This window comes from Mycobacteroides chelonae (assembly GCF_016767715.1).
GTDB lineage: Bacteria > Actinomycetota > Actinomycetes > Mycobacteriales > Mycobacteriaceae > Mycobacterium > Mycobacterium gwanakae.
The window spans coordinates 4,394,206-4,451,876 of the sequence record NZ_CP050145.1 but is presented as its reverse complement, the minus strand read 5'-3'; the positions used below and the strand labels follow the sequence as shown (position 1 = coordinate 4,451,876).

Here is a 57,671-nt window from a genome sequence, read left to right as displayed (position 1 = left end):
ACCACAGCACCTCCATGATCGTCGACTCCCGCTCGCCGAGGCCGAACATGTCACGCACGCGCTGTCTCCTTCTGGCTAGGTGCGGTCATCGGTGTCCTCTCTCGTTCTGTCACTTTGGTCTCGGGCGCCGCGCGCCGCAGCGGTGCGGGGATACAGCAGACGCATCAGAACTACTGCGAATGCGGCGCAGGCGATCCCGAGCGCGACGGCCGCGTTCGGCAGGTGCGAGGTCAGGTCCTGCAGCCTCGCTTGCATGTCGAATTGAGTATCGCTGCCGGTGATCCCGCCGAGTGCAGCCGTCCCGTCGGTGGCCACAAAGAATATGCCGATCACGATGAACATCCCACCGGAGATGAGGTTTGTGGAATGGGTTCGCAGCCGTCCGATCCGGATCTCGGTTCCCCGCACCCACCGTCGGTCAGCCAGCCTCAACCGTCCCCAGGCGAATGCCAGTACGAACAAGGGCGCCGCCATGCCCAGTGAGTACAGCGCCATGAGTAAAGCGCCATAGACCGGGCTGGAGCCGATGGCGGCCACCGTCAACACACTCCCGAGTATCGGCCCGGAGCAGAATCCCGCGAGCGCGTACACGGTGCCGAGCATCAGGACCGACAGGCCCGAGGACAGGTCGAGGCGAGCCGCCACCCGCGCCGCCGGGCCGACGCGGAAACCGAACCCGGCGATGATCGCCACACCGAGCGCGATCATCAGCAGGCCTCCCACCGTTGTCACCTGGGAACGGTATTCGGTAAGTAGCGCGCCGATCGCGCCCACGCCCGCACCTAAAGGCACCAGCACGGTGAGCATGCCCAGGTAGAAGAGCCCGGTCCTGCGCAGCAGCAGGCCGGCTCGGTCAAAGGAGTATGCGAAGAACGACGGCAGGAGCATCGCCGAGCACGGGCTGACCAACGCCAGCACACCACCGAGCAGGGCACCGAGGACCCCGACATCGATCACCGCTGAGCCTGCTCGATGACCGATACGAAGACATCCAAGGGCTGCGCGCCCACCACCGGCTGGTCATTGATCACGAAGACGGGCGTCGAAGACGCACCGATCGCAACAGCTTCCTGAATATCTTGCTGTACGGCAGGCAGTAGCCGATCGCCCGCGACCGCTGCCTGGAATCGCGGCAGATCCGGGACCCCAGCTTCGCGAGCTCGTTCGAGGAGGACCTCGTCAGTCAGCTCGGCGTGGCCGCGATCCGGTGCATGCCGATACACGGTCCGGTTGAACTCCCAGAACCTGCCTTGTTCCGCTGCTGCTCTACCGGCCTTGGCGGCCTGCACCGATTGCGCCCCGAAGATCGGGAGATCACGCCATTCGATGCGCAGCTTCCCGGTGTTGACGTACCGCTCGACGAGTTGCGGCTCGGTATCCCGGCTGAACTTTGCGCAGAAAGGGCAGCGGTAATCCGAGTAGACGACCAGCACTACCGGCGCATCGATTGGGCCGAGTGCCATCGGATCATTCGTGTGCAGCCGGGCCAGGCTGTTGTGGTGGGCGGTGGCCGCCGGTGAGCCGACCGATGCGGTGCTCTTGCCGCTGTGATCGAAGAACAGGTACGTGGCCAGCACGACGATGACGACGCCCAGGGCCCCGGCGATCCAAATATCACGCTGACGGTTCTCGCTTCGCCGCACGGTTTCCCTCTTTCGATCTACTAACCGACTTAGTATTTAACTACTAGGAAAGATAGTAGATAAATACTAAGGCCGATAGTATTTAGCACGTCTGTGCTGTTCAGGGCGTTGTGGCCGTCCAGTCGTCGGCGGCGGGAACCGGGCGATGGTGTGACGACGAGCGACCGGAGAACCCGACCCCTAGTGGCCCCCTAATCCCCTAATGGGGACGACAGCGGACCCCCATGGGGGATTGGCGGAGAAGGGGAAGTTCTCCCGTTTCCAGGGCACTTGCAGGTTCGTAGGTTTGTATTCAGTTCGACCGGACAGAACCGGTTGACTCCGATCCCCCAAGGAGACCTCAAATGTCCATCATCGACTTCATCCTCAACCTCTTCCGCGACCCCGTGCAGGCCGCAAGCTACGTCGCCGACCCGCAGACCTCGCTGGCCAACGCCGGGCTGTCGGCCGTCACCGCCGCACAGGTGGGTGCGGTCATGCCGGTCGTCGCCGAATCGGTGGCCTCCAACTACGGCTACCAGTCGCAGTGGGTCAACACCGGCAACCCGATGAACGACCTGTCGGGCAACCTGCAGAACTACTACGCCGCACAGCCCGATGCCCCGAGCATCCTGTCGCCGTCTCTGCTGAGCCCCCGGGACAACTTCAGCCCCCGCAACAACGACTTCATGAGCCACAACGACACCGAGTTCGCGAGCCACAACCCGATCGCGAGCGGTAACCAGGTCATGAGCCCGAGCGGCAACGTCGACAGCTTCAACCGTGGCCCGCTGCTGGACCTGAGCTTCGGCGACCTGCAGTTCGGTAACCGCGACACCAACGCCATCGGCGACGGTGCGGTGGCCGTGGGCGGAAGCAACTCCGGACCCATCGCCTCCGGCAAGGGATCTACCGCGGTCAACGGCGATGTGCGCGATAGCAACATCATCAACGCCGACCACGGCAGCAAGGTCGGTGTCGACCAGAGCCAGACTCGGGTCGGCGGCGATTACACCAACGTCAGCGGGCACGGCTCGGCCGGTATCGACAAGAGCGTGACCGTCGTGGACGACCACTCGCAGCGCAACACCACCAACATCAACGATTCGTTCAACACCGATCGCTCGACGAACATCGGCTCGGGTAACACCACCCACACCGACATCGCCTCGCACAACCAGGTGAAGACACAGACCGATATCGGCTCGCACAACCAGACGAGCACCAGCACCAACACCGATATCGCGTCGCACAACAAGGTGAACACCGACATCGCGTCTAACAACCAGGCGCACACCGGCACCTCGCTGAGCAACTCGCACACCAACGCGATCAACGACTCGCTGAACACCTCGCACTCCGCATCCAGCAGCACCGCGGTGAGCAACTCGCACAGCAGCGCCATCAACGATTCGCTGAGCAGCCCGCTCAACGCTTCGCACAGCTCCTCGATGAACGAGTCGTTCAACTCCTCGTTGGGCTCGCATGGCGCGGCCGGTACCGGATTCGAGGCCCAGGCACAGGCCCAGGGTCACGCGTCGGCCGCCGACCACACCACCCTTCCGGGAACCGAGCACCACTAGTCCCCGGGCGCGATGCCCCGCACCAGTAATGGTGCGGGGCATCGGCATGGATACCGGATTGAATTGTGCCGGCCAGAAGAAATGGCACAGTAATGAGGAATTTCGAGCCAGAAGGGTTAGGGAACCGTGTCGGACACCGCGCAGGACGGCCAGCAGCAGCTGGCGCTCGTCAACGAGCTGCTGGGGCATGTGCGCAAGATCGCGGGCGAGAACGATCGGGGCGATCTGATCGACCGCCTGGACCGGGTGGACAGCCTTCTGGTGGACCGTCCGCTGCGCGTGGTGGTGGCAGGACAGCTCAAGCAGGGCAAGAGTCAGCTGGTGAACTCGCTACTCAACATGCCGGTCGCGCGTGTGGGCGATGACGAAACCACTTCGGTGACAACCGTTATCAGCTACGGCGAGCAGCCCTCGGCCGCCCTGGTGGTGGCCCCTGCCGAGCAATATGACGGCGGGGGACTGGCCGGGGAACCCGAGATCATCCCGATTCCGGTGGCCGATATCGGCAAGGACCTCAAGCGTGCACCGCAGGCACAGGGCCGCGAGGTGCTGCGGGTGGAAATAAAGGTTGCCAGCCCGATGCTCAAAAGTGGTCTGTGCCTGGTGGATACGCCCGGCGTCGGCGGGTTCGGTCAGCCGCACTTGTCGAGCACCCTCGGGCTGCTGCCGGACGCCGATGTCATGCTCATGGTGAGCGATCTCAGTTCCGAATTCACCGAACCCGAACTGGTTTTCATTCAGCAGGCACTCGACCTGTGCCCCGTCGCGGCCATCGTCAACACCAAGACGGACCTGTACCCGCACTGGCGCGAGGTGGTGGCTGCCAACTCCGCCCATCTACACCAGGCCAAGATCACCGTGCCCGCTATCACGGTGTCGTCGGCGCTGCGTTCGCACGCGTTGCAGCTCAACGACAAGGAACTCAATGCGGAGTCCAACTTCCCCGCATTGGTGACATTCCTCAGCAATGCCATCGCGGACCATCAGGCCAGCTCGCGACAGCAGGCGGTCGCCGAGATCGGTTCGGCATCGGAGCATCTCACGCTCACCCTGGACGCCGAGCTCAGCGCTCTGCAGGATCCGCAGAGCCGCGACGAGCTCACCTCAGACCTGGAACGCCGTAAGCGTGAGGCCGAGGAGGCGCTGGCTCATACCGCACTGTGGCAGCAGGTTCTCGGTGATGGCATCACCGATGTGTCAACCGATGTCGAGCACGATCTGCAATCACGATTCCGGCGGATCCTGCAGCGGACCGAAGAGGTGATCGACCGCACCGATCCCACCAAGAACTGGGCCGAGGTCGGCGCCAAACTCGAGCAGGCCGTGGCCAACTCGGTGGGAAACAACTTCGTCTGGGCACATCAGCGGGCGATGCACCTGGCCGCTCAGGTGGCCGAGACGTTCGCCACCGCCGGCATGGACTCGGTGAAGATGCCCCGGCTGCGGGCCAGCGAGATGGGCGCGGATCTGAGTGACCTGAAGTCGCTGTCGAAGCTGGAAGCCAAGCCGATCAAGTTGGGGCACAAGGCCATCACCGGGCTGCGTGGTTCCTACGGCGGTGTCATCATGTTCGGCATGCTGACCACCGTCGCAGGGCTCGGGATGTTCAACCTGATCTCGTTGGGGGCCGGTGCGATGCTGGGAAAGAAGACCTACAACGAAGACATGGAGAACCGGATGCTGCGCATCCGGGGTGAGGCCAAGACGAACGTCCGCCGCTTCCTCGACGACGTGTCCTTCGTGGTGCTCAAAGAATCACGCGACCGGCTGCGTCTGGTGCAGCGCCAGCTCCGGGATCATTTCCGCGATATCGCCAACCAGACCACGCGCTCGCTCAACGAATCGCTACAGGCGGCCATCGCATCGGCGCGGCTGGAGGCCGAGGATCGCGATGCGCGCACCCGTGAGGTGGAGCGCCAATTGCATATCCTGCGCCAGGTCAACACGCATATCGACGGACTGGAAGGGCTGCGTCCGTCCGCATGAGTACCATTGAGCGGGCCCGTGCCATCATCGGTGAGGCCATGCGCGCCTACCAGGGTGATTCGCGGTACGCGCGGATCGCGGAGCCACACGACGAGCTGAGCCGTATTGCTGCCCGGCTCGACGAACCGATCCGGGTGGCCATCGCCGGAACTCTCAATGCCGGCAAGTCAACACTGGTCAATGCACTTGTCGGAGAAGACATTGCACCCACGGATGCCACCGAGGCCACCCGGATCGTGGCGTGGTTTCGTCATGGCGCCGCTCCGCAAGTCACGGCCAATCTGTTCAGCGGCGTACGCCAGGACATCCCGATCCGTCGTGACGGCGGCCTTTCCTTCGAACTCGACCGGCTGGACCCGGCCTCGGTGGCAGACCTCGACGTTCACTGGCCCGCACCGGAATTGAATGAGATCACCCTGATAGACACCCCAGGGACTTCGTCGCTGTCCACCGAGGTCTCAGAGCGCAGTCTCGCGCTGCTGGTGCCCGAGGACGGAGTGCCCCGGGTGGATGCGGTGATCTTCCTGCTGCGCAGCCTGAACGCCGCCGATATCGGCCTGCTCACCCAGATCGGCAAGCTTGTCGGCGGCGAGCGTGGGGGAGCTGTCGGGGTGATTGGCGTCGTATCGCGTGCCGACGAGATCGGGGTGGGCCGCCTCGACGCGATGCTGTCCGCGCGTGAGGTGTCCGCCCGGTTCGCCGGCGAGATGGAACGCACCGGGATCTGTCAGGCCGTGGTGCCGGTCGCCGGGCTGCTGGCGCTGACCGCCCGCACACTGCGGCAAGCGGAGTTCATCGCACTGCAGAAACTCGCGGAAGTGGATCCGCAGGTGCTGGCCAAGGCGCTGCTGTCTGTGGATAGGTTTGTGCGCGAAGATGATTCGCTTCCGATTGACCCACAGACCCGGGCCGCACTGCTACATCGATTCGGGATGTTCGGTATCCGGATCGCGGTGGCCGTCATCCGGGTCGCGGGCACCTCCGAGATCACCGCCACCGGGCTGGCCGAGGAGCTCCTCGAACGCAGTGGACTGGTGGAACTGCACAACATCATCGCCAACCAATTCGGTCAGCGCGCGGGCATCCTGAAATCTCATACCGCGCTGCTCTCGGCCCGTCAGGTGCTGACGTCCTACCCGGTCCAGGGCGGCCGCCCGGTGATCGACGACATCGACCCCCTGCTCGCTGACACTCACGCCTTCGATGAGCTACGGCTGTTGGCAGAGTTGTCCTCCCGAACCACCACGCTCACCGAACACGAGACGGTGCTCATCCGCAGACTGCTGGGAGCCTCCGGCACGGAACCGGCCGCCCGCCTGGGTCTGGACGAGACTCGCCCGGATCCGCGGCGTGCCGCCCTGGATGCGGTGGGACGCTGGCGCGCGCGGGCCGCGTATCCACTCAACGATCCGTTCACCAGCCGTCTGTGCTTAGCGGCTGCCCGCAGTGCCGAAGGCATACTCACCCAGTTGTCTGCGCACGAGCGCCCGGCATACTGAGCAGATGATGATGCGCCTGTCTGCCGCGACCGTAATCCTGATGGCCGGATTCGGCACGGCGACGGCAGTGGCGGAGCCCACCCCCAATCCGGCCGGGCCCGCTCCCAGGCCGGTGCCCGCGGGCGTGTGGATCAGCCCCGGTGAGATCCCCATGAACGGCGAATACCACTGGTCAGCGGCCAACCCGACCGCAACCGGCAGGGCTTCCTTCCTCAGCATGCGGCTCTGCGGCGCCCCGTCGTCGGACGTCCTTCCGCCGGCCTCGGCCATCGCCACCCAGGCCGCGTCGGGCGTCGCGGCATCCGTGGTGCAGGCGGCTGGACAGTGGCCCGAAGGAAATACCGATGGGGCCGCGGCCTTCCAGAGTGGTATTCGATCTCAGCTCAACTACTGCCCGGGAGTAGGCGACGTCATCAGCGTCGATCTGCGCCCGGCACCCTCGTGGTACGGCTTTGCGGCGACCCTGCTGATCGGCAAGGAGCGCGATAACCCCACCAGCGAGGTGCACATCTACAACGTGGTTCCGCCCGAGTCGGGCACCGTTTCCGAGCTTGCTGTCACCGTGCCCCGCACCGGCCGCGAGCCCTCGCCATGGAAGCCCGTCGATGACGCGACGGTTCTGCGCGCCCTTGCCCAGCCGCTGTGCAAGGGCTCCTGCTAGCGAGGGATTTCTGTGACGATGCGCGGGTGGCAGCGGGCAATTCCGGCGATTGCTGTGATCGCCTGCCTGGGCACCGCGGCTCCGGCCGCGGCGGATCCGAAGCCTGTGCCCGACTCGGTGTGGATCAACCCGCGGGACGTCCCCATGGATCACGTCTCACACTGGGCTCCCTTGTCGCGCAACGCAACCTCGGTTGACCGCCCGGCCTTCTGGTCAGCGAATCTCTGCTTCTCGCTGGGAGAGAGTCTGCCGCAATCGCCCGAATCTGCTTCCTCGACAGTCACTTCGGATGATTCCGGGTGGACGGCGGTGGAGGTGATCGCACACTGGCCCGGCGACACGTCGGTGACCGACCAGTACGCGTCGACCGTCTATCGGTCGCTGCGCGCACGGCTGGATCACTGCTTCAACGCCGTTGGCGCCCAGGTCAATGTGGTCGACCTGCCCAATGGTCATGCGGCCACGGTGACGCTGCCGGCGCAAGGTCGCAAGCAGCCGCAGTACCGGCTGTATGTGGTGGAGCCGCCCGGTACCGGAACGGTGGCCGAGCTGACCGTCACCAACGCCGTCACGGGTGCTGTCGGTTCGCCCTGGGCAGAGGCCGATGAGCAGCAGGTTCTGCGCAATGTGGCGGCACCGATCTGCCGCACCGCCAAGAGCTCAGCCTGCTGAAATTCACGTCCAGTTTTTTGTCGCTTCGGATATCGAATCACCATCATTGCGTGCCCTTGACGGCGTAGCGTCCCAGGTATGCACGGACGCGGAGTCCTTTCAGGCGTATGCGGTATCGCGACGATCATCGCGATGGCCGTCCTGCTCACACCGGTGTCTATTCAAGTCGACACGGGCGGTGCCACCCAGTCGGTGACCTGCGGTATGCCCGTGGGGCCCCGACTCACCCGGAGCGCGGAGCTGGACAAGATGAGTTCCGGTGCGAATCAGTCGACCAACTACCACGACCAGTGCGCCGCCAAGCTCGATACGCGTCGCCTCTGGGCGATCCCGATCGGTGTGCTGTCCTTCGTCGTTGCGCTGTGCGCGGCAGGTCACCTATGGAACGAGGCTTCCCCCGGAAAACCCGGCAGGACCCGTCAGGGCGTCACAGGTCCGCCGGGAATCCGGATGGCTCACTGACCGCCAACGGGCACCTGGACGTTGCCGCCGCCGGGAATCGGGATCACCACTGAGCGTCCGGTCGTGGTGGTCGGCGGGGCCGTCGTTGTCGTAGTCGTCGGCTGAGTGGTCGTGGTGGTCGTCGTATCCGTAGTGGTGGTCGTGGTCGTCGGCGCAGTGGTCGTCGTTTCGGCGCTCTGACTCGGCGACTCGGAGACGGTCTCGGTCACCGTGGAGTTGCCGCCGGTGGTGCTACCGGAGCCGCCATGCCCCTCGTGGCCGCCGGAGTTGGCCGGTGCCGAACTGCTGGTGGTCGCGGATGTCACCGAGGTGGTGCTCCCAGCGGGGGCAGGCTTGTCGCTTCGGGTAATCACGAAGGCGATGATCACCGCGATGACCGCCACCGCGGCCCCTGCCAGGGCAATGAGCACGGCCGGCTGCTTGTACCAAGGGTTGGGCCCATCAGGTCCCTGATCGTGGTACTGCTCGTTGTACATCGTCGGGTCTTCTGGCGGCTCCGGGTAGGACATGATCCGGAGCGTAACCCAACTCCCTTACAGCCCCGGTATTTGCGGGATCTGTGGAATAGGCGGGATTTGTGGGATCTGCGGAATCGGTGGAATAGCTGGCGGTGAGGGGATCGCGGGTGCCTGCCACTGGTACGTCGTCGAGGTCGGGGTGTCGTAGTACGTGGGCTCGGAGGTCGGCGCGGGCGGCACCGGCTCCTGCGTCGATTCGATGGTCGTGGTCTCGGTGGTCGTCGACGACGATTCAGGTGAAGGCTCAGTGGCGGTGGTACTCGGCGTCGGCGATGTCGTCGTCAGCGGTGTGTCGTCGTTGACCACGCGCTTGTCCGTGGACAACACGATGGTCATGAGCACCGCGACGATCGCGATGATGGCAGCGATGGTGCCGACGATCGCCGGCCCCGTTCGATACCAGGGCGTCGGCTTCTCGCTCTCCTCGATCATCCCCGAGAAGTAGCTCTCGTCGTCGTCGGGAGCGTTCGGTGTCTCGTGCTCACTCATCGCGCGGAGCCTAACCGAAGAATGTCAGCCGAACTGCGGGATTACCGTCGAAGCGAAGAACTCCAGGTGATCCAGATCCCGTATGTCGAGTAGTTGGGCGTAGACCCGCTGGACCCCGGCGTCGATGTAGGTGCCCAGCTTGTCCGCCACCGCGTCGGGAGTGCCCGCGAGCGGGCTGTTCTCGGTGATCTCGTCTACCTCGCGGCGGGCATTGGCCGCGCGGCGCGCGATATCGGCATCCGTATCGCCGACGCACAACGCGAAGGCCGCCGAGTAGATCATCGAATCTGCCGGCCGCCCAGCGGCTTCGACCGCTTGCGCCACTCGTGCGTACTGGCCGGTGACGACATCGACGGGCTGAAACGGCACGTTGAACTCGGCGGCAAAACGGGCGGCGAGTGCCGGAGTGCGCTTGGCGCCGAGCCCGCCGATCACGATCGGCGGATGCGGCTCCTGCACAGGTTTGGGCAGCGCGGGGGAGTTGGTCACCGTGTAGTGCGTGCCCGCATAGGAGTAGGTGTCGCTGGTGGGTGTGGACCACAGGCCGGTGAGGATGTCGAGCTGCTCTTCCAGACGATCGAACCGCTCGCCCAGCGGCGGGAAGGGAATGGCGTAGGCCTCGTGCTCCTCGCTGAACCACCCGGCGCCCAGGCCGAGATCTACTCTGCCGCTGCTCATCTCGTCTACCTGTGCAACAGTGATGGCAAGCGGTCCCGGATGGCGGAAGGTAGCCGAGGTGACCAGGGTGCCCAGCCGGATGCTGGTGGTCTCCCGGGCGATCGCTCCCAGTGTCACCCATGTGTCAGTGGGGCCGGGCAGCCCGTCGGCACCACCCATCGCCAGGTAGTGATCGGACCGGAAGAACGCGGAGAATCCCAGTTCTTCGGCGGCCTGTGCCACCCGCAGCTGATCGGAGTAGGTGGCGCCCTGCTGCGGTTCAACGAATACCCGGAAGTCCATGACTGCCAGCGTACGTAAGGCCGCACACCCGAGCGCGGGCGCGTTGCGTCGATGGTTACGGTGAGTAGGCGAGATGGGCGTGAGTTGATGAGAATGCGGCGAAACGAGGGAAAGTGATATCACGCGTTGCGGTTTCGGCTATCGCGGTGCTGGCTCTGGGTATCGGGCTGACCGGTTGCTCCGGGGCCGACAAGAACGACACCTCCACGGCTGGCTCGTCGTCGTCGCAGTCCTCGCGGTTGCTGAACTTCAGCGCCAAGACCATCGATGGTGCCGACTTCGCGGGCAGCAGTCTGACCGGTAAGAAGGCGGTGCTGTGGTTTTGGGCGCCGTGGTGCCCGACCTGTCAGAAGGAAGCGCCCGATCTGCAGCGGGCGGCCACTGCGCATCCGGATGTCACCTTTGTGGGGGTGGCGGCGCAGGACCAGGTGTCCGCGATGCGGGACTTCGTGACCAAGTACGGCCTCACCTTTGTTCAGCTGGCCGATACCGATGCCGCGGTGTGGGCGCTGTATGACGTCACCCATCAGCCGGCTTTCGCGTTCCTGGGATCTGACGGCAATGCCCAGGTGGTCAAGAGCCCGCTGTCGGGACCAGAACTCGACAAGAGAATCGGGCAGCTGCATTGATGCTGCGGTACTGACGTGATTGATACCGCAGCACTGACTTTCGCGCTGGGGGCGGGGCTGGTGGCCGCGCTCAATCCATGCGGCTTCGCTTTTCTCCCGGGTTATCTCGGGCTGGTGATCGCCGGTAGTGACGGCACCGCATCGAGGCTGACCGCTGTGGCGCGGGCAGCGACCGCGACGGTGGCGATGGCCGCCGGTTTCCTGACGGTGTTCGGGATTTTCGGGCTGGTGATCTCGCCGGTGGTCGCCTCGGCGGGTCGCTACATGCCCTTCGCCACCGTGGTGATCGGTGTCGCGCTGGTAGCGCTGTCCCTCTGGCTGCTGTCCGGGCGTGAGCTCACCGTCGTGCTGCCCGGGGTTTCCGGCGGGGCGCCAACGGCCTCGCTGCTGTCCATGTACGGCTACGGGCTGACCTACGCGGTGGCATCGCTGTCCTGCACGGTCGGCCCGTTTCTGGCGGTCATCAGCACCACCTTCAAACAGGGGTCCATCGTCTCGGGGGTGCTGGCCTTCGTCGCGTACGGGGCGGGGATGGCCGCGACCGTCGGCGTCGCGGCATTAGCCGTTGCGCTGCTGGGAAATTCGGTGCAGGCCACCATGCGGAAGGTCTTGCCGTATGTGGGCCGCATCGCAGGGGTGATCGTGCTGCTGACCGGGCTGTACGTCGCCTACTACGGCTATTACGAGATTCGGCTGAACTTCGGCGACGGGAGCGCCGACGACCCGGTGATCAACGCGGCAAGCGAGGTGCAGACCTGGCTGGTGAGCGTGGTGGACGAGACCGGCGTGTGGCCACTGCTGGGCGGCATCGCGTTGATTGTGGTTGTCGCGGCGGCGAGTTCGTACGCCGTGCGCAGACGGCGCTGAGTTATCAGCTGGCCGGCGGAGGTGGGCAGTGGTTGCTTTGTTGCAATTGGCTGACCAGGCCCGTCAGTGTGTCTTGCTGGGCGGACGCCTGGTCGAGATCCTGCTCCTGCGAGGCGGACATGGGGTGCCAGGTTCCGTCCTCATCGGACACGGTGACTAGCTGGTACTGATTCTGCAGGTCGTTGATCGTGCTGGTCAGATTGCGCAACGGAACGTCAAGGGCAGTGATACGGGCGTTGGCGTTCACCTGGTTCATGTAGCTCACCCCGTGAGTGAGTTGCGTGATGTCGTACCTTCTCAGGCCGCGAGGCTGAAGGCCCGCACCGATGTCATCGTTAAGGCTTTCGGCGATCTGCCCTAGAGCTGTGCACACGGGCTGGGATGGCGCAGGGTCAGCCCACGCGATCGGTGCCAGCACACCCCCTGCGATACCAGCCACGATGACAGAAGCCGCGACAGTACGTCGGGAAACCATGGCCCGCCTCTCACTGCAAGATTTGTTGTCTACCGAATCAAGCTAGTGACGAATTCTGGGAACGAACTGAGGATGGCCAGGCTCGCCTGTTGCGGGATCGGGGGTGGCGCTGCGCAGACACTTCACAAGGACCACCTGCATCGATGTGTCGTGTATGCAGGCGAGTAGGTACCGGGAACAAATGTCGGCGGTGGTCCGTTGACCAGTATGTCGAACTTGAGTCATATAGGCTCAACTATGGCTTGACGAAAAGATCCGGACGAGGCAAACTTGAGCGGATCTCACTGAAGGCATTGAGGTAACCAACAGGAGGAATGAACTATGGCTCGTGCGGTCGGAATCGACCTCGGGACCACCAACTCCGTTGTCGCCGTCCTCGAAGGCGGCGACCCGGTAGTTGTCGCGAACTCGGAAGGCTCTCGCACCACCCCGTCCGTCGTTGCGTTCGCGCGCAATGGCGAGGTACTGGTCGGGCAGCCCGCCAAGAACCAGGCGGTGACCAACGTCGACCGGACCATCCGGTCGGTCAAGCGTCACATGGGCACCGATTGGTCCGTTGAAATCGACGGAAAGAACTACACCCCCCAGGAGATCAGCGCCCGCACGCTGCAGAAGCTGAAGCGCGACGCCGAGGCCTACCTGGGTGAAGACATCGAGGACGCCGTCATCACCGTGCCGGCGTACTTCAACGACGCACAGCGTCAGGCGACCAAGGAAGCCGGCCAGATCGCCGGTCTGAACGTCCTGCGCATCGTCAACGAGCCGACCGCGGCCGCCCTGGCCTACGGCCTGGACAAGGGCGAGAAGGAACAGACCATCCTGGTCTTCGACCTCGGTGGTGGCACCTTCGACGTGTCGCTGCTGGAAATCGGCGACGGCGTCGTGGAGGTCCGTGCGACTTCCGGCGACAACCACCTCGGTGGTGACGACTGGGACGAGCGCATCGTGACCTGGCTCGTCGACAAGTTCAAGGCCAGCGCCGGTATCGACCTGACCAAGGACAAGATGGCCATGCAGCGTCTGCGTGAGGCTGCCGAGAAGGCGAAGATCGAGCTGTCCAGCTCGCAGTCGACCTCGATCAACCTGCCGTACATCACTGTTGACGCGGACAAGAACCCGTTGTTCCTCGACGAGCAGCTGACGCGTGCCGAATTCCAGAAGATCACTCAGGATCTGCTGGACCGCACCCGCAAGCCGTTCCAGTCGGTCATCAAGGATGCCGGTGTTTCCGTGGCCGACATCGATCACGTGGTGCTGGTGGGTGGTTCTACCCGTATGCCCGCGGTGACCGATCTGGTCAAGGAGCTGACCGGCGGTAAGGAGCCCAACAAGGGCGTCAACCCCGACGAGGTTGTCGCCGTGGGTGCCGCGCTGCAGGCCGGCGTGCTCAAGGGCGAGGTGAAAGACGTTCTGTTGCTTGACGTCACCCCGCTGTCCCTCGGTATCGAGACCAAGGGTGGCGTGATGACCAAGCTCATCGAGCGCAACACCACCATCCCCACCAAGCGGTCCGAGACCTTCACCACGGCAGACGACAACCAGCCGTCGGTGCAGATCCAGGTGTACCAGGGCGAGCGCGAGATCGCTTCGCACAACAAGCTCCTGGGCTCCTTCGAGCTGACCGGTATCCCGCCGGCTCCGCGCGGTGTGCCCCAGATCGAGGTCACCTTCGATATCGATGCCAACGGCATCGTGCACGTGACCGCGAAGGACAAGGGCACCGGCAAGGAGAACACGATCAAGATCCAGGAAGGCTCCGGCCTCTCCAAGGAAGAGATCGACCGGATGATCAAGGACGCCGAGGCACACGCCGACGAGGACAAGAAGCGCCGCGAAGAGGCCGATGTCCGCAACCAGGCCGAGTCGCTGGTCTACCAGACGGAGAAGTTCGTCAAGGAGCAGCGTGAGCCCGCCGAGGGCACCGAGAAGGTCGTCTCTGACGAGACGCTCTCCAAGGTGGACGACGCCATCGCCGATGCCAAGAAGGCACTGGAGGGCACCGATATCGGCGCCATCAAGGAAGCGATGGAGAAGCTCGGCGAGCAGTCGCAGGCACTGGGTCAGGCCATCTACGAGGCCGCAGCCGCCAAGGCTGGGGCTGAAGGCGCCGGAGCCGAAGGTGGCGCTGGCGCTGCCGACAGCGATGTCGTGGATGCCGAGGTCGTCGACGAGGAGAAGGACAGCAAGTGACCCCGTCAGGTGGGCAAGATCGGGATGAAGAACGCGAACCGGTGACCGTTACCGATAAGCGCCGGATCGATCCCAACACCGGCGCGGTTCGCGAAGAGGCGAAGGTGGCTGAAAAGCCAGCCACCGCAGCGGAACCGGGTGCTTCGGCACCCGGGTCCGCGGCCTCCGGGGGCGAGTCGGATGCGGATGCCAAGGTGGCCGAACTGACGGCCGACCTGCAGCGTGCGCACGCCGACTTCGCCAACTACCGCAAGCGGGTGGAACGGGACCGGCAGGCCGTCATCGATTCGGCCAAGGCGTCCGTAGTGGCTCAGCTGCTGGGTGTGCTGGACGATCTCGACCGCGCGCGCGAGCATGGCGACCTGGAATCAGGTCCGCTGCGCAGTGTTTCGGACAAGCTGTCCGCGGCCCTCGAAGGGCTGGGATTGGCGACATTCGGTGCCGAAGGAGACGACTTCGATCCCTCGCTGCATGAGGCGGTTCAGCATGACGGCCAGGACGGCCATCCCGTGCTGGCGGCGGTGCTGCGCAAGGGTTACAAGATGGGTGATCGGGTGCTCCGTACCGCGATGGTCGTGGTAACCGACGGAAGTCCCAGTGATCCGGCAAGTCCCGAGGGCGGCGACACGACTCAGCAGGAACCCGGAACAACGGGTGCCGAAACGCAATCCAAGACAGAATCAGAGTAAGAACTGCACAGCAATACCCGATGGACGCGAAGGAGGTGATGTCGGGTGACGCAACGTGAATGGGTCGAGAAGGACTTCTACAAGGAGCTCGGCCTCGCCTCCACCGCGAGCCAGGACGAGATCAAGAAGGCCGCACGCAAGCTGCTGGCCGAAAATCACCCGGACAGAAATCCGGGGAACCAGGCCGCTGAGGACCGTTACAAGGTCGTCAGCGAGGCCAAGGACGTGCTGTCGGACCCGGCCAAGCGCAAGGAGTACGACGAGACCCGTCGGCTCTTCGCCGGTGGCGGGTTCGGACGGCGCTTCGGCGACAATGGATTTGGTGGCGGCGGCGGATTCAGCGGCGGCGCCAACAGTGCCGAGTTCAACCTGAACGACCTGTTCGGTAACGCCGACACCTCCGGTGGCGGCGGGATCGGCGATCTGTTCGGCGGCCTGTTCGGGCAGCGCGCGCAGCCGCGTGCCAGTCGCCCGCGCCGCGGCAACGATCTGGAAACCGAGACCCAGCTGGACTTCGTCGAAGCATGCAAGGGCGTATCGGTTCCGCTGCGGCTCACCAGTCCCGCTCCGTGCACCACCTGCCACGGCAGCGGCGCTCGCCCGGGTACCAGCCCGAAGGTCTGTGGCTCCTGCAATGGCAGCGGCGTCATCAATCGCAACCAGGGTGCGTTCGGATTCTCCGAACCATGCGCCGATTGCCGTGGCACGGGCTCGATCATCGAGAACCCGTGCACCGACTGCCAGGGAACGGGCGTCACCACCCGAACCCGCACCATCACCGTGCGGATTCCGCCGGGAGTGGATGACGGACAACGTATTCGGCTGGCCGGACAGGGCGAGGCCGGACTGCGCGGCGCTCCTTCGGGCGATCTGTACGTCACCGTGCACGTGCGGCCCGACAAGGTGTTCAGCCGCGACGGCGACGACCTGACTCTCACCGTTCCGGTGAGCTTTACCGAATTGGCTTTGGGTGCCACGGTTTCCGTGCCGACACTGGAAGGCCGCGTTGGGGTGAAGGTGCCCGCGGGTACCTCCGACGGACGCATCCTGCGGGTGCGTGGGCGCGGCATTCCGAAGCGTGCGGGCGGTAACGGCGATCTGCTGGTCACCGTCAAGGTGGCGGTGCCCTCGAAGCTGGAAGACAGTGCGCTGGAGGCGTTGCAGCGCTATCAGGTGGCCGAGAAGGCCAGCGGATTCGATCCGCGCGCAGGCTGGGCGGGTGCACGATGACGGCCCGCCGTCAGCCGGAGCGAGGAGCCCGCACCTTTCTGATCTCCGTGGCCGCCGAGCTCGCCGGGATGCACGCGCAGACCCTGCGAACCTATGACCGGCTAGGGCTGGTCATCCCCGAACGCACCAGTGGTGGCGGTCGGCGCTACTCACAGCGTGATGTGGACCTGCTGCGCGAGGTGCAGCGGCTGTCGCAAGATGAGGGCGTCAATCTCGCTGGCATCAAACGCGTTATCGAGCTGAGCAATCAGGTGGAGGCTTTGCAGGCCAAGGTCGCAGAGCTCACGGCCGAGGTGGCCCAGTTGCGCGCGGCGACGGCGGGCCGTGAGGTCGCAATCATCCCCAAGAGCACCGCGGTCGTCGTCTGGCAGCCGCGTCAGCAACGCTAGAGCGGGTCGTGCTGGATTCTGGAGGCGTCGGCCCCCTTTGAGACCAGCGCCTCCTTGGTGGCCTGGATCATCGAAGCGGAGCCGCCGAGCAGAATCTGGCGATCACCCCAGCCGCCGTAGGCCGTCACCACCTCCGAGAGCAATCCCGTCTGGCGGACGTGCAGGCCCCGTGGTGGTGTCGGATCGTGGTATTCGTTGGCCCAGTCCGGGTTTCGGGGGTATTCGGACACCGGTGTGACCGACAGCCACGGATTCGTCGAGGCGATATGCCACAGGGTCCACAGGTCGTAGAGTTCCTGCGGATAGCGTGCCCCGTAGAACAGGTGGACCCGCGGATTCTCGGCCCATTGCGACAGCTCCATGATGAGACACCGCAGCGGTGCGATGCCGGTGCTGCCCGCGACCATCAGCACATCTCCACCGTCGCGGTTCACCGACAGCGCGCCCAGTGGTGGCGAAATTCGCCAGGTGTCACCGACTTTCGTCTTGTTGACCATGTCACCGCTGACAAGTCCGCCGGGTACGGCCTTAACGTGAAATTCGATGTAGCCCTCGGGGTCCGGCGGAATCGCCAAGCTCAGATAGCGCCAATTCCGCGGGCTCTGCGGTACCTGCACATGTACGTACTGCCCGCAGTGGTAGTCCATGGGTGCGTTGAGTTTCAGCCGGATCAACGCAAGATCCCGTGAGGTGCGGTGGTACTCGATGACCTTCCCGTCCCACCAGGGCTGGCCGCTGTCCGAGGCGGCGGCGCTGCGCATCACCTCGACCATCACCGTGTAGACCTCGGTGGCGGTGGCTTCCATCCGCTGGTCCCAGATCGGTTGCAGCACCTCGCGTGTGGCGTCCAAGAGGGCCTGACGCATGGTGCCGTACTGGCTGTCGGTGGCCCCGAACTTCCGATGATCCCGGCCTAGCTGCGCCAGGAAGTTGACCAGGCCTTCGGTCCGGTAGGCCGCCATCTCCCAGAGCACGAACTGCAGCGCCTGACGGAAGTGTTCGCGCGGTGTCGACATGTCGGCAGGGAAAAGGTCGCCGACGGCGGGGTCGACGGCGAACCAGCGGCTGTAGAAGCTTCGGACAAGTTTGTCTCCCGATAGCTCGACCCCGCCGACCAAGTCGTGCAGTGCTTCGACGTCCTCAAGCCCCACGAGCTTCCGTTGCCTCGCCTTTCCTGGTCCTGCCCACCAAGAGGCCAGTCTAGGAGGGAAGTTTGTGGACCGTCTGGGACTGGATGAGGTCAGCGGGGGAAACGGGTGACTTACGGGCCGCATACTCGTGTGCTGAAAGCACTGCCAGGGCTAGTTGTCTGCACTACAGGCGCATGTTTATGGCTTGAGCATTTTTGCCAAGTGGTGCGTCGGCGGCGTGGGGGGAATCACGGAGGGGGCCTTCTGGGCCGATCGAGTGCGAGCCTGACGCGGGTGTTGGGCTCGAAATCCGCGTCAGGCTCGCACTCGACAGTTGTTAGACCAGCTCCGGTTTGCGAAGTTCTGTCACGTTCACGCCGCGCACCATCGCACGCTGCCGAGCCCCGTCGAGTGCCAGCATCGCGACCCCGAGGCCCACCCAGCAGCACAGGATCAGGATCACTCCGGCCGAACCGGCTCCGTCGAAGTAGGCCAGGGATCGCAGCAGCGTGCCGTTGGCCCCTGGTGGCAGGAATTGCCCAAGTAGGCCAAAGCCTTTGGGCAAGAACTCGGGTGCACTCGTTAGCCCCGAGAGTGGGTTCCCGATCAACACGGCGACGGCCGCTCCCAATCCGATTCCCGGATATCCGAGCAGGGCGCCAAGGCCGGTGATGCTCAACGACATCGCCATCATCCCCAGCGTGAGGCCGGCGGTCACTCCCCAGAAGTTCTCGGTGATGACGCCCAGCCAGGAATCCAGGATGACGCAGATGGTGAGTGCCGCCAGGAACGAGAACCCAGTGGCTGTGGCTGCTTTGAGCCAGGTTCTGCCGGGAAACAACAGGGTGAGAGCGACCGCCGGAAGCAGCCCGCCCAAGGTCATGGGCAGGGCCGCTGCGGCCAGGCCGATGCCGCGCGGATCCGAGGGCGGCAGTGGAGCGAGGTCCTTGATGGACACCGCCATCCCGCTCTGCTTGCCGATTTGTTGACCGATACCGGTCAGTGCTTGTGCGACGGCAGGGCTGCCGCCCGTCGCGACCACGACGGTGGGTGCCGGGGGCATGAGGACGAATCCGCCGTAGACGGAGCGGTTTCTGGTCGCCTCCTCGAGTTTGGTTTGACTCGGGTAGTGGGTGACGGCGAACGCGCCGGGTGAGGCACCCGCCAGTCGCTCAGTGAGCATGGCCACCTGCGCCGCCGATCCTGTGACTCCGATCGGCACGTCGCGCGGTGCGGTGCGTGCCGAGGGCCAGGCGAAGGCGATGAAGATGGCCCCGAGTGCGCACGTCAGCAGGGCGGCAACGGATGTGGCCCGCGCCCAGTCCGGCACCTGGTGATGAGCGCCCGGTCGGAGTTCGTGGTGGCCCGTCATCTCATCCTCCATTTCATTAAGTGTTGAATTAATTGAGATGAGAGTAGATCGCATGTGGCCTTTTTTCAACACTTGTGGAAAATTGATACCGTAGAGCATGGCAACCAGCACGAATACCGCCCGCCGGGGCCGCCGTCGCGGGGAAGCGGTCTCGCGAGAGCATGTGCTCGACGTTGCGAAGCGCTCATTCGCCGAGCGCGGCTATGAGAAGACGACCATCAGGGGTGTTGCCCGCGATGCGGGTATCGATCCGTCCATGATCGTGTACCTCTTCGGGTCGAAGGATGAGCTGTTTCGTCAGTCGATCCAGCTGGTGATCGATCCCAACGAGCTGGTGCTCGCTATTCGCGAGGGTGAGGGCACGGTCGGTCAACGCTTCGTCAACGCGTACCTGTCGATGTGGGAACAGGCAGGCACGGTCGACACGATGCTCGCGATCCTGCAGTCGGCCACCACCAACGACGATGCCCATCGCGCGTTTCGGGATTTCATGCAGAACTACGTGTTGGCCGCGATCAGCGAGGAGCTGGGTGGGGGGCCGGAGGTGCGGACGCGATTCGCGCTGGCGGCCACCTCGATGGTCGGGACCGCGCTCCTGCGATACGCACTCAAGATCGATCCCTTGGTCGCGTTGACCAGGGAGCAGATGGTCGCCATATTGGCTCCGACCGTTGATCGGTATCTCACGGCCGATGCTTCCGAATTAGGTTTGCCTAGCTAACTCATCTAACTACAGCAGTCGCCCAGGTTCACGGAGTACAAAGGTCTCACCACCGACAAGGGAGTGTGTGCCGTGGGCGATCTTGACGAGCGACCGGATGTTGTCGCCGATTTCTTCTATCCGCACCCTCCCGGGCGCGTATGGAACGTCTTGGTCGACCCCGATGTCATGGGGGACTGGTTCGTCGAACAGGTTGGGTTCCGCGCCGTGGAAGGTACGCGGTACCGGCTCACCGATCTTCCGATGCCGATTGCCAACTATTCCGGGACATCGCGTGCGAAGTCTTGGTGGCTATGCGCAACGAAATGCTGGCGATTTCCTGGTGGGATACGAAATCGCCAGACCCGGTGGCCTGGCGAACAGCGTGGACGTTGTGCGAGGTTCCCGGCGGCACCGTGGTCAGCGTGAGCCGACCGGCTTTCAGTAGCGATGACCCTGCTGTGCGCAGGATGGCTGGCCTGTCCGATCGGTTCTGGCCGACGGCGATGGCCAAGCTCGGGCGCCTGATCGATTGTGCAGCGACTACCCCGGCTGGCGGGGGCGCCGTTGAGCTCTAGCCGGGTGAGTTTGCCTGGCTAACAGATGCGAACACGGCGGTAACCCAGATTGATGGGGTATGAAAGATAACCCCATCAATCTGGAGAGTGCTGTGCTCGACGACGCGAACGACATCGCCACCATTCTTCTCGACCATTTCTATCCGCACCCGCCCGCGCGGGTGTGGAGCGTGATCGCGTGCCCAGACGCCATGGAGGAATGGCTGATGGACCCGGTTGGCTTTCGGCCCCAGGTCGGAACCCGGTTCCGTTTCAAAGCCTTCCCCCTGCCCATGGCCGACTTCTCGGGCGCGCTGTCCTGCGAGGTCCTCGCGGCTACCCCGAACAGGGTGCTGTCGATCCGCTGGTGGGATATGAAATCGTCCAAGCAGAGGGTGTCGACGGTGACGTGGACGCTGCACGAGGTTCCGGGCGGCACCATGGTCACGTTCCGGCACGAAGGGTTTGATCTCAGCGATTCGGCGTCGCGTATCTACCGGAAGATCTCCGAGCTCGGTTGGCCCGGCACGATGGGCCGGCTCGGACGATGTATCGACACCGCGCCGCGCGCCGAGAATCAGCCCCCGTGCCGTTTGGTCACCGATGTATCCGCCTGATCGTCCGCATGCATCACGCATCTGCGGTATCCCAGGGGTATGACCGCCTCGCGGGACGACCTGACATCGGTGACGGTCGGGCAGTTCTTCCCATATCCAGCCGAGCAGGTCTGGCTTGCCATCACCTCGGCCGCTTCGGTTTCCGACTGGACCACCGAGGTCGACAGGGATTCGGTAGAAGCGGGCAGGTCGTTCTCGTTCACGACCTTTCCGATGCCCGAGGTGAACTTCGGGGGCCGCGGGAACTGTGAGTTCACCGATGTCGTACCCGGTGAACGCATGGTCTACAGATTCACCACACCGGAGGACTCCTGGGATCTGCGGGTCACGTGGACGCTCCACCCCGAGCCCGGAGGAACGCGATTACTGGTCGTGCACACCGGATTTGACGTCGCCAACCCCGCCCATGTGAGGCTTCGCGCTCTCGTTCGGGATTTATGGGCGTTGGTCATGTCGCGTATCGAAGAGCTCTTGGCCCTCCCCGAGTCCGGCGCAGACCCCCCACCCGATGATGCGACGGCCTTCAGTCTGGGCGAGTTCTATCGCCATCCGCCGCGCACGGTGTGGCAGGTGGTCACTTCCAAGGAGTTCGTGGGGGACCTGGTGAATGACCACGATTTGGTGTCGGTGGAAGCCGGTAGCCGGCTGTTCATCAGCACCTATGCGATTCCGCTCGTCGGATTCGCCGGACGGGTCGAGATGGAGTTCCTGGAGGTGCGCGAGCCCGAGCTCATCGACAGCACCTTCGAGATTCCGATCCTGGGTGGAATCACCACATTGCGCATGACCTGGCGACTGATTCCCAGGGATGGAGGTACCCAGCTCTGGTTCACGCTGCGCGGGTTCGATCCGCAGTCGCCGCTCAATCGCCAGCTGCGGTCGGTTCTGCGTGGCGGAGCGCTTCCTGTGTTGTCGCGCGTCGGCGAGCTGCTCGAGGGGCGCGGCGACCGCGTGTGATCCCCGATTCGGTTCGGAGCACACCGGGGTGTGATGAGCTAGACACGGCACCGCGAAAATTCTCAAAGTTGAGCGGAACAGACTCAAGGTTGGCTGCGTTGGAATTACTGACAAGCATTTCTCTCAACCCATGGAGGTGTTGTGGACTCGTTCAATCCGACCACGAAAACCCAGGCCGCGCTGACTGCTGCCCTCCAGGCAGCAACTACTGCAGGCAACCCCGAAATCCGTCCCGCCCACCTGCTGGTGGCGCTGCTGAGCCAGACCGATGGCATCGCCGCGCCGCTGTTGCAGGCCGTGGGCGTAGACCCCGCGACCGTGCGCAACGAGGCGCAGGCTATCGCCGACCGGCTTCCTCAGGTCAGCAACGCCAGCGCCAACCCGCAGCTCTCGCGTGATTCCATCGCCGCGATCACCACGGCGCAGCAGCTCGCCACCGAGCTCAATGACGACTACGTATCCACCGAGCATCTGCTCGTAGGCTTGGCCACCGGTGATTCCGATATCGCCAAGCTGCTCGCCAACAACGGCGCCACTCCGAACGCGTTGCGCGACGCCTTTGTTCAGGTGCGCGGCAGCGGCCGGGTGACCAGCCCCGAGCCCGAGTCGACGTTCCAGGCGTTGGAGAAGTACTCCACCGACCTGACCGCCCGCGCCCGCGAGGGAAAGCTCGACCCGGTGATTGGTCGCGACACCGAGATTCGCCGCGTCGTGCAGGTGCTCAGCCGCCGGACCAAGAACAATCCGGTGTTGATCGGTGAGCCCGGCGTCGGTAAGACCGCCATCGTGGAGGGGCTGGCGCAGCGCATCGTGGCCGGCGACGTGCCCGAAAGCTTGCGCGGCAAGACCGTTGTCTCTTTGGATCTCGGATCCATGGTCGCGGGCGCCAAGTACCGAGGTGAGTTCGAGGAACGTCTCAAGGCTGTCCTCGACGAGATCAAGAACTCTGCGGGACAGCTGATTACGTTCATCGACGAGCTGCACACCATCGTCGGTGCGGGTGCCACGGGTGAGTCGGCGATGGACGCCGGCAACATGATCAAGCCCATGCTGGCGCGCGGCGAGCTGCGCCTGGTCGGCGCCACCACACTCGACGAGTACCGCAAGTACATCGAGAAGGACGCCGCCCTGGAGCGCCGGTTCCAGCAGGTGCTGGTGGGTGAGCCTTCGGTGGAGGACACCGTCGGCATCCTGCGCGGCATCAAGGAGCGCTACGAGGTTCACCACGGCGTGCGGATCACCGACTCTGCGCTGGTGGCCGCCGCCACCTTGTCCGACCGGTACATCACCTCGCGATTCCTGCCCGATAAGGCCATCGACCTGGTCGACGAGGCCGCATCGCGTCTGCGTATGGAAATCGATTCGCGCCCTGTGGAGATCGACGAGGTCGAGCGCGTCGTGCGTCGTCTCGAGATCGAAGAGATGGCGCTGTCCAAGGAAGACGACGAGGCCTCCAAGCAGCGTCTGGTGAAGCTGCGCGAGGAGCTGGCCGACAAGAAGGAACGCCTCGCCGAGTTGACCGCTCGGTGGCAGAACGAGAAGAACGCCATCGACGTGGTCCGGGAACTCAAGGAGCAATTGGAAACCCTCAAGGGTGAATCCGATCGCGCCGAGCGAGACGGCGACCTCGGCAAGGTCGCGGAATTGCGGTACGGGCGTATCCCGGACCTGGAGAAGCAGCTGGAGGCCGCGCTTCCCGGAGCCCAGGCACGCGAAAGCGTCATGCTCAAGGAAGAGGTTGGGCCCGACGACGTCGCCGACGTGGTGTCGGCCTGGACCGGTATTCCGGCCGGCCGGCTCATGGAGGGCGAGACCGCCAAGCTGCTGCGCATGGAAGACGTGCTGGGCGCGCGGGTCGTGGGCCAGACGAAGGCCGTCGAGGCCGTTTCCGATGCGGTGCGCCGTGCCCGGGCCGGTGTCGCTGACCCCAACCGGCCCACCGGTTCGTTCCTGTTCCTCGGGCCCACCGGTGTCGGCAAGACCGAGCTGGCCAAGGCGCTCGCGGACTTCCTGTTCGACGACGAGCACGCCATGGTGCGTATCGACATGTCTGAGTACGGCGAAAAGCATTCCGTGGCAAGGCTTGTCGGTGCCCCACCCGGATATGTCGGATATGACGCCGGTGGTCAGCTGACCGAGGCGGTGCGGCGGCGCCCGTACACAGTGGTGCTGTTCGACGAGGTCGAGAAGGCGCACCCGGACGTGTTCGACGTGCTGTTGCAGGTGCTCGACGAGGGACGGCTCACCGACGGTCAGGGCCGCACGGTGGACTTCCGGAACACCATCTTGATCCTCACCTCCAACCTGGGTGCCGGTGGCTCCGAGGAGCAGGTGATGGCGGCGGTGCGCGCCAAGTTCAAGCCGGAGTTCATCAACCGGCTCGACGACGTGCTCATCTTCGAGCCGCTCAATCCCGAGGAGCTGGTGCGGATCGTCGACATCCAGTTGGCGCAGCTGCAGAAGCGGCTCGCCCAGCGGCGGTTGACGCTCGAGGTGTCCGAGCCCGCCAAGAATTGGCTGGCCCAGCGCGGATTCGATCCGATCTACGGGGCGCGTCCGTTGCGCCGCCTAGTGCAACAGGCCCTCGGCGACAAGCTGGCCAAACAGCTGCTGGCCGGTGAAGTGCACGACGGTGACGTCGTTCCGGTGAACGTCAGCGCCGACGGCGACTCGCTCACCCTGGGATAAGTAGCTGTCGAGTGTCGACTTATCGCGGTGTCCATGGGGACTTTCCCGCGATAAGTCGACACTAGCTGCTGTCTGGACCCATCACGGAGCGGTAACTCTGGGTCACGATCCGAGCGCTGTGCGCAGCAGTTTGGCCGGTACCGGTTAGGCTGTCGCGGATGGCTCTACTTTGGTTCACGCTGTCCGCACTGTGCTTCGTCTGTGCGGCCGTGCTGCTGTATGTCGATATCGGCCGCCGCCGCAGTCGCGGACATCGCCGAAAGGCCTGGGCGCGATCTCACGGCTTCGACTACATGTCGCAGGACAAAGAGATCGTCAAGCGCTGGAACCGCGGCGTGATGTCGAGTGCGGGATCGGCTGCGGCCGCCAATGTGGTCCTCGGACAGATCCGTGGCGAGGCGGTCTACGTCTTCGACCTGGAGGACGTCGCGACCATCATCGCGCTGCACCGCAAGGTGGGCACCAACGTCATGGTGGACCTGCGACTCAAGGTCATGCAGGAACCCCGCGAAGCCGATATCTGGCTGCTCGGCGCCATCGGCCCGCGCATGGTGTACTCCACCAACCTGGATGCCGCCCGTCGGGCCTGTGACCGGCGCATGGTCACGTTCGCCCATACCGCGACCGAGACGGCGGAGGTGTTGTGGAATGAACAGCACTGGACGCTGGCCGCGCTACCCATCAACAGCAACCGTGAGCAGTGGGACGAGGGCCTCAAGGCCGTCCGCCAGTTCAACGACCTGCTACGGGTGCTGCCGCCCTCCGGGGAATCGGCACCCTCGCCCATCCAGGCCGCCGAGCGCCCCAGCCGGCCCGTCGGCAGCAGTTCCGCCCCCGCCGTAGATCGGCAGCCCGCTCCCGTGGGTCAGGGCGGCCAGCCGCTCGGCCACTAGGAACGCCGCCAGAGCTGGTTCATCGGCAGCGGCCACCAGAACTTCTTGTCGAGAATCACCGCCAGGGTCGGCACCGTGAAGGTGCGCACCACGAACGTGTCGATGATCAAGCCCAACCCAATCGTCGAACCCATCTGCGCGATGTTGATCAGACTCGACCCCATCATGGCGAACTGCGTCATCGCGAACACCAGGCCCGCCGTGGTCACCACCCCGCCGGTGCCGGCGATGGCACGGATGACCCCTGTGCGGATACCGGCACTCATCTCTTCCTTGAAACGCGACGCGACCAGCAGGTTGTAGTCGGCCCCCACCGATATCAGAATCGCGAAGACCGCCACCGGCACCGACCAGTGCAGCTGAATGCCGAGCACGTGCTGCCAGATCACCAGGGCCAGCCCGAGGGTCGAGGCAAAGGACACCAGCACCGAGCCGATGACGATCAGCGAGGCCACCAAACCGCGCAGCAGCAGCAGTACCACCGTGAAGATCACGGTCAGGCAGCCGATCATGATCAGCTTCTCGTCGCGATCGAGCATCACCCGCATATCGCCGATGAGCGCCGCCGGGCCGGCGATCTCGATCACGCTGCCCTGTAGGCGAGTGCCCTTGAGGGCGTACTTCATCTCATGGGCCAGATCCCGGACGCGCTGGATGCCTTCGTCGCCGTAGCTGCTGCCGCTGCCGATGACGATCATGCGGGTGGTGGTGCCGTCTTCGGAGAACATCATCTTCAGGTACGGCTTGAATCGCGGGTCCGAGAGCATCTGCGCGGGGAAGTAGAAGTAGTCCCCGGTGCCGGCGCTGCTTCGGCCGAGGTCCTGCATGAGCGAGGTCATGGTGTCGATCTGCGACATCATCTGCGTCATCTGCTCATTTGTCTCGGTCATCAGATCCTGCATCGAAGACATGGATTCGAGCATGCGTGGCATCGTCCGCGCGGCCTGGGTCAAACCTCCGGTCATGGAACCCGATGTGCTGACGAGGCTGCGCATCTGGTCGGTGACGCTGGACATGTTCTCGAAGTTCGACAAGGTTGATTGCGCGCCCACGCACATCGGGTCGGCGGCGCAGTTGGGTTGCGCACGTACCGCCTCGCGAACGGGACCCATTGCCGAATTTAGTTGTGACTTAAGCTGATTCAAGCTGGACTGAATGGGCTGCGCAGCGGCACTGAATTGCTTGGCGCCCTGCTGCGCGGTTCGCAAGGTGCCTTGCAGGCCCTGGAGCGTGGACATCATCGAGTTCATGTCGTCGGTCATGGCGTGCATCCGCTGCTGACGTTGCTCCATCACAATCTTGTTCTGCGACATCATCGTTCCGGCCATCCCCACGCTGTACATGAGCGATGTTTGATCCATCGGCATGCCGGTGGGCCGGGTGATCCACTGCACCGATGCCACGCTGTCCAGCTTGGTGATCTGCTGCGCGGCCTTCTCCAGGAGCCCGATGTTGGCCGAGCTGCGCAGGTCTTCGGGAGCCCGGATCAAGATCATGTCGGGGTTCATCTGGCCTGCGGGAAAGTGCTCCTGAATCGCATGCATACCTGCCGCGCTGGGCATGTCCTTGGGGATGAACTGCAGTTCGTCATAATTGAAGGACGCGGTGGGGATCACCATCATGAGCAGGATCAAGGCGGCGAAGGTCGTGACGAATATCGGTCTGGGCCAACGCGCTACGCGGATACCGACCCGGCGCCACAGCCGAGTCGATCGGGCGGTCGAGCGGGGCTCGAACCAGCCGAAGCGGCGTGCCCCGATGAGTAGTGCGCCGGGCGTCACGGTCACCGCGGACAGCACGGTGAAGATCATGGTGATGGCCCCCGGTATGCCCATCGATTTCATCATGTCCAGTTGGGCGAATGTCATGCAGGACAACGCACCCGCCACGGTCAGGCCGGACGCGATCACGACCGGTGCCACGCCCCGATAACTGGCGCGGAACGCGTCATCGACGCTGAGGCCGCAGCGTCGCCCCTCCTGATAGCGGCCGATGAAGAAGATGGAGTAGTCGGTGCCGGCGCCCAGCGCCAGCGCACCCATCAACGCATTAGTCATCATGGATGTGGGAATCAGCCCCGCCAAGGTGAGGAAGCTGGCGATCGGGGTGGCGATACCGACGGCAACACCCACGGTGATCAGCGGCAGGAACGCGACCACGAGTGAGCGGTAGACCAACAGCAGCAGACCACCCACGAGCACCAGCGAGAGTCCTCCGATGATCACGACATCCCGCATCATCGTGTTGATCTGGTCGGCGGCGGCCTGACTTGTTCCGGTGGCATAGATCGTGGTGCCCGGCGGCTTCTCGATGTCATCGATGATGTGCTGCACGGCCTTGGCCGATTCCATGGCCTTGGGGCCGCCGATCTCCCCGGCCAGCTGCAGTTGCGCCAGGGCCACCTTCTTATCGGGGCTCTCCGATGCGGTGGCGAACTGCGGATCGGACCACATGTCCATACCCGGTTCCACGTGCGCGGTATCGGCCCGCAGCTTTTTCATCAGTTCGGCACGGAACTGACGGTCCCGCTCGGTGAACGGTTGATCTTTGACGACGACCACCGCGGCGGTGTTGTTCGATTCGGACTCCCCGAAGGCCTTGGCCATGTGTTTGAGCGCAGCCGCCGATTGGGTGTTGGTCGGCATCATGGGACTGCCGTGGGTAAGGGCCAGTTCTTCGAGGTTCGGCGCCGAGGCCATTAGACCGCCGGCCACCATCATCAGGAGCCCGATGACCACGACGGCGTGCCTGCTGATGATGCCGGCGAAGCGTCCGAATAGGGGACTGTCGTGCATCAGTGACCACCTTGTGGGTCGAGTTTCTGGAAGGCAACGAGGTTGCAGCTCACCGAGGGCGTGCGACCGGTGTCGGTCTTCTCGTCGGCCACCTTGCCGTCCACGGTGATGCGGCAGGTGACGGTGTTGGTCGATATCGCCGTGACACCCGCCGCGAATGCCAAGTCGCTGGTGGTCAGGCTGGTGCGCCACGGTGCGGGGCCGTTGAAGAGCTTGGATTGGCCCTTTTCGTCGAGGTAGGAGACCGTGACGGGACGGCCTTCGCTGGACACCTCGTACGTCACCGTCTTGGGTTGGCTCAGCGACATGGCGCTCACCGCTTGTGTGGTCGGGGTGACCTCGGGTGTCGGCAGTGCAACCTTCGGAGCGGTGGTTATGTAGGTGCCCGCGGCGACCCACAACACGGCGAGTACCGGGTAAATCCAGCGCTGACGCTCGATGAGCCACACCACCAGCCGGTCAAACATTTCGCGATGCTAGCAACGCTTGCTCCCGCAAGCGGCAGTTTCCGGACAATTTGTACCAGTAACATTTAGTACCGGTTATACGGCGGGTTGAGGCGTGCTGCCAGCCGGTACGCTGACCAACCATGGCAGCCCCCAATTCGGCGCGACCCGTGGCGCTGGTCACCGGCCCCACCTCGGGCCTGGGGGGTGGTTTCGCCCGCAAGTACGCCTCCCTCGGATACGACGTGGTGCTCGTCGCCCGTGACGAGCGGCGCCTGGGCGCCCTCGCCGACGAACTCACCTGCCGGTACGGCGTGCACGCGGAGGTGCTGCCCGCCGACCTCGCGGATGCTGCCGATCGTGCGAAGGTCGCCAAGCGCGTCGCCGCCGGGATATCGGTGTTGATCAACAACGCCGGATTCGCGACCGCCGGTGAGTTCTGGACGGCGGCGCCCGAGCTGTTGCACTCGCAGCTGGACGTCAATGTCACCGCAGTCATGGAGCTCACCCGTGCGGCCCTTCCGTCGATGGTCGAGGCGGGCGCCGGCACCGTCATCAACGTGGCGAGCGTGGCGGGCCTGGTTTCTGGACGCGGGTCGACGTATTCGGCCTCCAAGGCCTGGGTGGTTTCCTTCACCGAGGGATTGGCAAATGGGTTGTTGGGCACCGGAGTTGGTATGCACGTGTTGTGCCCGGGATTCATTCACACCGAGTTTCACGAGCGGGCCGGAATCGAGATGGGCACCATTCCGGAGTTCATGTGGCTCCAGGTCGACGATGTGGTCAACGCGTGTCTGCAGGACATTGCGGCAGGTAAGGTGCTCAGCGTTCCGGGCATCCAGTACAAGGCGATTACCTCGGTAACACGGCTAATACCAAGAGGTTTGGTGCGGAAATTCAACAGCGTGGTAGGACGGGGTCGTGGCAGAACTTGATTTAGGACCGGCTCTCAATGCGGCCGAGCGTGATGAGTTGGCGGCTTTGGTCCGCGATATCGCGGTGGTGCACGGCAAGGTGACCTTGTCGTCGGGCAAGGAAGCCGACTATTACGTCGACCTGCGCCGGGCCACCTTGCATCACCGGGCGGGCGCCCTGATCGGCCGGCTGGTGCGCGAGCTGACCAACGACTGGGACTACGCCGGTGTCGGCGGACTCACCCTGGGCGCCGATCCCGTCGCGACGGCGGTCATGCATGCGCCCGGACGGCCCATCGACGCGTTCGTGGTGCGTAAGTCGGTGAAAGCTCATGGTATGCAACGGCTTATCGAGGGATTTGAGGTGACCGGGCAGCGGGTGCTGGTAGTCGAAGACACCAGCACCACTGGTGGGTCCGCGCTCACGGCCGTGCAGGCGGTCCGCGAGGCCGGAGGCGAGGTGATCGGGGTGGCCACCGTTGTGGACCGTGATACCGGTGCCGCCGAGGCGATTCGCGCCGAAGGTGTTCCCTATCGGTATGTGCTGGGACTGGCGGATCTCGGCCTGGCCGGATCGTGACCTTCCGTCGGGCCCTCGCCGCGCTGGTCGCCGGGGCCCTGGTCTTGACGGGCTGCTCGAAAGACCCTGAGAAGGAACTGGTTTACGGCGCACCGACTGCCAAGGTCGGTGAGACGCAGAGCCTGCTGGGCTGGAATCTCAGCGTCGCCAACCTGCGGTTCCAGAACGGGTATGTGCTGGTCGATATCACGGGGGCGGCCGCGAAACCGGAGGAGAAGCCCGCCGCTGCCGGTGATCTGCGTTTCGGGCTGTACGGGTCGTTGGCGCATCCATTGGAAGTGCCGGCCCTGGGCAGTTGCCGCGACGTGGCCGACCTTTCCGTGCATCCGCTGACCGCGACCCCCTCGGCGGGCGCCGCGACCGGCCTCACCGGCACGGTGTGCCTGGGGCCGATGCAGAACCAGAGCGCGGTACGGGGGGGTGTACGCGTACTCGGCCAAGGACCGCATTGCCGGGTCCACCGTGGCGTACCCGGTGGCCTACCCGATGGGACTGCTGCCCACGCCGCAGAACGACTCCGGTCTGGTGATCGTCACCAAGAGCATGGAGGCCTGGCGGGCCAGTGGCCAGCAGATCAGCCAGGTGGACCTGGGTGATCCGAATGCATTCAACGGCAACGGATTCTCGCTACTGGGTCTGAGTATTTCGGGAGTCGCGGCACGTTACCGGGACGAGTCGGCGGCGCGTGGTGGACCGCTCATGGTGACGGTGGCGCCGACACTGCCCGGGGAGGGGTTGGCGCGCAGCTGTGCCCTCTACGGGGCATCCGTGCTGGTGCTACCGGACTCATCTCTGGATGCTGTGCAGATGCAGCCGTCGTTATGCCTGCAGGGCGAGATCAACGCCGCGGTGCTCGCCGGCACCCTCTCGGTGATCGGTACCCACGCCGCGGTATGGACGATTCGTGAGTGAGGTGCCCAAGACCGGCAGGGATGAGCCGGCCGAGCCGTCTCTATGGGGTGCCACCGGCAATGGCGTGGGACCGTGGGCGGAGGAACGGGGCCTGCCGCTGCCGACAGACCCGCGCTACGACCCCGAGCTGTTGCGCGATGGTGATGCCCGCAATGTGGTTGATGCCTATCGTTATTGGCGCCGGGAGGCAATCGTCGCCGATATCGACACGCGGCGCCATCGACTGCACATCGCCATCGAGAATTTCGAGAATGATGCCAACATCGGCACGGTGGTGCGCACGGCCAACGCGTTCGCGGTGCACACCGTACACATTGTCGGCCGGCGCCGCTGGAACCGGCGTGGCGCCATGGTCACCGATCGCTACCAGCATCTGATGCACCATGACAGCACCGAGCAGCTTCTGGAGTACGCCAAGCTGACCGGCCTGACGGTGGTGGCCGTTGACAACGTCCCGGGATCGGTGCCCCTGGAGACCGCGGTGTTGCCCGCGGACTGCTTGATGGTGTTCGGGCAGGAGGGGCCGGGTGTCACTGATGTGTCGAAAGTCGGTGCGGTGATGACGGTTTCGATCGCACAATTTGGATCCACCCGCAGCATCAACGCCGGGGTCGCGGCGGGTGTGGCCATGCACGCGTGGATCCGCCAGCACGCCGACCCGACCAAGGCGTGGTAGCCCGGGGCGGGCCACCCCTAGTATCAAGTGCATGGATGTGCTGTGGGCCAACCGCGCCAGTAGCGCCGAAGCCGCAATCACCGCCAGACACTTCTCGCCGCTGTGGCACCTGCCACGCATGCGCCTGGGCATCGTGACCTGGCCGCCCGCGCCGGGCGCTACCTGGTTCAAGAACTGGCACTACTGGTGGCAGGCGCATCTGCAGGACTGCCTGATCGATGCGCAGCTGCGCGACCCGCGCCCGGACCGGCTCAAGTACATCGCGGATATGCAACGCGCACACCGGTTCCGCAACGTATTCATGTGGACCAACCAGTACTACGACGATATGGCCTGGTTGGCGCTGGCCATGCAGCGTGCCTCGGAGCTGTTGGGCCTGGAGCGTCCGCGTGCGCTCAACCGGCTGCGTCAGCAGTTCCTCGATGCCTGGATGCCGCAGTACGGCGGCGGCATACCGTGGCGCAAACAGGACAAGTTCTTCAACACCCCAGCCAACGGCCCCGCGGCAATCGTGTTGGCGCGCACCGGAAGAGTGTGGCGGGCCGAGGTGATGTCCGACTGGATCGACAACACCCTCGTCGATCCAGAATCGCATCTGGTGATCGATGGAATCCAGGAGGACGGCACCCTGGAACGGGCCACCTACACCTATTGCCAGGGTGTGGTGCTGGGGCTGGAGACCGAGCTCGCCGTGCGGACCGGGGAATCCCGGCATGCCGAGCGTGTGCATCGGCTTGTGCACGCGGTCAAGGATCACATGACGGCTGAAGGCGTGATTCGTGGCAGCGGCGGCGGAGATGGCGGGCTCTTCAACGGCATTCTGGCTCGTTATCTGGCGTTGGTGGTCACCACGCTGCCGAAGAACTCCCCGCAGGACACCGATGCCCGGGCCGTCGCCCGTGACATCCTGCTGACCTCGGCCGAGGCGGCCTGGGCGAATCGGCTGACGGTGGAAGACCTTCCGCTGTTCGGTGCGGATTGGACTCGCACGGCCGCGCTGCCGACCGTGCAGTCCCCGGCGTCGCAGTTCATCGCGGGGGCGGTCAATCCGTCGAAGGTCCCCGAGCGTGATCTGTCGGTGCAGTTGTCCGGGTGGATGCTTCTCGAGGCCGCGCACGTGGTGGCCTGACATGGCACGTGAGGATTTCAGCTTCTTTCATCCGTTGCGCGTGCGGTGGGCCGAGGTCGATATGCAGGGCGTCGTCTTCAACGCCCACTACCTGGCGTTTTTCGACGCCGCGCTCACCGAATACTGGGCCGCGTTGACCGGTGCGCGTAACGCCGAGGGCGACGGGGTCTTTGAGCACATGTACGTGGTGAGGTCGGTCATCGATTATCACGCGCCCGCCCGCTTCGACGACGTCCTCGACATCGGGGTGCGCATCGCCCGGATGGGGAGGGCGAGCATGACCTGTCACTTCGAAATACATCGCGGCGGAGAGCATCTCATCACCGGCGAGACGGTGTACGTGCACGCGATCGACGGCACCTCCACCCCGTTCCCGGATGATTTTCGGGGCAAGGTGGCCGCGTTCGAGACGACGCCGGTGCGTGCCTAGTTGAGACGGGCTTTATCAGGGTTCGTCGAGGCGCCCCTCGTTGCGGGCATGGCATACCTTCCATGAGCCATTGACCTTCTCGGTGTGATAGACCAGGTTGATCCCGTTGCCGCCCGGATCCTGCGGGTGGTGCTCGGAAGTCAACTGGGCCAGCAGATCGACCTGGCCGGGCGGTGATCCCAGCTCCACCGGATGCAAGACCTCTATGTGGGCCAACCCGATGCGGTCGCGTTGAGACTGCACGACCTGACGGACCTGTTCGTCGGTGCCAGCGGAGGTGGCGGCGGCAAGGCGACCGCACACCATGGCACGTATCAGGGGCACGTCGACGTTGTTGGTTGCGTTTATGTACGTCTGCACAGCCTCCGACGCACCCGCGACATCCGCCGGTGCGGGCTCGGCGCCGGCGGGCGCCGCAAAGCCCCAACCCATCAGCGCGATCGCCGTCAACGCTGTCAGACAACTGTTGATCTTCCCCACAGCGCGACATTAGCGTAGTTTGCTACGGTGCGCACCTGGGCATATTCACCCGCATTTGGTGGGTAGCCGTGGATCTGATTGGCGAGTTGTTTCGAGTGCGTACTAAGCCTCGGGAGCGGCCTCCGGCTGCTTCGCCGCCTTACGACGGCGCATCCATTCGAAGAACATCGGGGCCACCGAGACCAGCACGATCAGAATGAAGATGGGTTCGAGCAGCTTCTGAATGATCTCGAACTGGCCCAACCAGTAGCCCAGCAGCGTGAGACCGACGCCCCAGACGACGGCGCCCAGGATGTTGTACAGGGCGAAGATCGGGTAGCTCATCTTGGCCGCGCCTGCCGTGATCGGCGCCAGGGTCCGCACGATCGGAACGAACCGGGCGATCACGATGGCGAACGGGCCGCGCTTCTCGAAGAAGGCGTGCGCCTCCTCGAGGTACTTCTGCTTCAGGAAGCGGGCATCGGGCTTGAACATCGACGTGCCGATCCCGCGACCAATCCAGTAGCCGACCTGACCGCCCAGGATGGCGGCGATGGGAATGAAGACCAGCAGCTGCCACAGCTGGAAATTGGCCTGCGGGGCGCCGTCCGCGGCGGCGGCTGCGGTACCGGCCGCCAGCATCCCTGCCACGAACAACAAGGAATCACCGGGTAGCACCGGAAACAGCACGCCCGACTCCACGAAGATCACCACCAGCAACCCGAGCAGCGCGAGGGTTCCGAAGTGGCCGAGTAGTTTGACCGGATCCAGGAAATCCGGCATGAGTGCCAGGGTGGTGACGGATCCGGGTGCTGCCAGCAAGTTCACGGCGCCAACAGTACCGTCGATATCTGTTGTAAACCTGGCTGCCTTATGGTGAGGGGCGAATCCGCAGAGCTGACATGGAGGTCGTCGAAGTGCCCATCGCCACGCCCGAGGTCTACGCCGAAATGCTGGACCGGGCCAAGGAGCATTCCTTTGCCTTCCCGGCCATCAACTGCACCTCATCGGAAACGATCAACGCCGCGATCAAAGGTTTCGCCGACGCGGGTAGCGACGGCATCATCCAGTTCTCCACCGGTGGTGCGGAATTCGGTTCGGGTCTGGGCATCAAGGACATGGTGACCGGCGCGGTCGCGCTCGCCGAGTTCGCGCACGTGGTCGCCGCCAAGTACGGGATCACCGTCGCCCTGCACACCGACCACTGCCCCAAGGACAAGCTGGACAGCTTCGTGCGTCCGCTCATCGCCATCTCCCAGGAGCGCGTGGCCGCCGGGCAGAACCCGCTGTTCCAGTCCCATATGTGGGACGGATCGGCGGTGCCGATCGGCGAGAACCTCGAGATCGCGCAGGAACTGCTGGCGGCGACCGCGAAGGCGCACATCATCCTCGAGGTGGAGATCGGCGTGGTCGGCGGTGAAGAAGACGGCGTCGAGGCCGAGATCAACGAGAAGCTCTACACCTCGTCGGAGGACTTCGAGAAGACCGTCGAGGCGCTCGGTGTCGGCGAGAACGGCCGGTACCTCCTGGCCGCGACCTTCGGCAACGTGCACGGTGTGTACAAGCCCGGAAACGTGAAGCTCAAGCCGGAGGTGCTGGCCGAGGGGCAGCGCGTTGCCTCGGCCAAACTTGGTCTGGCAGAGGGCTCCAAGCCGTTCGACTTCGTGTTCCACGGCGGGTCGGGCTCGCTGAAGTCCGAGATCGAGGACTCGCTGCGCTACGGCGTCGTGAAGATGAATGTCGACACCGATACCCAGTACGCATTCACCCGGCCGATCGCCGGGCACATGTTCGCCAACTACGACGGTGTGCTCAAGATCGACGGCGAGGTGGGCAACAAGAAGACCTACGACCCGCGCAGCTACCTGAAGAAGGCCGAGGCCAACATGACTGAGCGTGTCATCGAGGCCTGCAACGACCTGAAGTCGGCGGGCCGGTCGGTCTCGGCCGGATTGGCTTAGTCGCCTCCGGTCGTTCCCGTTCTCCTGTCAGCGGCCAACAACTGGTGGGAGACTTCCTCCCGCGGGTGATCACGTCCGCGGGAAGAGGGAGTCGTGGCGGATCTCTGGCGGAGAGTTCTGGTGGTCCTCGAGCGGTCGGCGGGAGTGGCGGCCCTGGTCGCACTCGTGCTGGCGGTGACGGCGTTGGTGCTGGTCCTATCCCGTGGGCGGGCACCGGCTCAAGCTGATTACACGGCGGCGCAGCGGGCCGATGCGAAGACGCAGGCGTGTGCCAGCGCGAATTTGGTTCGTAACGCCGTCATGCTGAACACCAACCGGGCGCTTCCCGAGAACGCCGGCGTGGTGGGGACGCTGGCCAGCGCTGCCAACGCACGGATCGCACTTTTCAATGGCGGGCAGTATCTGTTGGCGCGGCTGGATCCCGCGACGCCGCCCGATCTCGCGGCGAGCATTCGGGACTTCGGCAACGCGCTCATGGACGTGGGTGCGGCGGCTATCGCTGAGACACCGAACACCCACCCGAAGCAGGCGCAGCGGCTGAGCAAGGCCGACGAGCTGAGCAAGCACATCGTCGAACTCTGCAAATAGTACTTATCTGACACGTGTGCAGTGATCATGCTGTTCGCGCCGTTCATATTTCGCTATGCGCGCTCGTTTTCGGGAGATTTCTGGGACGCCGAATCCCAGTGGGGCGTCGCGTGGCTACGGCACTACATCCTTAGTAGACACGGTTGTCAATTGTCCATTACCTGACTCGGGAGTCAGGTAAGTAGCAAAGTCCTTGAAGTTTCACTAAATTGGGCATTTATACGTTCTTAAATGCATGTTTAAGATTTTCTCAGGTTACTTTTCTGATTCTCAGCGCATTTTTGTGCCATGACGCCTAATCTCGCCGTTACCGGCTCACATCGGCGTGTGTCGGATGGTCAGGCAAGTGAGGCAGTCATGCAGGCGTCGCGATCCCAAACTGTCCTCGCAATATTTGCGACAGCGGTCCTTCTGGCGGGTGGCAGTAGTTCGGTCTCCAAGTCGCTCATCGAGAAGCAGCGATTACTCTTCAGCGGCGACACCAGCCTGACGGCGTACTCGGGATCCCTGCCTGCGGTGGCTGTGACACCAAATTCGGCCCCGACCTCCGAAGCGCAGGGCTATGCGGACACCGCTGCCGGCGCCGCCGCAGTGGCCGACCTGATGGCCAAGGCCGCCGCCGATGCGGCCGCTCGCGCGGCACTGCGCAAGGCCGAAGCAGATAAGGCGGCAGCCGAGGCCGCGGCCAATCCGGCGGTCGCGGAAAAGCAAGCGCAGGCCGCGGCGGCCGCCGCGGCGGCCGAACAGGCACGCCACGACGCCGACGATGCGGCGCGGGCGGCGCTGGACGCACAGGCGGTTCTCGAAGCCGCGGCCGCCAATCAGAGCGCCGCGCAGGCGGCTGCGGCGGCCAACGAGAAGGCCTACCAGGATGCGAAGGCTGCCGCCGATGCCGCCGCAGCTCAGCAGCAGGCCGCCGATGCGGCGAAGGCCGCTGCGGAGCAGGCATTTGCCGATGCGCAGAGTCATGCTGCGGTGGGGGACAAGGCGTATCAAGATGCCAAGGCGGCGCTCGACGCCGCCAGCGCCGCACAGCGAGCTGCCGATGCGGCCAGGGCCGCTGCCGACGCCGCGCTGGCCGAGGCGCAGAGTAAGGCCGCGGCCAACGACAAAGCCTTGTCTGACGCTACCGCCGCCCAGGTGGTGGCGGACAAGGCCGCCGCAGATGCCTTGGCGGCCAAGACCACTGCCGACACCGAGCGCGCCAACGCCGACAAGATCGCGTCGGATGCGGCTGCTGCCAAGGATGTTGCGGCGTCGAAGGCTGCGGATGCGGCCAGGGCTGCTGCGGATGCGGCGGCGGCGAAGACGGCTGCGGAGCAGGCTTTTGCTAATGCGCAGAGTCATGCTGCGGTGGGGGATAAGGCGTATCAGGATGCCAAGGCTGCGTTGGACGCGGCGAATGCCGATAAGGCGGCCAAGGATGCCGCCAAGACCGCCGCCGATGCGGCACGCGCCGAGGCCGACAGGGTTGCGCAAGCAGCGGCCGCCGCGGCAACCGAGGCGGCCGGAAAGGCGGCTGTGGCGCAGCAGGCGGTCATTGACGCGGCGGCGCAGAAGACCGCTGCAGACGCCGCGCTGGCGGATGCCTCTAGGGCGGCCGCCGATGCCGCAGCCGCGAAAGACGCTGCCGCGTCCAAGGCCGCGGATGCCGCGAAGGCTTCGGCGGATGCATTGGCCGCCAAGACAGCTGCTGATGCGGTAGTGACCGATGCACAGGGCAAGGTTGCCGCCAGTGAGAAGGCCCTGGCCGATGCCAGCGCGGCCAAGGCCGCCGCCGATGCCGATAAGGCAGCCAAGGATGCGGCTAAGACTGGCGCCGATGCCGCCTTGGCGGATGCCTCGAGAGCCGCTACCGATGCTGCCGTTGCCAAAGATGCTGCCGCGTCGAAGGCCGCCGATGCGGCCAGGGTCGCCGCGGATGCGTTGGCGGCCAAGACCGCCGCGGATGCCGCCTCCACGGACGCGCAGACCAAGGCCACTGCCGCCGCCGCGGCCTCGGCTGATGCTGCTGCCGCCAAGGCCACCGCCGATAAGGTTGCCGCAGATGCGTTGGCGGCCAAGACCACTGCCGATCAGGTGGCTACACAAGCGAAGTCCGCCGCTGATGCGGCCGCCGCTGACAAGGCAGCGAAGGACGCCGCGCAGGTCGCCGCCGATGCCGATAAGGCCGCCAAGGATGCGGTTAAGACTGCCGCGGAAGCGGCGTTGACGGATGCCTCGAAGGCGGCGTCGGATGCGGCTGCTGCCAAGGATGTTGCGGCGTCGAAGGCTGCGGATGCGGCCAGGGCTGCTGCGGATGCGGCGGCGGCGAAGACGGCTGCGGAGCAGGCTTTTGCTAATGCGCAGAGTCATGCTGCGGTGGGGGATAAGGCGTATCAGGATGCCAAGGCTGCGTTGGATGCGGCCACTGCCGATAAGGCGGCCAAGGATGCCGCCAAGACCGCGGCCGACACCGCGCTGGCAGATGCACATGCCAGGGTCGCCGCCAGTGAAAGCGCCTTGACCGCGGCCACTGCTGCGAAGGTGGCGGCTGATCAGGTGGCGGCGGATGCGTTGGCCGCGAAGACTGTTGCGGATCAGGCGGCGGTGCAGGCGAAGTCGGTTTCGGATGCGGCGAATGCGGATAAGGCCGCTAAGGATGCTGCGAAGGTGGCGGCTGATCAGGTGGCGGCGGATGCGTTGGCTGCGAAGACTGCTGCGGATGGGGCGGCGGTGCAGGCGAAGTCGGTTTCGGATGCGGCGAATGCGGATAAGGCCGCTAAGGATGCTGCGAAGGTGGCGGCTGATCAGGTGGCGGCGGATGCGTTGGCCGCGAAGACTGCTGCGGATCAGGCGGCGGTGCAGGCGAAGTCGGTTTCGGATGCGGCGAATGCGGATAAGGCTGCTAAGGATGCCGCCAAGGCTGCTGCGGATCAGGCTGCTGCTAATGCCGCCGCGTCCAAGGCGGCGGCCGATGCCGCGCTGACGACCGCGCGGACCAATGCCACCGCAAGCAATCAAGCGTTGGCCGATGCCACCGCGGCCAAGACAGCCGCCGATACTGACAAGGCGGCCAAGGATGCCGCTAAGACCGCGGCGGATCAGGCCGCAGCACAGGCAGATACGGCAGCTCGAGCGGCTGCGGATGCCGCAGTGGCGGCGGGCCAACGGGCAATAGATGCGGGCAAGGCGGCGAGTGACGCTGCCGCTGCCAAGACTGTAGCCGATGGTGTGCTGGCCGATGCCGGCCGGGCGGCCTCAGATGCCGCCGCGGCAAAGACCCTTGCCGATCAAAAAGACGCCGCTGCGGCGCAGGCTTCGGCGGATGCGTTGGCTGCGAAGACTGCTGCGGATCAGGCGGCGGTGCGGGCGAAGTCGGTTTCGGATGCGGCGAATGCGGATAAGGCTGCCAAGGATGCTGCGAAGGTGGCGGCTGATCAGGTGGCGGCGGATGCGTTGGCTGCGAAGACTGCTGCGGATCAGGCGGCGGTGCAGGCGAAGTCGGTTTCGGATGCGGCGAATGCGGATAAGGCCGCTAAGGATGCTGCGAAGGTGGCGGCTGATCAGGTGGCGGCGGATGCGTTGGCTGCGAAGACTGCTGCGGATCAGGCGGCGGCGCAGGCCAAGACGGCGTCGGATGCGGCGAATGCGGATAAGGCCACTAAGGATGCCGCCAAGGCTGCTGCGGATCAGGCTGCTGCTAATGCCGCCGCGTCCAAGGCGGCGGCCGATGCCGCGCTGACGACCGCGCAGACCAATGCCACCGCAAGCAATCAGGCGGTGTCGGATGCTCAGGCAGCACTCACCGCGGCCAACACCGCCAAACAGAACGCCGACGCGGCAAAGGCTGCGGCTGATCAGGCGGCGGCGCAGGCCAAGACGGCGTCGGATGCGGCGAATGCGGATAAGGCCACCAAGGATGCCGCCAAGGCTGCGGCGGATCAGGCTGCTGCTCATGCTGCTTCGGCCAAGGCTGCGGCCGATGCCGCGCTGACGACCGCGCAGACCAATGCCACCGCAAGCAATCAGGCGGTGTCGGATGCTCAGGCAGCACTCACCGCGGCCAACACCGCCAAGCAGAACGCCGACGCCGCAAAGGTGAATGCGGACAAGGCGTTAAGCGATGCACAGAAGGTCGTCGACGCCATCCAGAAGGCCAAGGACGACGCTACCGCCGCGGCCGCGACGGCCCAGAGCACGCAGACCGCTTATCAAAACGCTCACGCAGCCACCGTTGCGGCGCAGCAGCAGCGCGATCAGGCGCAGGCAGACGTCACCTACTACACAACCAACCTCATCGGTATCGCCGCAAACCTGGCATCCCTGGGCACCCTCCTGGCCGGAGCCCAGCAGCGGCTCACGGCAGGCAACGCGGCAGTGACTCAGGCGCAGGCCACCGAAGCGACCGCCAAGACCGCCGCCGATAACGCCGCTGCCGCCAAGACCGTTGCCGATGCCGCGGCGGCGACGGCCATCAGCCAGGAGCCCGCGGCGATCGCGGCGCGCAATACCGCACAGACCAACGCGAACACCGCGAACAACAACGTCACAGCCGCAGCGCAACAGGTCAGCATCGCGCAGCAGGCCGTCACCACCACCGCTGCGGCCAAAGTAGTGACCGACCAGGCATTGACCGACGCAACGAATGCCGCTGCTGCCGCGGCTGCGGCCAAGACGGTTGCGGATCAGAATGCTGCGGCGGCGCAGACGGCTGCGGATGCGGCTGCGGCGGTGAAGGTCACCACGGATAAGGCGTTGGCCGATGCGAACAAGGCCGCCAGCGACGCGGCGGCGGCCAAGACCCTCGCCGATCAGAAGGTCGTAGACGCCCAGCAAGTTGTCACCGATACCACTGCAGCCAAGGTGGTGACGGATAAGGCGTTGGCGGATGCCAACAAGGCTGCCGGTGATGCGGCTGCGGCCAAGACGGTTGCGGATCAGAATGCGGCGGCGGCGCAGACGGCTGCGGATGCGGCTGCGGCGGTGAAGGTCACCATGGATAAGGCGTTGGCCGATGCGAACAAGGCTGCCGGTGATGCGGCTGCGGCCAAGACGGTTGCGGATCAGAATGCGGCGGCGGCGCAGACGGCTGCGGATGCGGCTGCGGCGGTGAAGGTCACCATGGATAAGGCGTTGGCCGACGCGAACAAGGCCGCCGGTGACGCGGCGGCGGCCAAGAGCACAGCGGACCAAGCCGCTGCCGATGCTGCTACCGCCGTCACCAATGCCGATGCCGCCAAGGCGGCCGCCGATCAGGCTTCGGTGAATGCCGCCACGGCGGCCGCGGCCGCAGCAGACGCGGCCTCCGTGGCCGCTCAAAACGCCACCGATGCCAAGGCCGCTGCACAGGCCGCCGCTGCGGCCAAGTCGACGGCGGACGCGGCATTGGGTGATGCGCAGACCAAGGCTGCGGCCGCCGCCACGGCGTTGACCGACGCCACCGATGCCAAGGCCGCCGCCGACGCCGATAAGTCGGCCAAGGACGCGGCCAAGACGGCAGCCGAGACTGCGTTGGCCGATGCGAACAAGGCTGCCGGTGATGCGGCTGCGGCGAAGACGGTTGCGGATCAGAATGCGGCGGCGGCGCAGACGGCAGTGGATGCGGCTGCGGCGGTGAAAGTGACCGCGGATAAGGCGTTGGCGGACGCGGGTAAGGACGCTTCTGATGCGGCCGCAGCCAAGACCGTGGCAGACCAACAGGTTGTTGATGCCAAGACGGCTGCCGATGCTGCCGCTGCGGTGAAGGCCGCCGCGGATACCGCGCTGGCGGATGCGGATAGGGCCGCTTCCGATGCATCGGCTGCGAAGGCCGCCGCCGATCAGAAAGCCACCGAAGCCGGTACGGCTGCCTCGGATGCGGCGACGGTGAAGGCCAACGCGGACAAGGCGTTGACCGACGCCGCCAAGGCTGCCAGCGACGCCGCGGCAACCGCGAGCGATGCCGCCGACAAGGCCGCCGCCGCTAAGACGGTCGCGGATACGGCTGCGGCGGTGAAGGTCGCCGCGGATACCGCGCTGACGGATGCCGATAAGGCCGCGGCGGATGCCGCGGCTGCCAAGGTGGCTGCCGATCAGAAGGCGGCCGATGCCAAGGCCGCGGCGGATTCCGCCACCGCGGACAAGGCGGCAGCCGAGGGGGTGCTGGCAGATGCGGACAGGGCCGCGGCGGATGCGGCTGCTGCCAAGGTGGCTGCCGATCAGAAGGCCGCCGACGCGCGTACGGCATCGGATGCTGCTGCCGCGGCGAAGGCAGCTGCGGACGGGGCATTGGCAGACGCCGATAAGGCCGCTCTCGATGCCGCTGCCGCCGCCAGGGATGCTGCCGACAAGTCCACCGCCGCACAGGCTGCCGACGACGCGGCCGCAGCGGTCAAGTCTGCGGCGGATACGGCATTGGCCGATGCGGGTAAGACCGCCACCGACGCGACGACCAGCGCCAACGACGCCGCCGACAAGGCAACCGCTGCCAAGACAGCCGCCGATGCTGCTGCGGCCGTCAAGTCTGCGGCGGATACGGCATTGGCCGATGCGGGTAAGGCTGCCGCTGATGCCGCTGCCGCTACCACCGCTGCGGACCAGAAGGCCACTGACGCGGCTGCCGCCGCCGATGCTGCCGCTGCGGCAAAGATAGCCGCCGACAAGATGTTCACCGATACTTCGAAGGCTGCCGCCGACGCCGCTGCCGCTGCCAGTGATGCCGCCGACAAGTCCGCAGCCGCGCAGGCCGCCGATGACGCGGCGGGCGTGGCCAAGGCCGCGGCGGACAAGGCGGTCGCAGACGCCGGTAAGGCTGTTTCGGATGCGGACGCGGCCAAGGCCGCCGCGGATCAGGCGGCGGCGCAGGCCAAGTCGGCCTCCGATGCGGCTGCTGCGGCAAAGGCCAGTGCCGATCAGGCGCTGACGGATGCAAACAAGGGCGCGACTGACGCGGGCACCGCGGCCCAGGATGCCGCGGACAAGGCTGCTCTTGCCATCCAGGCCGCCGTCGATGCGACATCCGCAAAGGAGGCGGCCGACCAGAAGGCAACGGATGCGGCCAAGGTTGCATCGGATGCGTTGGCGGCCAAGGCTGCTGCCGATCAGAAGGCGGCCGAGGCCAAGTCGACCTCCGATGCGGCCGCTGCGGCGAAGGCAGCTGCGGACGGAGCCTTGGCAGCTGCGGACAGTGTTGTTCAAGGTGCGGTTTCCGCGTCGGATGCGGCGGGTGTACAGGCCGGGCAGGCGGCGCAGGCTGCTGCGGCCGCGCAAGCCGCGAAGGCAGCCGCCGATCAGGCCTTGGCCGCGGCCGATCAAGCGGCCAAGGACGCCCTGTCGACATCTGATGCGGCGAATCAGGCATCGGCAGATGCCGCCAAGGCCGCCGCCGACGCCGCTGCGGCCAAGAGTGCCGCCGATCAGAAGGCCGCCGATGCGGCAAAGGCAGCTTCCGATGCGGCCGGTATCAAGGATGCCGCTGACCAGAATGCGGCCGCTGCCAAGGCTGCCGCCGACGCTGCCGCCGCGGCGAAGTCCGCTACCGATGGCGCGCTAGCGGGCGCGGACCAGGCCGCCAAGGATGCCGCTGCGGCGAAAGAAGCTGCAGATCAACAGCTTTCCGGTGCCGCCACATCGGCCGACGCGGCTGCTGCGGCTAAGGCGGCCGCGGATAAGGCCCTGGCAGATGCCAGCGCGGCGGCGAAGGCCGCCACGGATGCCGCCACGAATGCCGGCGACAAGGCAGCCCAGGACGCCAAGGCTGCGGCCGATGCTCAGGCAGCCAAGGCTGCTGCCGACAAGGCACTGGCAGATGCGGCCAAGGCGGCTCAGGATGCTCAGGCGGCCAAGGACGCTGCGGCGGCCAAGGCCACTCAGACCGCGGATGCGGTGCAGGCGGCGACCGATGCGGCGGCCGCCGCGAAGGCTGCTGCCGAGCAGGCAGTCGGTGATCAGAAGGCGGTCATCGACGCGGCAACTCAAGCAGGGGTGGACAAGGCCGCCGTCGATAAGGCCGCGGCTGACGCGCTGCGGTCCGCGGAAGCCGCCGCCGCATCCGCCGAGCGTGCTGCCAACGCCGCCAAGGTGTTCGCCGAAGCTCAGGCTGCTGCTGATCGTGACCGCGCCGCGGCGGATCAGGCGTTGAAGGACAAGGACGCTTCGGCGCAGGCTGCGGCAGCCGACTCCGCCAAGGCTGCCGCGGATCGCGCTGCCGCAGCGACTCTCGAGGCGGCAAGTGCTTCCGATGCGGCAGCGGTCCAGGCGGCCGAGGGGCAGGCGGCGTTCCAGAAGTTGGCGGCCGAGAAGGCTGCCGCGGACCGGGCGGCGATGGACAAGTCCGCGGAGGAAGCTAAGCAGCGCCTCAATATCATTGCCGCGGATTGCCGCCCGATCTTCGCCGAGGCTGCGGCGGCGGCTCAGACCGATCCGAAGGCTCAGGCGGACCAGAAGGTCCAATCCACCGAGATCCAGGTTGGTGCGGCCGCGCAGCTGGCGCAGGCGCGTGACACCCAGCAGTCATCCGCTGAGCGTGCGGTGACAGACAAGACCGCGGCCGCGGCGAGTGCGGGTGCCGTGGCGGGCAGTGCGGTGTCCGACGCATCGGCTGCTCGTGCCAAGGCCGTCGAAACCGCGAAACAGGCAGCGGCCACGCAGACCGCCCTGGATACCGCATTGACCACGGGGGCACCGGCGCCCGAGGTCGCCGAGGCACAGACCGCAGCCCGGATCGCCGCGGAACAGGCGGACGAGGCCGAGCGTGCGGCACAGGCCGCCGAGGCGCTGGCCGCGCAGGCTACCGCCGCCGCACAGACGGCCGCGGGAGACCGGGCGGCCGCGGAGGCGGCCGCCAAGGCCGCCGCCGATCAGGCGGCAGCGGCGCGAGCAGATGCGCAGAAGGCCGCTGACGAACTCGCTGCGGCACAACAGAAGGCCGACGGCTACGCGGCGGCCAAGGCGGCAGCGGACAAGGCCGCTGCGGATTACGCCGCCGCTGCTGCGAAGGACCGGCTCGCGTCCGCGAAGTCGGCTGAGGAAAAGGCAATCGCCGAACGTGCTTATGCCGATTGCGTTTCGGGGATGGCGGGCAAGTGCGGAGCCACCAATGTCGGCAACGGGGGCTCGGCATGGAACCTGTTCGGCGGACGCCCGCTGTTCGGACCGGGTGGGTTGATCATCGGTGACGGTTCACCCAACGCGGCCGGTGTGTACACCCAGCGCCCACTGTTCGGACCGGGCGGCCTGATCATCGGTGACGGTGGCCTCGGCCAGGATGGCGGTCTGCTGATCGGCAACGGCGGCAAGGGATTACCCGGTCAAAAGGGTGGTAACGGTGGCCTGCTGTTCGGTAACGGCGGCGCCGGCGGTGACGGACTGCCCGGGCAGAAGGGTGGCGACGGCGGTAACGCCGGTCTGATCGGCACCGGCGGTGCGGGCGGTAAGGGCGGCGACGCATCCGCGACGGCCGACGGCAAGACCGGTGTCGGCGGTGCGGGCGGTAACGGTGGCAAGGGTGGTGCACTGGCGGGTGACGGCGGTGCCGGCGGCAAGGGCGGAGAGGGCAGTAACTTCTTCACCGGAACGTCGACCGGCGGTGCCGGTGGTGACGGTGGCAGTGCGGGCATGCTCGGCAATGGTGGAGCGGGCGGCCAGGGTGGCACCTCAAATTCGTTTGATACCAGGACATCCGAACCAGGAACCGGCGGCAATGGCGGTGCCGGCGGTAGCGGCGGCCTGGTCGCGGGCAGCGGCGGCGCTGGTGGTGCCGGTGGCGAGGCCAAGACAACCTATGGGGAGACCAAGGGCGGTACCGGTGGCACCGGCGGAGCCTCGGGTGGTCTTACCGGTGACGGCGGTTCCGGTGGCACCGGCGGTGCTTCGTCGAGCCTGGGCGGCAGCGCGGTTGGCGGCGATGGCGGCAATGGCGCGAGTTCGCACGCCGTCGTCGGCAATGGCGGCAGCGGAGGGGCCGGAGGCAAGGCCGAGACCTCCAGCGGGCTCGTGAAGACCGGACCGGCTACGGGCGGAAAGGGCGGCACCGGCGGAAGTTCGGGTGTCATCGGCAATGGCGGTGGCGGTGGCGCCGGAGGCGATGCGAACGGCGATGGCACCAAGAGCGCCACAAAGACCGGTGGGGTGGGCGGCAAGGGTGGTGCATTCGGCAAGGACGGTCGTGCGGGTGCCGACGGTTCCGCCACGACAGGATCCGACACCGGATCCCATACCAACGCTTCGGGCTCGCGTGCCAGTGATGGTGGCGCCAACAAGTCCACGCCGGCAGGATCTGCGCGGACGGGTACCTCATCGCACGGGACGAAGAAGCAGTCTGGTGGCGAAGGTGGGGACAGCGCGGGTGAGACGGGCGCCGGTTCGCCTAGCGGCTCCACCTCGTCCGGCGGTTCGAGCTCGTCCTCGTCCTCCGGTGGTTCGTCCTCGTCCGGTGGCGGCGGCGGCTCGTCCTCGGGCTCCGGGAGTTAGTCGGACTGGCAGATCTTCCATTCCTTGTCGCGGAACTGCAGATCGAAGCTGCGCGATGAGCGGGTCTGCGGTGCGAACGCCATGAAAGAGGTGACATTGGCTTCGGCGTGCTCGCCGTTGACCACCACCTCGTCGATGCTGGCCACCACGGGGTACTGCTTGGCGGCGGCCACCTTCTGATAGGTCTGGGACCATTCGGCATCGGGGTAGCGGACGTAGCCGTCGCGGGTCTCGCCGCAGGTGATGGCGCGCAGCGCCGCCAGATTGCCGGTTTGGATGGCGTTGTCGTAGTTCTGAATGCTGTTGCGTACCAACTCTTCTTGCGATGCCTTCGGTGCGCTGGTACGCGAGATGATGACGGCCGCGAGCACGATCACCGCGGCCAGCGCGGCGACGACGAGTGTCAGCGCGATCACCCAGCCCCAGCTGCGCTTCTCTTCTTTGCGTGGTGCGATCGTCTCCGGGGTCGCGATCTTGGGACGCGCCTGGGTCGCCAGTGGCTGGATCATCTCGGTCTTCGGATCGTCGCCGACGGGCGCGATCATCTCGGTCTTGTTGGCGTCGAAGCCCGGTGCCGTGTAGCGCGGAACGTCCGGTTTTGCCGGAGGCATCACGACGGTCTGCGCATCGTCGAGCGGGGGGACCGGGCCGGTATCGGCGGTATCGGATATCTCCGGGGTGTGCGCGGCGCCTTCCGGCTGCTCGGCAGAGTCCACAGGCTCGTCGCCCTGTGAGTCGGGCTTGGCCTCGGAATTTCCACCGGTGGGGTTCGCCATGCGTTTCGTTCCTTATCCGTGCTTAGCGCTCTTTCGCGCAGGCGCGATCGACCGCGCCCACCCTATCGCGATCGCGGGATCGGGTTGGCGTCAGAATGGCTGCATGAGTCCAATGCATGATCTGCTGGGTCCCGAGCCTGTGCTGCTACCCGGAGACGCCGAGGCCGAGTCGGCCCTGATCGAGGGCCGGGATCCTGCCGCGGTCGCGGCGGCGTACCCCTCCGCATCGATCGCCTGGGCCGAACTGGCGGAGAATGCGCTGGACGGTGACGGCTCGGTCGGCAGCATCATCACCGCCTACGCATTCGCGCGTACCGGGTATCACCGGGGCCTGGACCAGTTGCGACGGAACGGATGGAAGGGCTTTGGGCCGGTGCCCTACTCGCATGAGCCCAACCGTGGTTTCCTGCGAGCGGTGGCAGCCCTGGCGCGCGCCGCCCAGCTGATCGGCGAGAGCCACGAATTCGCGCGGTGCTGCGATCTGCTCGACGACTGCGATCCGGCCGCTCGCCCCGCGCTACTTACTTCCTGACGTCGACACGCCGTCTTGTGGCGGCAATGTGCGATACGAATCCGCCACCGCGCGGCGTGTCGGCGAAGCGCGGCGGGCGGAATGACCCATTGGCCTATGCGAACTTTTGCATATAAGTTCGAGAGGTCGAGAGGAATCACAGTGGGAGCCGGTCACGATCACGGGCATGTAGGCAATCCGGCCGACGCCCGGGTGGGACGAATGTGGGTCTCGCTGGGCATCGTCGGCTCCTTCTTCGTGCTCGAGCTTGTCGTCGCCTTGCTGATCAACTCGCTGGCCCTGCTGGCCGATGCGGGCCACATGCTCACCGATCTGGTCGGGCTCATCATGGGGCTCAGCGCCATCCTGCTGGCGCGCCGCGGCAGTACCTCGGCGGCACGGACTTATGGATGGCACCGGGCAGAGGTGCTCACCGCGATCGTCAACGCGGCGCTGCTCACCGGCATCGCGGCGTTCGTCATGTACGAAGCGGTGGAGCGTCTCACCGGTGGCGCACCCCCGGAAGTGCCGGGTCTGCCGATGATGGTGGTCGCGCTGGCCGGTCTGGCCGCCAATGTCGTGGTGATCCGGCTGCTGCGCTCACACGCGGAAAGCAGTCTCGCGGTGCGCGGCGCCTACATGGAGGTGCTGGCCGATGCCGTCGGCAGCGTCGGGGTACTCGTGGCGGCGATCATCACCCTGACCACGGGCTGGCGATACGCCGACATTGTGGTCGGTGTCCTGATTTCGCTGTGGATCCTGCCGCGCGCGTTCTCGCTGGCGCGGGCCGCGCTGCGCATCCTGACGGAGACCTCGCCCAAGCACATCGACGTCGACGAGCTGCGTGCCGCGTTACTGGCGGTGGACGGCGTGAGCAGCGTGCACGACCTGCATGTGTGGACCCTGGTGCCCGGAAAGGACATGGCCACCGCGCACCTGACCAGCACGGCCGACGCAGCGCAGGTGCTGGCGGCAGCACGGTCCGTACTGGCCGAGCGTGGTCTTCCTCATGCCACCATCCAGGTGGAACCCCCTGAGGCGCAGGAGCATTGCGAGGAACACGCCAACTGGTAGCGGTCGGTTCCGGCTAGAGCAGCTTGCCCCAGAAGCGGAACAGCCAGCCGCCGATACGGGAGAGATCGGGGTCGACGCCCAATGACGCGACGATCCAGTAGACCGCATCGAAGAATGCCCTGTTGATCGGCGGCGACATCAACAGCACGAACAGGATCAGGAATCCGAACGTCTTGGCATTGGCAAGCGTGCGTTGCGTTTTCGGGCTCAAGTGCGGCTCGAGCGCGCCGTAGCCGTCCAAACCCGGCACGGGCAACAGGTTGAGCACCACCGCCGTCACCTGGAGGAAACCGAGGTAGGCCATCGCCGCCCAGAACACCACATGGTCGCGATCGGCGAAAAGCGCTGTCGTCCCCAGAATCAGTACCGCGAGTGCGGCATTGGCGCTCGGCCCGGCCAGGCTCACCTGGGTGCGCTGCCGGTTGGTCATCCCGGCGGTGTGCACGTACACCGCGCCGCCGGGAAGCCCGATGCCGCCGAGTGCGATGAACACCAGCGGCAGCACCATCGAGAGCACGGGATCGGTGTACTGCAGCGGGTTCAACGTCAGGTATCCGCGTGCCTGGGTGTCGCCGAAACGCCAAGCCGTGTACGCGTGTCCGAACTCGTGCAGGCACAGGGACACCACCCAGCCGGTGAACACGAAGACGAACACCCCGCCGCGGGCCAGCGGCTCGGTGGAATTGCCGCCGAGCCACGCGAGCACCGCCCCGGCAACGGTGAGTGCGACGAGCGCGAGAAAGACCGGGCTGGGACGGACGGACTGGGAGGTCTTCACCGGTGCGAAGCTACCGGACGAGCAACCAGCCCTGCTGGTGCCGATAGAACGTGGACCGGGTGACGGGACGAGCGCCCGCGACACCGTCACGGATCACGACGGCACCTTCGGTTCCCAGCTGAGCCGCCCGTCCGGTCACCCAGCGGCGGGGCAGGAGGCGCGCTCGGCCCCGGACGCTTGCTCGCAGGCCCGGCAGCGCTTCGATGGGTTCGATGTCGACGGCGGCGTTGCCCTCGAACAGCAGGGTGTCATCGACTGTGGCCTCACCGGTGACCGCTTCGCCGTCGGTGCCCTGCCATGAGGCGCGCCCGGCAAGGGCAGCGCCGGTGTCGTCCCGGATGAGTGGCACCCGGTGTGCGCGGCCCGTGCGGGCCCGGCGGGCCGCGCCGATCCCGATCCGATAGGTCCGGCGTGCGCGTGAACGGCGATCCGGCACGAAACCTAACTCCACGTCCAGTCTTTCGGTGCGCATCAGCCTGGTCAGCACCTGCCCCAGATCACCGTCTCCGCCGACCACGATGAGCCGGGGCGTGCCGTCCGGAAGCGCATCCAGGAGTGCGCGCACCGCGTCGGATCCCTCGACCCGGTCCACGGGGAGGTCACGCAGAATGCGGGGCAGTCGGCGGGTGCCGAACAGCAAAACCCGCGCCGCCGCCGTTTCGGTGACGCTCGGGGTACTCACCAGCGACCTCCTTCGTCGGTCCGAATACGTACAAAGCCCGTGGCCTGCGATACAGTGGTTCACCGGCTGAACAACATTTTGCACGCGCAGCGTTGCGCCGCGATGGCCCGCGGTGGGGGCTGCCAACAGGGAAGCGCAGAGAACGCACATGCCGGCAATAGTCCTGATCGGCGCCCAGTGGGGTGACGAGGGGAAAGGCAAGGCAACCGACCTGCTCGGTGGCTCGGTTCAATGGGTAGTCCGCTACCAGGGCGGTAACAACGCCGGACACACCGTGGTGTTACCCAACGGAGAGAACTTCGCCTTGCACCTCATCCCGTCGGGGATCCTCACCCCGGGGGTGACGAACGTCATCGGCAACGGGGTCGTCGTCGATCCGGGCGTGCTCTTGACCGAGCTCGCGGGTCTGGAGCAGCGGGGTATCGACACCTCGGGTCTCATCTTGTCCGCTGACGCGCATCTGCTGATGCCGTACCACGTCGCGATCGACAAGGTGACCGAAAGGTACCTGGGATCCAAGAAGATTGGCACCACCGGCCGCGGTATCGGCCCCTGCTATCAGGACAAGGTGGCGCGTATCGGGATCCGGGTCGCCGATGTTCTCGACGAGGAATCTCTGCGCCAAAAGGTTCATGCCGCACTGGAATTCAAGAACCAGGTGTTGGTCAAGATCTACAACCGCAAGGCACTCGACCCGGATCAGGTTGTCGACGGTGTGCTGGAGCAGGCCGAGGGATTCAAGCATCGCATTGCCGACGCGCGCCTTGAGCTCAACCAGGCGCTGGAACGCGGTGAGACGGTGCTGCTGGAGGGATCGCAGGGCACGCTACTCGACGTCGATCACGGCACCTATCCCTTTGTGACGTCCTCGAATCCGACGGCCGGCGGCGCTTCGGTGGGGTCCGGTATCGGGCCCACCCGGATCACCACCGTGCTCGGGATTCTCAAGGCGTACACCACCCGCGTCGGTTCGGGTCCGTTCCCCACCGAGCTGTTCGACGAGCACGGCGCCTACCTGGCCAAGACGGGCGGCGAGGTGGGCGTTACCACTGGGCGCGCCCGGCGCTGCGGGTGGTTCGACGCCGTCATCGCCCGGTACGCCACCCGGGTCAACGGCATCACCGACTACTTCCTGACCAAGCTGGACGTGCTGTCGAGTCTGCAGACCGTCCCGATCTGTGTCGGGTACGAGGTGGATGGCAAGCGCACCAACGAAATGCCGATGACCCAGAGCGAGATCTACCGCGCCACACCGGTTTACGAAGAGCTTCCGGGTTGGTGGGAGGACATTTCCACGGCTCGCGAGTTCAGCGACCTGCCCGCCAAGGCGCAGGACTACGTGTTGCGTCTCGAAGAGCTAGCCGGTGCGCCGATGTCATGCATCGGCGTTGGGCCGGGCCGCGATCAGACGATTGTGCGGCGGGACATACTCTCGAAGTCATGACTGCCGACGGGGACAGACTCGCCGCACTGCATGAAGAGATGAATCGGGCCATCCGTGAAATCCGTGGCGGGGGTTTTCCCCAGTACTCGCCGTCCTCGGTGGGGCCCGGATTCGGGCGGTTCCTGACCGCCATGCGGCGGCTGCAGGATCTCGCGGTGTCGGCCGATATGGACGATCCGCGCTGGGACGAGGCGGCCGATCTCACCGAGAAGCTCGTCGAGCTGATGGACCCGTACCAGGCGCCCGAGGGTGTCGGACCTGCCAATCGGGTCGCCGACGAGCCCGCCAACGGGCACCTGTTGCTGCCGCCGTGGTTCATCGACAAGGCCGGACCGGACGGTATCGAGGCGCACGGTGACTTCCCGCGGTTCTACCTCGGCGGTAATGGCGCCGTACACGGCGGCATCTTGCCGCTGTTGTTCGACCATCTCTTCGGGATGACGGTGATCATGGCGGGCCGCACCATCAGCCGTACGGCCTTCCTGCACGTCAACTACCGCCAGGTGGTGCCGGTCGGTGTGCCCCTGACGGCCAGCAGCCGCATCGACGAGGTGGATCGCCGCAAGGCGTTCGTCTCGGCGGAGCTCTATGACGCACAGGGGACGGTGCTGGCCGATGCCAACGGGCTGATGGTGCAGCTGCTGCCCGGCCAGCCGTGACGGGCTACCTGTCGGCCTGATTCATGGTGGCCTCTTCGAGGTCGAGCCCCCGCAACACGGTGCGCAGCACCTCGTCGTCGATATTGCCCGCATCGCGTTCGGCGATGAACACTTCACGCTCCTTCTCGAGCATCTCCAGGCGCAGGTTCCGGAACGCGGCCATCGGGCTCTCACCGGCATCCTCATCGCTGCGTCCGAGGCGCTCCCAGGCCGCGTTGCGGCGCCGGGTGTTCCAGTGCCTCAGGATCTCCGCGGCCCGGCTGCGCACGTTGGTGTCCTCGATGCCGTCGTTGTCATCCAGGAGTTCCTCGAGACGATCGGCCGCCGCGCGGGCAGCCTTGTCCTGGGCGGCGGCCTCGGCCAGGGCGTCCTTGCGTTCATCGTCGCTCTGCACGCCCAGCACACGGATCACCCACGGCAACGTAAGACCATGCAGCAGAAGGGTTCCCACCACCACCACGAAGGTGAGGAACACGATGTGCGGATGCCCGGGCAGCGGCTCGCCGGTGACGGTGGACAGCGGCACCGCGAAGGCCATCGCCAGCGACACCACACCCCGCATCCCGGCCCACGCCACCACAAAGACCCCACGTGCCGACGGGCGTTGGCCGGGCGGACGCATATAAGCGAACGCGAAGACGAACACGATGCGGACCACGATGACGGTGGCCAGCACCGCGATCGACGACAGCAAGATGGTCTGGAACGACAGGCCGCGTAGTCCCTCGATGACCTTGGGCAGCTGCAACCCGATGAGCAGGAACGCGAAGGACTCGAGCAGCAGCTGCACGGCCTTCCACACCGCATCGTCCTGTAGCCGGGTGGCGTATCCGGCATGGACCGAGCGGTGCCCCAGCATCAGCCCGGCGACCACCACCGCGATCACGCCGGAGCCGTGTATCTCCTCGGCGAGCAGGTAGGCGAAGAACGGCACCACCAGGCCGATGGCGCTCTCGGACAGTGGATCGTCGAGCTTGCAGCGGATGATGTTGACCAATTTCCCGATGACAACCCCGACGAGCACCCCACCGACGGCCGCGAGCGCAAAGATCTTGAGCCCGTCGGCCACGGTGGCCCCGAGCCCGATCGCCGCGGCGATCGCGACCCGATAGGCAGTGAGTGCGGTGGCGTCGTTGAGCAGACTCTCGCCGCCCAGCAGCGTCATGATGTTGCGCGGCAGGCCCAGGCGGCGGCCGATGGCGGTGGCCGATACCGCATCGGGCGGTGCCACGATGGCGCCGAGCACCATCGCGCCGGCCAGCGGCAGCTCGGGAACCGCATAGAACGCCACGAAGCCCACCGCGACGGTGGTGACCAGCGGAAGCACCACGGCCAGGCTGCTGACCGCCCGCACGTTCTTGCGCAGGTTCACGTAAGAGCTCTCCAGCGCCGTGGTGTAGAGCAGCGGCGGCAGAATCACGAACAGCACCAGGTCCGGGTCCATCTCGATGGACGGCAGGCCGGGGATGGCGGTGGCCGCCAAACCCGCCACGACCAGTACCAACGGGGTGGGAAGCCCGAATCGCCGGGAAATCGCTGCCAGGACGAGGGCGGCCGTGAGTACTGCCAGCAGTGAAACGTTCACCTTCGTATTCTGTGCGGAGAGTGGTTCTGGCACCTAAGCGGGCACGTTGAGAGGTCATGTATGAAGCGGCTGTTTCGGCGCGGATCTGCCGCGCCCGCGTCGACACCGGGGCAGGGCCCCTGTCCGGAGCTGGCAGCCGCCACCGGGCCCGATCCTGAACCCCGGACCCCCGGGCATTGCGAGGACTGCGCCGCACTGGGCGAGCAGGTCTGGGCACATTTGCGGATGTGCCTGGAATGCGGCCGGGTGAGCTGCTGCGATTCCAGTCCCCACCAGCACGCCACCGCACATTTTCACGCCTCGGGCCACCCGGTGATGCGTTCCCATGAGCCCGGTGAGGATTGGCGCTGGTGTTATATCCACAGCACTCTGGGTTGAGGATGTGTGGCAATCTGGCACGCTAGGCACGGTCCAACAGGGCAACAGACCGACCGGAAGGCATAAAAGACATCGTGGTGACGCAGGAGGGTTCGCCCCCCAGCGAGCAAGGGTCGACGGCGTCAACTGACACCGTGGAGCCCGGGCCCGCCGAGACGGCGCCGGTGACCGAGGACGCCATCCGTGCCACCAACGGCGCCAAGGTGCTCAAGGCCGCCAAGGCGGTGAAGCCCGCTGTCGAGACGGCGGCGTCTGCCGGGGACGCACCGGGGCCTGCTGCGCCCAACCGCACCACGGTGATGCTGCTGGGTTCGGGTGAACTCGCCAGAGAATTGGCCATCTCCTTCCAGCGCCTGGGCGCTGAGGTCGTTGTGGTGGACACCGGTACGCCCGGGCCTGCCCAGGACGCGGCGGACCGTTCGATGCGCGCGTCGATCGGTGAGTCGGAGACGTTGTTCGAGCTCATCGAGAAGGAACGGCCCCGGTTCGTGGTGCCGCTGGTGGAGACGGCCTCGGTCGACGCACTCGAGAAACTCGCCGACGGCAAGGTCACCCAGGTCATTCCGACCGCCAAGGCCGTGCGACTGGCGGGCGATCGCGAGGCGATGCGGCGGATGGCGGCCGAGGAACTCGGCTTGCCCACGCCCGCCTACTGGTTCGCGAACTCGGTCGAGGAACTGCACAAGGTTCTCGAATCCGCGGGTTTCCCGGTAGTGGTGCGCCCGGTCTCGGCCGCCTACGGGCAGGGCGAATCGGTGGTGCTTCGGGAGAGCGACGCGGAACCGGCGTGGGATCAAGCCGTCGCGGCGAACATCGGCGACATCCAGCGAGTGCTGGTGGAAACCGTGGTGGAGATCGACTACGAGATCACGCTGCTGACGGTGCGCACGGCCGGGGTCGGCGGTGCGACCAGACTGTATTTCTGCGAGCCCATCGCACACCGGCAGAGTGGCACCGACGCGATGCAGATGTGGCAGCCGCAGCCGCTGAGTCAGGCGGCGCTCGAGCTGGCGCGGTCGATTGCCGCCCGCGCGGTCAATGCCCTTGGTGGGCACGGTGTTTACGGTGTCGAGCTGTTCGTTCGTGGCGACGAGGTCTACTTCTGCGACGTGAGTGCGCGGCCCTATGACTCCGGGCTGGTGACGGTGCGATCGCAGCGGTTGTCCGAGTTCGATATGCACGCGCGCGCGGTGCTGGGGGTTCCGATCGACACCATTTTGGTGTCGCCGGCGGCCGCCGAGCTGGTCTACGGCGACGGTCAGGGTCCGACGTCGCGGCAGCTCGATGAGGCGTTGCAGATACCTGAGAGCGATATTCGGGTGTTCGGGCATTCGGAGATCCATCGGCGCCGCCGTGTTGGGTTGGCACTCGCCACCGCACCTAATACCGCGCTGGCGATGAGCCGCGCGCATCAGGTCGCCAGGCATCTGCGGTGACGCCCGAGGAGCAGGTGGAATCCGAGGATCGTGGGAGTATCGGCCCCTTCATCGCCGGGGCGGTGATCTTTGGAATCGTGGTGATCGGTATTGCGGTGTCGACGTTCTTCCGGTCGGGTGACGGTCTCACCGAAGAGGGCAGGGTAGGGCAGTCGCTCATCGCGCAGAACGATGCGCTGCAGCGACATGCCTATGCCGACTATGTGGCCAGCAGCTGCCGAGCCATCCTCGGCGCGGAACAGAATGTGATTGCCGCGCAGGACAAATCCGAGGCGGCGCGCGGAAACCGGTATGTGGAGGACGTCAAGGACGTCAAGATCACCGGGGATACCGCCACCGCCGCGGTGACCTATCACTACATGAAATCCGAGGACACCACGCTCACCGCGGACGTCTCCTTCGTCAAGGAAGACGGCTCGTGGAGGGTCTGCTCGCAGTACCAATAGACTGGCTCTTCGTGGGCTATGCAGGAGATATCACCCCGGAGGCGGCGTGGGCGCTGCTGAAGGAAAACCCGGAGGCCGTGCTGGTTGATGTGCGCACGTCGGCGGAGTGGAAGTGGGTCGGGGTTCCCGACCTCACCGAACTCGGCCGCGATGTCGTGTACGTCGAGTGGGTGCGCTCTAACGGTGAACGCAACGAGCAGTTCCTCGACGAGCTGGCCGCGGCCGGGGTAACGCCCGGCGAGCGTCCGGTGGTGTTCCTGTGCCGGTCCGGAAACCGGTCGATCGGGTCGGCTGAACTGGCCACCGAGGCGGGAATAGCCCCCTCCTACAACGTGGTTGACGGGTTCGAGGGCAACCTGGATGAGAACGGGCACCGTGGCGGCGTCGGATGGCGTGCCATCGGTCTGCCGTGGCGGCAGTCATGAACCAGACTCCTGACGGCATTCCCTCGGTGCGCATACCCAAGGCGCTGCCCGACGGCGTGAGCCAGGCGACCATCGGCGTGCGCGGTGGGCTGCTGCGCTCCGAGTTCGAGGAGACCGCCGAGGCGATGTACCTGACCTCCGGTTACGTCTACGAAAGCGCGGCTGCCGCGGAACGCGCCTTCACCGGCGAGGTCGATCGGTATGTGTACTCCCGCTACGGCAACCCCACGATCTCCATGTTCGAGGAGCGGTTGCGGCTCATCGAGGGTGCCGAGGCGGCATTCGCGACGGCGACAGGCATGTCGGCCGTCTTCACCGCGC

52 protein-coding genes and 1 pseudogene (2 of these 53 only partly in view) are annotated in these 57,671 nt (G+C 65.7%); 36 read left to right on the top strand and 17 right to left on the bottom strand.

Going from position 1 to position 57,671, the window contains the following annotated elements; translation table 11 throughout:
- The 3 genes in view from HBA99_RS21910 to HBA99_RS21900 are tightly spaced (at most 17 nt apart) and all read right to left on the bottom strand, a layout consistent with a single transcriptional unit that may run on beyond the window.
- On the bottom strand, positions 1 to 58 hold the start of the coding sequence (locus tag HBA99_RS21910; protein WP_081347673.1) for a BlaI/MecI/CopY family transcriptional regulator. Its footprint begins 305 nt before the window's first position; the window shows 58 of its 363 coding nt (coding positions 1-58); it begins with the start codon at positions 56 to 58; the stop codon falls past the left edge of the window.
- A 17-nt stretch (positions 59 to 75) separates the two neighbouring features.
- Complete coding sequence (locus tag HBA99_RS21905) at positions 76 to 957, bottom strand: cytochrome c biogenesis CcdA family protein (protein WP_070923128.1); 882 nt, start codon at positions 955 to 957, stop codon at positions 76 to 78.
- Complete coding sequence (locus HBA99_RS21900) at positions 954 to 1,643, bottom strand: DsbA family protein (RefSeq protein WP_070923127.1); 690 nt, start codon at positions 1,641 to 1,643, stop codon at positions 954 to 956. Before HBA99_RS21900 ends, HBA99_RS21905 begins: the two co-directional genes overlap by 4 nt.
- A gap of 344 nt (positions 1,644 to 1,987) precedes the next feature.
- On the opposite strand from HBA99_RS21900, the gene HBA99_RS21895 reads away from it, so the two are divergent.
- The 6 genes from HBA99_RS21895 (at position 1,988) to HBA99_RS21870 (ending at position 8,485) form a co-directional block, all read left to right on the top strand.
- Complete coding sequence (locus HBA99_RS21895) at positions 1,988 to 3,205, top strand: IniB N-terminal domain-containing protein (RefSeq protein ID WP_057968936.1); 1,218 nt, start codon at positions 1,988 to 1,990, stop codon at positions 3,203 to 3,205.
- 126 nt (positions 3,206 to 3,331) lie between these two features.
- Entirely contained in the window at positions 3,332 to 5,191 is a 1,860-nt protein-coding gene (locus HBA99_RS21890) for a dynamin family protein (RefSeq protein ID WP_030097178.1), read from the top strand.
- Positions 5,188 to 6,690, top strand: a complete 1,503-nt coding sequence (locus tag HBA99_RS21885) for a dynamin family protein (RefSeq protein ID WP_070923126.1) — start codon at positions 5,188 to 5,190, stop codon at positions 6,688 to 6,690. The genes HBA99_RS21890 and HBA99_RS21885 overlap by 4 nt, the downstream gene beginning before the upstream one ends.
- Positions 6,691 to 6,694: 4 nt before the next feature.
- Positions 6,695 to 7,351 carry a hypothetical protein gene (locus tag HBA99_RS21880; protein ID WP_070923125.1) on the top strand — a complete coding sequence of 219 codons (657 nt, stop codon included), beginning with the start codon at positions 6,695 to 6,697 and terminating at the stop codon, positions 7,349 to 7,351.
- 18 nt (positions 7,352 to 7,369) lie between these two features.
- Complete coding sequence (locus tag HBA99_RS21875) at positions 7,370 to 8,023, top strand: hypothetical protein (protein WP_070923124.1); 654 nt, start codon at positions 7,370 to 7,372, stop codon at positions 8,021 to 8,023.
- 78 nt (positions 8,024 to 8,101) lie between these two features.
- The gene (locus tag HBA99_RS21870; protein ID WP_070921076.1) at positions 8,102 to 8,485 is read left to right on the top strand and encodes a hypothetical protein; all 384 of its coding nucleotides are present in this window, start codon (positions 8,102 to 8,104) and stop codon (positions 8,483 to 8,485) included.
- On the opposite strand, the gene HBA99_RS21865 is transcribed toward HBA99_RS21870, so the two are convergent.
- The 3 genes from HBA99_RS21865 to HBA99_RS21855 are packed head-to-tail and all read right to left on the bottom strand — an operon-like array spanning position 8,479 to position 10,452.
- Positions 8,479 to 8,961: a hypothetical protein gene (locus HBA99_RS21865; protein WP_030097173.1), complete on the bottom strand. Its 483-nt coding sequence runs from the start codon at positions 8,959 to 8,961 to the stop codon at positions 8,479 to 8,481. The two genes, HBA99_RS21870 and HBA99_RS21865, sit on opposite strands and share 7 nt — an antisense overlap.
- Before the next feature lie 57 nt (positions 8,962 to 9,018).
- A complete protein-coding gene (locus HBA99_RS21860) occupies positions 9,019 to 9,492 on the bottom strand; it encodes a hypothetical protein (RefSeq protein WP_070923123.1) in 474 nt (157 codons plus the stop codon).
- A 24-nt stretch (positions 9,493 to 9,516) separates the two neighbouring features.
- Complete coding sequence (locus HBA99_RS21855) at positions 9,517 to 10,452, bottom strand: LLM class F420-dependent oxidoreductase (RefSeq protein WP_070923122.1); 936 nt, start codon at positions 10,450 to 10,452, stop codon at positions 9,517 to 9,519.
- A gap of 113 nt (positions 10,453 to 10,565) precedes the next feature.
- Between HBA99_RS21855 and HBA99_RS21850 the strand changes: the two genes are divergently transcribed.
- Both HBA99_RS21850 and HBA99_RS21845 read left to right on the top strand, forming a co-directional pair.
- The gene (locus HBA99_RS21850; RefSeq protein WP_064409772.1) at positions 10,566 to 11,081 is read left to right on the top strand and encodes a redoxin domain-containing protein; all 516 of its coding nucleotides are present in this window, start codon (positions 10,566 to 10,568) and stop codon (positions 11,079 to 11,081) included.
- A gap of 15 nt (positions 11,082 to 11,096) precedes the next feature.
- Positions 11,097 to 11,948 carry a cytochrome c biogenesis CcdA family protein gene (locus HBA99_RS21845; protein ID WP_070932547.1) on the top strand — a complete coding sequence of 284 codons (852 nt, stop codon included), beginning with the start codon at positions 11,097 to 11,099 and terminating at the stop codon, positions 11,946 to 11,948.
- Between the two features lie 4 nt (positions 11,949 to 11,952).
- Here HBA99_RS21845 and HBA99_RS21840 read toward each other — a convergent pair whose 3' ends face one another.
- Positions 11,953 to 12,387 carry a hypothetical protein gene (locus tag HBA99_RS21840; RefSeq protein ID WP_131822824.1) on the bottom strand — a complete coding sequence of 145 codons (435 nt, stop codon included), beginning with the start codon at positions 12,385 to 12,387 and terminating at the stop codon, positions 11,953 to 11,955.
- A 357-nt stretch (positions 12,388 to 12,744) separates the two neighbouring features.
- On the opposite strand from HBA99_RS21840, the gene dnaK reads away from it, so the two are divergent.
- From dnaK to HBA99_RS21820, 4 genes are read left to right on the top strand one after another with little or no spacing between them, the layout of a single operon-like run.
- Complete coding sequence (gene dnaK, locus HBA99_RS21835; protein ID WP_030097167.1) at positions 12,745 to 14,613, top strand: molecular chaperone DnaK; 1,869 nt, start codon at positions 12,745 to 12,747, stop codon at positions 14,611 to 14,613.
- Complete coding sequence (gene grpE / locus HBA99_RS21830; protein WP_030097166.1) at positions 14,610 to 15,302, top strand: nucleotide exchange factor GrpE; 693 nt, start codon at positions 14,610 to 14,612, stop codon at positions 15,300 to 15,302. The genes dnaK and grpE overlap by 4 nt, the downstream gene beginning before the upstream one ends.
- A 45-nt stretch (positions 15,303 to 15,347) precedes the next feature.
- Positions 15,348 to 16,532, top strand: coding sequence for a molecular chaperone DnaJ (dnaJ, locus tag HBA99_RS21825; RefSeq protein WP_070951963.1), 1,185 nt, complete (start codon positions 15,348 to 15,350; stop codon positions 16,530 to 16,532).
- On the top strand, positions 16,529 to 16,921 hold the full coding sequence (locus HBA99_RS21820) for a heat shock protein transcriptional repressor HspR (protein WP_044105369.1): 393 nt from the start codon (positions 16,529 to 16,531) through the stop codon (positions 16,919 to 16,921). The genes dnaJ and HBA99_RS21820 overlap by 4 nt, the downstream gene beginning before the upstream one ends.
- Here HBA99_RS21820 and HBA99_RS21815 read toward each other — a convergent pair.
- Together HBA99_RS21815 and HBA99_RS21810 are read right to left on the bottom strand one after the other, a co-directional pair.
- A complete protein-coding gene (locus HBA99_RS21815; RefSeq protein WP_030097163.1) occupies positions 16,918 to 18,072 on the bottom strand; it encodes an FAD-binding oxidoreductase in 1,155 nt (384 codons plus the stop codon). The two genes, HBA99_RS21820 and HBA99_RS21815, sit on opposite strands and share 4 nt — an antisense overlap.
- Before the next feature lie 316 nt (positions 18,073 to 18,388).
- Positions 18,389 to 19,423 carry an ABC transporter permease gene (locus HBA99_RS21810; protein ID WP_070952426.1) on the bottom strand — a complete coding sequence of 345 codons (1,035 nt, stop codon included), beginning with the start codon at positions 19,421 to 19,423 and terminating at the stop codon, positions 18,389 to 18,391.
- A 97-nt stretch (positions 19,424 to 19,520) separates the two neighbouring features.
- Here HBA99_RS21810 and HBA99_RS21805 point away from each other — a divergent pair, with 97 nt between their 5' ends.
- The 6 genes from HBA99_RS21805 to ttfA all read left to right on the top strand — a co-directional run bounded on the left by HBA99_RS21805 (position 19,521) and on the right by ttfA (position 25,835).
- Entirely contained in the window at positions 19,521 to 20,144 is a 624-nt protein-coding gene (locus tag HBA99_RS21805; protein ID WP_070951964.1) for a TetR/AcrR family transcriptional regulator, read from the top strand.
- A 293-nt stretch (positions 20,145 to 20,437) separates the two neighbouring features.
- Positions 20,438 to 20,701, top strand: a complete 264-nt coding sequence (locus HBA99_RS21800) for an SRPBCC family protein (RefSeq protein ID WP_234798075.1) — start codon at positions 20,438 to 20,440, stop codon at positions 20,699 to 20,701.
- Positions 20,702 to 20,760: 59 nt separating this feature from the next.
- Positions 20,761 to 21,297, top strand: coding sequence for an SRPBCC family protein (locus tag HBA99_RS21795; protein WP_057968948.1), 537 nt, complete (start codon positions 20,761 to 20,763; stop codon positions 21,295 to 21,297).
- A gap of 39 nt (positions 21,298 to 21,336) precedes the next feature.
- Positions 21,337 to 22,254, top strand: coding sequence for an SRPBCC family protein (locus HBA99_RS21790; RefSeq protein ID WP_057968949.1), 918 nt, complete (start codon positions 21,337 to 21,339; stop codon positions 22,252 to 22,254).
- A 141-nt stretch (positions 22,255 to 22,395) separates the two neighbouring features.
- Complete coding sequence (clpB, locus tag HBA99_RS21785) at positions 22,396 to 24,942, top strand: ATP-dependent chaperone ClpB (RefSeq protein WP_070951966.1); 2,547 nt, start codon at positions 22,396 to 22,398, stop codon at positions 24,940 to 24,942.
- A gap of 158 nt (positions 24,943 to 25,100) precedes the next feature.
- Positions 25,101 to 25,835 carry a trehalose monomycolate transport factor TtfA gene (ttfA, locus tag HBA99_RS21780; RefSeq protein WP_030097156.1) on the top strand — a complete coding sequence of 245 codons (735 nt, stop codon included), beginning with the start codon at positions 25,101 to 25,103 and terminating at the stop codon, positions 25,833 to 25,835.
- Here the strand turns inward: ttfA and HBA99_RS21775 are convergent.
- On the bottom strand, positions 25,832 to 28,630 hold the full coding sequence (locus HBA99_RS21775; protein ID WP_070951967.1) for an MMPL/RND family transporter: 2,799 nt from the start codon (positions 28,628 to 28,630) through the stop codon (positions 25,832 to 25,834). The genes ttfA and HBA99_RS21775 overlap by 4 nt on opposite strands.
- A complete protein-coding gene (locus tag HBA99_RS21770; RefSeq protein ID WP_046254985.1) occupies positions 28,630 to 29,097 on the bottom strand; it encodes an MmpS family transport accessory protein in 468 nt (155 codons plus the stop codon). The genes HBA99_RS21775 and HBA99_RS21770 overlap by 1 nt, the downstream gene beginning before the upstream one ends.
- A gap of 122 nt (positions 29,098 to 29,219) precedes the next feature.
- Here HBA99_RS21770 and HBA99_RS21765 point away from each other — a divergent pair, with 122 nt between their 5' ends.
- From HBA99_RS21765 to HBA99_RS21740, 6 genes and pseudogenes are all read left to right on the top strand, one after another.
- The gene (locus HBA99_RS21765) at positions 29,220 to 30,011 is read left to right on the top strand and encodes an SDR family NAD(P)-dependent oxidoreductase (RefSeq protein ID WP_070932557.1); all 792 of its coding nucleotides are present in this window, start codon (positions 29,220 to 29,222) and stop codon (positions 30,009 to 30,011) included.
- Positions 29,998 to 30,570: an orotate phosphoribosyltransferase gene (gene pyrE / locus HBA99_RS21760; RefSeq protein ID WP_030097152.1), complete on the top strand. Its 573-nt coding sequence runs from the start codon at positions 29,998 to 30,000 to the stop codon at positions 30,568 to 30,570. The genes HBA99_RS21765 and pyrE overlap by 14 nt, the downstream gene beginning before the upstream one ends.
- Positions 30,567 to 31,482 (top strand): annotated as a pseudogene (locus HBA99_RS21755) (hypothetical protein). The gene pyrE and the pseudogene HBA99_RS21755 overlap by 4 nt, the downstream one beginning before the upstream one ends.
- Before the next feature lies 1 nt (position 31,483).
- Positions 31,484 to 32,158, top strand: a complete 675-nt coding sequence (locus HBA99_RS21750; protein ID WP_057968961.1) for a TrmH family RNA methyltransferase — start codon at positions 31,484 to 31,486, stop codon at positions 32,156 to 32,158.
- A 31-nt stretch (positions 32,159 to 32,189) separates the two neighbouring features.
- Positions 32,190 to 33,287, top strand: a complete 1,098-nt coding sequence (locus HBA99_RS21745; RefSeq protein ID WP_070932560.1) for a glycoside hydrolase family 76 protein — start codon at positions 32,190 to 32,192, stop codon at positions 33,285 to 33,287.
- 1 nt (position 33,288) lies between these two features.
- Positions 33,289 to 33,717: an acyl-CoA thioesterase gene (locus HBA99_RS21740; RefSeq protein WP_030097148.1), complete on the top strand. Its 429-nt coding sequence runs from the start codon at positions 33,289 to 33,291 to the stop codon at positions 33,715 to 33,717.
- A 15-nt stretch (positions 33,718 to 33,732) separates the two neighbouring features.
- On the opposite strand, the gene HBA99_RS21735 is transcribed toward HBA99_RS21740, so the two are convergent.
- Positions 33,733 to 34,197 carry a hypothetical protein gene (locus tag HBA99_RS21735; protein WP_070932562.1) on the bottom strand — a complete coding sequence of 155 codons (465 nt, stop codon included), beginning with the start codon at positions 34,195 to 34,197 and terminating at the stop codon, positions 33,733 to 33,735.
- A 102-nt stretch (positions 34,198 to 34,299) separates the two neighbouring features.
- On the bottom strand, positions 34,300 to 34,959 hold the full coding sequence (locus tag HBA99_RS21730) for a DedA family protein (protein WP_046256056.1): 660 nt from the start codon (positions 34,957 to 34,959) through the stop codon (positions 34,300 to 34,302).
- Positions 34,960 to 35,078: 119 nt separating this feature from the next.
- Between HBA99_RS21730 and fbaA the strand changes: the two genes are divergently transcribed.
- From fbaA to HBA99_RS21715, 3 genes are all read left to right on the top strand, one after another.
- A complete protein-coding gene (fbaA, locus tag HBA99_RS21725; protein WP_109365472.1) occupies positions 35,079 to 36,137 on the top strand; it encodes a class II fructose-bisphosphate aldolase in 1,059 nt (352 codons plus the stop codon).
- 93 nt (positions 36,138 to 36,230) lie between these two features.
- Complete coding sequence (locus tag HBA99_RS21720; RefSeq protein ID WP_234798076.1) at positions 36,231 to 36,725, top strand: hypothetical protein; 495 nt, start codon at positions 36,231 to 36,233, stop codon at positions 36,723 to 36,725.
- Between the two features lie 288 nt (positions 36,726 to 37,013).
- The gene (locus tag HBA99_RS21715; RefSeq protein WP_165615244.1) at positions 37,014 to 47,156 is read left to right on the top strand and encodes a hypothetical protein; all 10,143 of its coding nucleotides are present in this window, start codon (positions 37,014 to 37,016) and stop codon (positions 47,154 to 47,156) included.
- On the opposite strand, the gene HBA99_RS21710 is transcribed toward HBA99_RS21715, so the two are convergent.
- The gene (locus HBA99_RS21710; RefSeq protein ID WP_030096231.1) at positions 47,153 to 47,932 is read right to left on the bottom strand and encodes an Rv0361 family membrane protein; all 780 of its coding nucleotides are present in this window, start codon (positions 47,930 to 47,932) and stop codon (positions 47,153 to 47,155) included. The genes HBA99_RS21715 and HBA99_RS21710 overlap by 4 nt on opposite strands.
- A 103-nt stretch (positions 47,933 to 48,035) precedes the next feature.
- Between HBA99_RS21710 and HBA99_RS21705 the strand changes: the two genes are divergently transcribed.
- Together HBA99_RS21705 and HBA99_RS21700 are read left to right on the top strand one after the other, a co-directional pair.
- Entirely contained in the window at positions 48,036 to 48,464 is a 429-nt protein-coding gene (locus HBA99_RS21705) for a DUF3151 domain-containing protein (protein WP_030096232.1), read from the top strand.
- Between the two features lie 141 nt (positions 48,465 to 48,605).
- Positions 48,606 to 49,517 carry a cation diffusion facilitator family transporter gene (locus HBA99_RS21700; RefSeq protein WP_070951969.1) on the top strand — a complete coding sequence of 304 codons (912 nt, stop codon included), beginning with the start codon at positions 48,606 to 48,608 and terminating at the stop codon, positions 49,515 to 49,517.
- Between the two features lie 13 nt (positions 49,518 to 49,530).
- On the opposite strand, the gene HBA99_RS21695 is transcribed toward HBA99_RS21700, so the two are convergent.
- Together HBA99_RS21695 and HBA99_RS21690 are read right to left on the bottom strand one after the other, a co-directional pair.
- Complete coding sequence (locus HBA99_RS21695) at positions 49,531 to 50,295, bottom strand: site-2 protease family protein (protein ID WP_046254975.1); 765 nt, start codon at positions 50,293 to 50,295, stop codon at positions 49,531 to 49,533.
- Between the two features lie 10 nt (positions 50,296 to 50,305).
- Entirely contained in the window at positions 50,306 to 50,977 is a 672-nt protein-coding gene (locus HBA99_RS21690) for a diacylglycerol kinase catalytic domain-containing protein (protein ID WP_070932570.1), read from the bottom strand.
- Positions 50,978 to 51,125: 148 nt separating this feature from the next.
- Here HBA99_RS21690 and HBA99_RS21685 point away from each other — a divergent pair, with 148 nt between their 5' ends.
- Both HBA99_RS21685 and HBA99_RS21680 read left to right on the top strand, forming a co-directional pair.
- A complete protein-coding gene (locus HBA99_RS21685; RefSeq protein ID WP_030096236.1) occupies positions 51,126 to 52,421 on the top strand; it encodes an adenylosuccinate synthase in 1,296 nt (431 codons plus the stop codon).
- Positions 52,418 to 53,080 carry a PaaI family thioesterase gene (locus HBA99_RS21680; protein WP_030096237.1) on the top strand — a complete coding sequence of 221 codons (663 nt, stop codon included), beginning with the start codon at positions 52,418 to 52,420 and terminating at the stop codon, positions 53,078 to 53,080. Before HBA99_RS21685 ends, HBA99_RS21680 begins: the two co-directional genes overlap by 4 nt.
- A 4-nt stretch (positions 53,081 to 53,084) precedes the next feature.
- Here the strand turns inward: HBA99_RS21680 and HBA99_RS21675 are convergent, their stop codons facing one another.
- On the bottom strand, positions 53,085 to 54,665 hold the full coding sequence (locus tag HBA99_RS21675) for a Na+/H+ antiporter (RefSeq protein WP_030096238.1): 1,581 nt from the start codon (positions 54,663 to 54,665) through the stop codon (positions 53,085 to 53,087).
- A gap of 60 nt (positions 54,666 to 54,725) precedes the next feature.
- Between HBA99_RS21675 and HBA99_RS21670 the strand changes: the two genes are divergently transcribed.
- The 5 genes from HBA99_RS21670 to HBA99_RS21650 form a co-directional block, all read left to right on the top strand.
- Entirely contained in the window at positions 54,726 to 55,043 is a 318-nt protein-coding gene (locus tag HBA99_RS21670) for a UBP-type zinc finger domain-containing protein (RefSeq protein ID WP_078321506.1), read from the top strand.
- Between the two features lie 62 nt (positions 55,044 to 55,105).
- The gene (purT, locus tag HBA99_RS21665; protein ID WP_070950554.1) at positions 55,106 to 56,479 is read left to right on the top strand and encodes a formate-dependent phosphoribosylglycinamide formyltransferase; all 1,374 of its coding nucleotides are present in this window, start codon (positions 55,106 to 55,108) and stop codon (positions 56,477 to 56,479) included.
- Positions 56,476 to 56,925, top strand: coding sequence for an Rv0361 family membrane protein (locus HBA99_RS21660; protein ID WP_070951970.1), 450 nt, complete (start codon positions 56,476 to 56,478; stop codon positions 56,923 to 56,925). Before purT ends, HBA99_RS21660 begins: the two co-directional genes overlap by 4 nt.
- Positions 56,926 to 56,936: 11 nt before the next feature.
- A complete protein-coding gene (locus HBA99_RS21655) occupies positions 56,937 to 57,350 on the top strand; it encodes a rhodanese-like domain-containing protein (RefSeq protein WP_070951971.1) in 414 nt (137 codons plus the stop codon).
- Positions 57,347 to 57,671, top strand: partial view of an O-succinylhomoserine sulfhydrylase gene (locus HBA99_RS21650; protein ID WP_070950557.1) — the beginning only. 908 nt of this gene lie beyond the right edge of the window; 325 of the gene's 1,233 nt are visible here — the first part of the coding sequence; the start codon lies at positions 57,347 to 57,349; its stop codon lies beyond the right edge, outside the window. Before HBA99_RS21655 ends, HBA99_RS21650 begins: the two co-directional genes overlap by 4 nt.

What these genes read in the sequence shown, in the direction of transcription:
- HBA99_RS21885 (WP_070923126.1), top strand. Translation starts at nt 5,188, where the DNA reads ATGAGTACCATTGAGCGGGCCCGTGCCATCATCGGTGAGGCCATGCGC.
- HBA99_RS21705 (WP_030096232.1), top strand. Translation starts at nt 48,036, where the DNA reads ATGAGTCCAATGCATGATCTGCTGGGTCCCGAGCCTGTGCTGCTACCC.
- HBA99_RS21680 (WP_030096237.1), top strand. Translation starts at nt 52,418, where the DNA reads ATGACTGCCGACGGGGACAGACTCGCCGCACTGCATGAAGAGATGAAT.
- HBA99_RS21860 (WP_070923123.1), bottom strand. Translation starts at nt 9,492, where the DNA reads ATGAGTGAGCACGAGACACCGAACGCTCCCGACGACGACGAGAGCTAC.
- HBA99_RS21775 (WP_070951967.1), bottom strand. Translation starts at nt 28,630, where the DNA reads ATGCACGACAGTCCCCTATTCGGACGCTTCGCCGGCATCATCAGCAGG.
- HBA99_RS21710 (WP_030096231.1), bottom strand. Translation starts at nt 47,932, where the DNA reads ATGGCGAACCCCACCGGTGGAAATTCCGAGGCCAAGCCCGACTCACAG.
- HBA99_RS21745 (WP_070932560.1), top strand. Translation starts at nt 32,190, where the DNA reads ATGGATGTGCTGTGGGCCAACCGCGCCAGTAGCGCCGAAGCCGCAATC.
- HBA99_RS21740 (WP_030097148.1), top strand. Translation starts at nt 33,289, where the DNA reads ATGGCACGTGAGGATTTCAGCTTCTTTCATCCGTTGCGCGTGCGGTGG.
- HBA99_RS21765 (WP_070932557.1), top strand. Translation starts at nt 29,220, where the DNA reads ATGGCAGCCCCCAATTCGGCGCGACCCGTGGCGCTGGTCACCGGCCCC.
- HBA99_RS21810 (WP_070952426.1), bottom strand. Translation starts at nt 19,423, where the DNA reads ATGACGGGCCACCACGAACTCCGACCGGGCGCTCATCACCAGGTGCCG.
- HBA99_RS21875 (WP_070923124.1), top strand. Translation starts at nt 7,370, where the DNA reads ATGCGCGGGTGGCAGCGGGCAATTCCGGCGATTGCTGTGATCGCCTGC.
- ttfA (WP_030097156.1), top strand. Translation starts at nt 25,101, where the DNA reads ATGGCTCTACTTTGGTTCACGCTGTCCGCACTGTGCTTCGTCTGTGCG.
- HBA99_RS21880 (WP_070923125.1), top strand. Translation starts at nt 6,695, where the DNA reads ATGATGATGCGCCTGTCTGCCGCGACCGTAATCCTGATGGCCGGATTC.
- HBA99_RS21670 (WP_078321506.1), top strand. Translation starts at nt 54,726, where the DNA reads ATGAAGCGGCTGTTTCGGCGCGGATCTGCCGCGCCCGCGTCGACACCG.
- HBA99_RS21865 (WP_030097173.1), bottom strand. Translation starts at nt 8,961, where the DNA reads ATGTACAACGAGCAGTACCACGATCAGGGACCTGATGGGCCCAACCCT.
- HBA99_RS21870 (WP_070921076.1), top strand. Translation starts at nt 8,102, where the DNA reads ATGCACGGACGCGGAGTCCTTTCAGGCGTATGCGGTATCGCGACGATC.
- HBA99_RS21730 (WP_046256056.1), bottom strand. Translation starts at nt 34,959, where the DNA reads ATGCCGGATTTCCTGGATCCGGTCAAACTACTCGGCCACTTCGGAACC.
- HBA99_RS21895 (WP_057968936.1), top strand. Translation starts at nt 1,988, where the DNA reads ATGTCCATCATCGACTTCATCCTCAACCTCTTCCGCGACCCCGTGCAG.
- HBA99_RS21770 (WP_046254985.1), bottom strand. Translation starts at nt 29,097, where the DNA reads ATGTTTGACCGGCTGGTGGTGTGGCTCATCGAGCGTCAGCGCTGGATT.
- HBA99_RS21795 (WP_057968948.1), top strand. Translation starts at nt 20,761, where the DNA reads ATGAAAGATAACCCCATCAATCTGGAGAGTGCTGTGCTCGACGACGCG.
- HBA99_RS21790 (WP_057968949.1), top strand. Translation starts at nt 21,337, where the DNA reads ATGACCGCCTCGCGGGACGACCTGACATCGGTGACGGTCGGGCAGTTC.
- fbaA (WP_109365472.1), top strand. Translation starts at nt 35,079, where the DNA reads ATGGAGGTCGTCGAAGTGCCCATCGCCACGCCCGAGGTCTACGCCGAA.
- HBA99_RS21800 (WP_234798075.1), top strand. Translation starts at nt 20,438, where the DNA reads ATGCGCAACGAAATGCTGGCGATTTCCTGGTGGGATACGAAATCGCCA.
- HBA99_RS21820 (WP_044105369.1), top strand. Translation starts at nt 16,529, where the DNA reads ATGACGGCCCGCCGTCAGCCGGAGCGAGGAGCCCGCACCTTTCTGATC.
- dnaK (WP_030097167.1), top strand. Translation starts at nt 12,745, where the DNA reads ATGGCTCGTGCGGTCGGAATCGACCTCGGGACCACCAACTCCGTTGTC.
- HBA99_RS21685 (WP_030096236.1), top strand. Translation starts at nt 51,126, where the DNA reads ATGCCGGCAATAGTCCTGATCGGCGCCCAGTGGGGTGACGAGGGGAAA.
- HBA99_RS21715 (WP_165615244.1), top strand. Translation starts at nt 37,014, where the DNA reads ATGACGCCTAATCTCGCCGTTACCGGCTCACATCGGCGTGTGTCGGAT.
- HBA99_RS21855 (WP_070923122.1), bottom strand. Translation starts at nt 10,452, where the DNA reads ATGGACTTCCGGGTATTCGTTGAACCGCAGCAGGGCGCCACCTACTCC.
- HBA99_RS21805 (WP_070951964.1), top strand. Translation starts at nt 19,521, where the DNA reads ATGGCAACCAGCACGAATACCGCCCGCCGGGGCCGCCGTCGCGGGGAA.